This window comes from Chitinophaga sp. 9-1-y (assembly GCF_059511905.2).
In genome coordinates this window covers 6225429-6283099 of the sequence record NZ_CM197955.1, presented here as the reverse complement: position 1 = coordinate 6283099, position 57671 = coordinate 6225429, and the positions used below count along the sequence as shown (strand labels likewise).

Annotated in this window: 53 protein-coding genes (2 of these 53 cut by a window edge); 34 read left to right on the top strand and 19 right to left on the bottom strand. The window is 43.8% G+C overall.

Annotation, left to right across the window (positions count from 1 at the left end; genetic code table 11):
* The 16 genes from rpsN to rplQ form a co-directional block, all read left to right on the top strand.
* Positions 1 to 16 carry the final stretch of a 30S ribosomal protein S14 gene (rpsN, locus tag AC5ZC7_RS24855; RefSeq protein WP_142685981.1) on the top strand. 254 nt of this gene lie to the left of the window's left edge, so only the last 16 of its 270 coding nucleotides appear in the window; its start codon lies beyond the left edge, outside the window; it ends in the stop codon at positions 14 to 16.
* 137 nt (positions 17 to 153) lie between these two features.
* Positions 154 to 552 (top strand): 30S ribosomal protein S8, encoded by a 399-nt coding sequence (gene rpsH, locus AC5ZC7_RS24850; RefSeq protein WP_477075779.1) that lies wholly within the window; start codon positions 154 to 156, stop codon positions 550 to 552.
* Between the two features lie 127 nt (positions 553 to 679).
* Positions 680 to 1234 (top strand): 50S ribosomal protein L6, encoded by a 555-nt coding sequence (gene rplF / locus AC5ZC7_RS24845; protein ID WP_496158355.1) that lies wholly within the window; start codon positions 680 to 682, stop codon positions 1232 to 1234.
* 90 nt (positions 1235 to 1324) lie between these two features.
* Positions 1325 to 1678 carry a 50S ribosomal protein L18 gene (gene rplR / locus AC5ZC7_RS24840; protein WP_496158356.1) on the top strand — a complete coding sequence of 118 codons (354 nt, stop codon included), beginning with the start codon at positions 1325 to 1327 and terminating at the stop codon, positions 1676 to 1678.
* Between the two features lie 51 nt (positions 1679 to 1729).
* A complete protein-coding gene (gene rpsE / locus AC5ZC7_RS24835) occupies positions 1730 to 2248 on the top strand; it encodes a 30S ribosomal protein S5 (protein ID WP_291917675.1) in 519 nt (172 codons plus the stop codon).
* A 108-nt stretch (positions 2249 to 2356) separates the two neighbouring features.
* On the top strand, positions 2357 to 2542 hold the full coding sequence (gene rpmD, locus AC5ZC7_RS24830; protein WP_291917673.1) for a 50S ribosomal protein L30: 186 nt from the start codon (positions 2357 to 2359) through the stop codon (positions 2540 to 2542).
* Positions 2543 to 2660: 118 nt separating this feature from the next.
* Positions 2661 to 3107 carry a 50S ribosomal protein L15 gene (gene rplO / locus AC5ZC7_RS24825; RefSeq protein WP_496158357.1) on the top strand — a complete coding sequence of 149 codons (447 nt, stop codon included), beginning with the start codon at positions 2661 to 2663 and terminating at the stop codon, positions 3105 to 3107.
* Between the two features lie 78 nt (positions 3108 to 3185).
* Positions 3186 to 4529, top strand: a complete 1344-nt coding sequence (secY, locus tag AC5ZC7_RS24820) for a preprotein translocase subunit SecY (protein ID WP_291917667.1) — start codon at positions 3186 to 3188, stop codon at positions 4527 to 4529.
* Between the two features lie 141 nt (positions 4530 to 4670).
* Entirely contained in the window at positions 4671 to 5471 is an 801-nt protein-coding gene (gene map, locus AC5ZC7_RS24815) for a type I methionyl aminopeptidase (protein ID WP_496158358.1), read from the top strand.
* Between the two features lie 148 nt (positions 5472 to 5619).
* Positions 5620 to 5838 carry a translation initiation factor IF-1 gene (infA, locus tag AC5ZC7_RS24810; protein WP_012789309.1) on the top strand — a complete coding sequence of 73 codons (219 nt, stop codon included), beginning with the start codon at positions 5620 to 5622 and terminating at the stop codon, positions 5836 to 5838.
* A 69-nt stretch (positions 5839 to 5907) separates the two neighbouring features.
* Positions 5908 to 6024: a 50S ribosomal protein L36 gene (gene rpmJ, locus AC5ZC7_RS24805; protein WP_073083232.1), complete on the top strand. Its 117-nt coding sequence runs from the start codon at positions 5908 to 5910 to the stop codon at positions 6022 to 6024.
* Between the two features lie 59 nt (positions 6025 to 6083).
* The gene (rpsM, locus tag AC5ZC7_RS24800) at positions 6084 to 6464 is read left to right on the top strand and encodes a 30S ribosomal protein S13 (protein WP_291917660.1); all 381 of its coding nucleotides are present in this window, start codon (positions 6084 to 6086) and stop codon (positions 6462 to 6464) included.
* Between the two features lie 108 nt (positions 6465 to 6572).
* Positions 6573 to 6974: a 30S ribosomal protein S11 gene (gene rpsK, locus AC5ZC7_RS24795; RefSeq protein ID WP_168741537.1), complete on the top strand. Its 402-nt coding sequence runs from the start codon at positions 6573 to 6575 to the stop codon at positions 6972 to 6974.
* A gap of 155 nt (positions 6975 to 7129) precedes the next feature.
* Complete coding sequence (gene rpsD, locus AC5ZC7_RS24790) at positions 7130 to 7735, top strand: 30S ribosomal protein S4 (protein ID WP_496158359.1); 606 nt, start codon at positions 7130 to 7132, stop codon at positions 7733 to 7735.
* 69 nt (positions 7736 to 7804) lie between these two features.
* Entirely contained in the window at positions 7805 to 8800 is a 996-nt protein-coding gene (locus AC5ZC7_RS24785; RefSeq protein WP_079470750.1) for a DNA-directed RNA polymerase subunit alpha, read from the top strand.
* Positions 8801 to 8953: 153 nt separating this feature from the next.
* The gene (rplQ, locus tag AC5ZC7_RS24780; RefSeq protein WP_496158360.1) at positions 8954 to 9445 is read left to right on the top strand and encodes a 50S ribosomal protein L17; all 492 of its coding nucleotides are present in this window, start codon (positions 8954 to 8956) and stop codon (positions 9443 to 9445) included.
* Between the two features lie 74 nt (positions 9446 to 9519).
* On the opposite strand, the gene AC5ZC7_RS24775 is transcribed toward rplQ, so the two are convergent.
* The 5 genes from AC5ZC7_RS24775 to AC5ZC7_RS24755 form a co-directional block, all read right to left on the bottom strand.
* On the bottom strand, positions 9520 to 10869 hold the full coding sequence (locus AC5ZC7_RS24775) for a family 16 glycosylhydrolase (protein WP_496158361.1): 1350 nt from the start codon (positions 10867 to 10869) through the stop codon (positions 9520 to 9522).
* Between the two features lie 5 nt (positions 10870 to 10874).
* On the bottom strand, positions 10875 to 12374 hold the full coding sequence (locus tag AC5ZC7_RS24770; protein ID WP_496158362.1) for a RagB/SusD family nutrient uptake outer membrane protein: 1500 nt from the start codon (positions 12372 to 12374) through the stop codon (positions 10875 to 10877).
* Between the two features lie 17 nt (positions 12375 to 12391).
* On the bottom strand, positions 12392 to 15880 hold the full coding sequence (locus AC5ZC7_RS24765; RefSeq protein WP_496158363.1) for a SusC/RagA family TonB-linked outer membrane protein: 3489 nt from the start codon (positions 15878 to 15880) through the stop codon (positions 12392 to 12394).
* Positions 15881 to 16084: 204 nt separating this feature from the next.
* Complete coding sequence (locus tag AC5ZC7_RS24760) at positions 16085 to 17212, bottom strand: FecR domain-containing protein (protein WP_496158364.1); 1128 nt, start codon at positions 17210 to 17212, stop codon at positions 16085 to 16087.
* Between the two features lie 74 nt (positions 17213 to 17286).
* Positions 17287 to 17850 (bottom strand): RNA polymerase sigma-70 factor, encoded by a 564-nt coding sequence (locus AC5ZC7_RS24755; RefSeq protein ID WP_496158365.1) that lies wholly within the window; start codon positions 17848 to 17850, stop codon positions 17287 to 17289.
* A 235-nt stretch (positions 17851 to 18085) separates the two neighbouring features.
* Between AC5ZC7_RS24755 and AC5ZC7_RS24750 the strand changes: the two genes are divergently transcribed.
* Complete coding sequence (locus AC5ZC7_RS24750) at positions 18086 to 18913, top strand: hypothetical protein (protein ID WP_496158366.1); 828 nt, start codon at positions 18086 to 18088, stop codon at positions 18911 to 18913.
* A 138-nt stretch (positions 18914 to 19051) separates the two neighbouring features.
* Positions 19052 to 20164 (top strand): glutamine-hydrolyzing carbamoyl-phosphate synthase small subunit, encoded by a 1113-nt coding sequence (gene carA, locus AC5ZC7_RS24745; protein ID WP_496158367.1) that lies wholly within the window; start codon positions 19052 to 19054, stop codon positions 20162 to 20164.
* A 781-nt stretch (positions 20165 to 20945) separates the two neighbouring features.
* Here carA and AC5ZC7_RS24740 read toward each other — a convergent pair.
* Positions 20946 to 22145, bottom strand: a complete 1200-nt coding sequence (locus tag AC5ZC7_RS24740; protein WP_496158368.1) for a pyridoxal phosphate-dependent aminotransferase — start codon at positions 22143 to 22145, stop codon at positions 20946 to 20948.
* A 107-nt stretch (positions 22146 to 22252) separates the two neighbouring features.
* The gene (locus AC5ZC7_RS24735) at positions 22253 to 22657 is read right to left on the bottom strand and encodes a DUF1573 domain-containing protein (RefSeq protein WP_496158369.1); all 405 of its coding nucleotides are present in this window, start codon (positions 22655 to 22657) and stop codon (positions 22253 to 22255) included.
* Between the two features lie 224 nt (positions 22658 to 22881).
* Here AC5ZC7_RS24735 and AC5ZC7_RS24730 point away from each other — a divergent pair, with 224 nt between their 5' ends.
* Positions 22882 to 25260: a thiamine pyrophosphate-dependent enzyme gene (locus AC5ZC7_RS24730; RefSeq protein ID WP_496158370.1), complete on the top strand. Its 2379-nt coding sequence runs from the start codon at positions 22882 to 22884 to the stop codon at positions 25258 to 25260.
* A gap of 468 nt (positions 25261 to 25728) precedes the next feature.
* Here AC5ZC7_RS24730 and AC5ZC7_RS24725 read toward each other — a convergent pair whose 3' ends face one another.
* On the bottom strand, positions 25729 to 26028 hold the full coding sequence (locus tag AC5ZC7_RS24725; RefSeq protein WP_496158371.1) for a hypothetical protein: 300 nt from the start codon (positions 26026 to 26028) through the stop codon (positions 25729 to 25731).
* Positions 26029 to 26149: 121 nt separating this feature from the next.
* On the opposite strand from AC5ZC7_RS24725, the gene AC5ZC7_RS24720 reads away from it, so the two are divergent.
* Together AC5ZC7_RS24720 and AC5ZC7_RS24715 are read left to right on the top strand one after the other, a co-directional pair.
* Positions 26150 to 27106: an NAD(P)-dependent oxidoreductase gene (locus tag AC5ZC7_RS24720; RefSeq protein ID WP_496158372.1), complete on the top strand. Its 957-nt coding sequence runs from the start codon at positions 26150 to 26152 to the stop codon at positions 27104 to 27106.
* Positions 27107 to 27353: 247 nt separating this feature from the next.
* The gene (locus tag AC5ZC7_RS24715) at positions 27354 to 28076 is read left to right on the top strand and encodes a response regulator (protein ID WP_496158373.1); all 723 of its coding nucleotides are present in this window, start codon (positions 27354 to 27356) and stop codon (positions 28074 to 28076) included.
* 106 nt (positions 28077 to 28182) lie between these two features.
* On the opposite strand, the gene AC5ZC7_RS24710 is transcribed toward AC5ZC7_RS24715, so the two are convergent.
* On the bottom strand, positions 28183 to 28893 hold the full coding sequence (locus AC5ZC7_RS24710) for a YebC/PmpR family DNA-binding transcriptional regulator (RefSeq protein WP_496158374.1): 711 nt from the start codon (positions 28891 to 28893) through the stop codon (positions 28183 to 28185).
* A gap of 169 nt (positions 28894 to 29062) precedes the next feature.
* Positions 29063 to 30562: an amino acid permease gene (locus tag AC5ZC7_RS24705; protein WP_496158375.1), complete on the bottom strand. Its 1500-nt coding sequence runs from the start codon at positions 30560 to 30562 to the stop codon at positions 29063 to 29065.
* Between the two features lie 204 nt (positions 30563 to 30766).
* On the opposite strand from AC5ZC7_RS24705, the gene AC5ZC7_RS24700 reads away from it, so the two are divergent.
* The 3 genes from AC5ZC7_RS24700 (at position 30767) to AC5ZC7_RS24690 (ending at position 34122) form a co-directional block, all read left to right on the top strand.
* Positions 30767 to 32044 carry a cation:dicarboxylate symporter family transporter gene (locus AC5ZC7_RS24700; protein WP_496158376.1) on the top strand — a complete coding sequence of 426 codons (1278 nt, stop codon included), beginning with the start codon at positions 30767 to 30769 and terminating at the stop codon, positions 32042 to 32044.
* Positions 32045 to 32109: 65 nt separating this feature from the next.
* Positions 32110 to 32799, top strand: a complete 690-nt coding sequence (locus AC5ZC7_RS24695; protein ID WP_496158377.1) for a VTT domain-containing protein — start codon at positions 32110 to 32112, stop codon at positions 32797 to 32799.
* Between the two features lie 87 nt (positions 32800 to 32886).
* Positions 32887 to 34122, top strand: a complete 1236-nt coding sequence (locus AC5ZC7_RS24690) for an MFS transporter (protein ID WP_496158378.1) — start codon at positions 32887 to 32889, stop codon at positions 34120 to 34122.
* Here AC5ZC7_RS24690 and AC5ZC7_RS24685 read toward each other — a convergent pair.
* The 3 genes from AC5ZC7_RS24685 to AC5ZC7_RS24675 all read right to left on the bottom strand — a co-directional run bounded on the left by AC5ZC7_RS24685 (position 34119) and on the right by AC5ZC7_RS24675 (position 36331).
* Positions 34119 to 34580, bottom strand: a complete 462-nt coding sequence (locus AC5ZC7_RS24685; protein WP_496158379.1) for a MarR family transcriptional regulator — start codon at positions 34578 to 34580, stop codon at positions 34119 to 34121. The two genes, AC5ZC7_RS24690 and AC5ZC7_RS24685, sit on opposite strands and share 4 nt — an antisense overlap.
* A gap of 252 nt (positions 34581 to 34832) precedes the next feature.
* Positions 34833 to 35774, bottom strand: a complete 942-nt coding sequence (mdh, locus tag AC5ZC7_RS24680; protein WP_496158380.1) for a malate dehydrogenase — start codon at positions 35772 to 35774, stop codon at positions 34833 to 34835.
* Between the two features lie 98 nt (positions 35775 to 35872).
* Positions 35873 to 36331 carry a redoxin domain-containing protein gene (locus tag AC5ZC7_RS24675; protein ID WP_496158381.1) on the bottom strand — a complete coding sequence of 153 codons (459 nt, stop codon included), beginning with the start codon at positions 36329 to 36331 and terminating at the stop codon, positions 35873 to 35875.
* A 234-nt stretch (positions 36332 to 36565) separates the two neighbouring features.
* Here AC5ZC7_RS24675 and efp point away from each other — a divergent pair, with 234 nt between their 5' ends.
* From efp to accC, 3 genes are all read left to right on the top strand, one after another.
* Complete coding sequence (gene efp, locus AC5ZC7_RS24670) at positions 36566 to 37132, top strand: elongation factor P (protein WP_089903140.1); 567 nt, start codon at positions 36566 to 36568, stop codon at positions 37130 to 37132.
* Positions 37133 to 37258: 126 nt separating this feature from the next.
* Positions 37259 to 37738 (top strand): acetyl-CoA carboxylase biotin carboxyl carrier protein, encoded by a 480-nt coding sequence (accB, locus tag AC5ZC7_RS24665; protein ID WP_496158382.1) that lies wholly within the window; start codon positions 37259 to 37261, stop codon positions 37736 to 37738.
* A gap of 134 nt (positions 37739 to 37872) precedes the next feature.
* Positions 37873 to 39210 (top strand): acetyl-CoA carboxylase biotin carboxylase subunit, encoded by a 1338-nt coding sequence (accC, locus tag AC5ZC7_RS24660; protein WP_496158383.1) that lies wholly within the window; start codon positions 37873 to 37875, stop codon positions 39208 to 39210.
* A gap of 80 nt (positions 39211 to 39290) precedes the next feature.
* Here the strand turns inward: accC and AC5ZC7_RS24655 are convergent, their stop codons facing one another.
* Together AC5ZC7_RS24655 and AC5ZC7_RS24650 are read right to left on the bottom strand one after the other, a co-directional pair.
* Complete coding sequence (locus tag AC5ZC7_RS24655; protein ID WP_496158384.1) at positions 39291 to 40109, bottom strand: hypothetical protein; 819 nt, start codon at positions 40107 to 40109, stop codon at positions 39291 to 39293.
* Positions 40110 to 40347: 238 nt separating this feature from the next.
* Positions 40348 to 42537, bottom strand: a complete 2190-nt coding sequence (locus AC5ZC7_RS24650; protein ID WP_496158385.1) for a glutamine synthetase III domain-containing protein — start codon at positions 42535 to 42537, stop codon at positions 40348 to 40350.
* A 290-nt stretch (positions 42538 to 42827) separates the two neighbouring features.
* On the opposite strand from AC5ZC7_RS24650, the gene purL reads away from it, so the two are divergent.
* Positions 42828 to 45056, top strand: a complete 2229-nt coding sequence (gene purL / locus AC5ZC7_RS24645; protein ID WP_496158386.1) for a phosphoribosylformylglycinamidine synthase subunit PurL — start codon at positions 42828 to 42830, stop codon at positions 45054 to 45056.
* A gap of 124 nt (positions 45057 to 45180) precedes the next feature.
* On the opposite strand, the gene AC5ZC7_RS24640 is transcribed toward purL, so the two are convergent.
* The 3 genes from AC5ZC7_RS24640 to AC5ZC7_RS24630 all read right to left on the bottom strand — a co-directional run bounded on the left by AC5ZC7_RS24640 (position 45181) and on the right by AC5ZC7_RS24630 (position 50510).
* The gene (locus tag AC5ZC7_RS24640) at positions 45181 to 47508 is read right to left on the bottom strand and encodes a TonB-dependent receptor domain-containing protein (protein ID WP_496158387.1); all 2328 of its coding nucleotides are present in this window, start codon (positions 47506 to 47508) and stop codon (positions 45181 to 45183) included.
* An 8-nt stretch (positions 47509 to 47516) separates the two neighbouring features.
* Positions 47517 to 48590, bottom strand: a complete 1074-nt coding sequence (locus AC5ZC7_RS24635; RefSeq protein ID WP_496158388.1) for a PepSY domain-containing protein — start codon at positions 48588 to 48590, stop codon at positions 47517 to 47519.
* Between the two features lie 678 nt (positions 48591 to 49268).
* Positions 49269 to 50510, bottom strand: coding sequence for an aminotransferase class I/II-fold pyridoxal phosphate-dependent enzyme (locus tag AC5ZC7_RS24630; RefSeq protein WP_496158389.1), 1242 nt, complete (start codon positions 50508 to 50510; stop codon positions 49269 to 49271).
* 174 nt (positions 50511 to 50684) lie between these two features.
* Here AC5ZC7_RS24630 and pafA point away from each other — a divergent pair, with 174 nt between their 5' ends.
* From pafA to AC5ZC7_RS24615, 3 genes are all read left to right on the top strand, one after another.
* On the top strand, positions 50685 to 52349 hold the full coding sequence (pafA, locus tag AC5ZC7_RS24625) for an alkaline phosphatase PafA (RefSeq protein ID WP_496158390.1): 1665 nt from the start codon (positions 50685 to 50687) through the stop codon (positions 52347 to 52349).
* Between the two features lie 144 nt (positions 52350 to 52493).
* Complete coding sequence (locus tag AC5ZC7_RS24620; RefSeq protein WP_496158391.1) at positions 52494 to 53273, top strand: enoyl-CoA hydratase-related protein; 780 nt, start codon at positions 52494 to 52496, stop codon at positions 53271 to 53273.
* 49 nt (positions 53274 to 53322) lie between these two features.
* Positions 53323 to 53970 (top strand): hypothetical protein, encoded by a 648-nt coding sequence (locus tag AC5ZC7_RS24615; protein WP_496158392.1) that lies wholly within the window; start codon positions 53323 to 53325, stop codon positions 53968 to 53970.
* 464 nt (positions 53971 to 54434) lie between these two features.
* On the opposite strand, the gene AC5ZC7_RS24610 is transcribed toward AC5ZC7_RS24615, so the two are convergent.
* Positions 54435 to 54857 (bottom strand): hypothetical protein, encoded by a 423-nt coding sequence (locus tag AC5ZC7_RS24610; protein ID WP_496158393.1) that lies wholly within the window; start codon positions 54855 to 54857, stop codon positions 54435 to 54437.
* 149 nt (positions 54858 to 55006) lie between these two features.
* On the opposite strand from AC5ZC7_RS24610, the gene AC5ZC7_RS24605 reads away from it, so the two are divergent.
* The 3 genes from AC5ZC7_RS24605 to AC5ZC7_RS24595 form a co-directional block, all read left to right on the top strand.
* Positions 55007 to 56428 carry a tetratricopeptide repeat protein gene (locus tag AC5ZC7_RS24605; protein ID WP_496158394.1) on the top strand — a complete coding sequence of 474 codons (1422 nt, stop codon included), beginning with the start codon at positions 55007 to 55009 and terminating at the stop codon, positions 56426 to 56428.
* A 181-nt stretch (positions 56429 to 56609) separates the two neighbouring features.
* On the top strand, positions 56610 to 57374 hold the full coding sequence (locus AC5ZC7_RS24600) for a phosphosulfolactate synthase (RefSeq protein WP_496158395.1): 765 nt from the start codon (positions 56610 to 56612) through the stop codon (positions 57372 to 57374).
* A 130-nt stretch (positions 57375 to 57504) separates the two neighbouring features.
* On the top strand, positions 57505 to 57671 hold the 5' portion of the coding sequence (locus tag AC5ZC7_RS24595) for a shikimate dehydrogenase family protein (protein WP_496158396.1). 574 nt of this gene lie beyond the right edge of the window; 167 of the gene's 741 nt are visible here — the first part of the coding sequence; it begins with the start codon at positions 57505 to 57507; the stop codon falls past the right edge of the window.

Sequence of the window (57671 nt, the reverse complement as noted above, 5' to 3'; positions counted from 1 at the left end):
AAAAGCCAGCTGGTAATTTAAAAGATTGACGCATTTGGTTATTTATTCCATGAACAAATAATCAAATCCGTATATCTCTGAATGTAAGTTATTTGATTCCCATCTTATTACGATTGGATATCGCATTGTAAACATTATCAAACTATTTCAACAATGGTTACTGATCCAATAGCAGACTTCCTGACACGTATCCGGAACGCGCAAATGGCCACCCACAGGATTGTGGAAATTCCGGCTTCCAAGCTGAAAAAACGCATTACAGAAATTCTGTACGATAAAGGTTATATCCTGAAGTACAAATTCGAAGAGGACAACAAACAAGGCGTTATCAAAATCGCTTTGAAATACGATCCAATCTCCAAAGAGCCCGCTATCAAGGAAATACAACGCATTAGCCGTCCAGGTCTGCGTCAGTATGCTAAACCAGAAGAGTTTAGACGTGTGAAGAACGGTTTAGGCGTGGCGATCATCTCTACTTCTAAAGGTGTAATGACCGATAAAGAAGCAAAAGCTCAAAACGTAGGTGGCGAAGTAGTTTGCTACGTATATTAATATATTGATTGATTGGTTGTTGCTCAACCAGTCAATCACTTAAGTTATCTGACAATTAAGCTCTCTATACGGCGCTGAACACGGATAACCGGTACAATAAATATCCAACAACTTTTAAATTAAAGTTATGTCTCGTATAGGTAAAAGTCCTATCAAATTGGCTAGCGGCGTTACAGTTACTGTATCTGCTACCAACGAAGTAACCGTAAAAGGCCCTAAAGGTGAACTGAAAAGGAACATCGACAGGGATATGAAGGTAGAAGTGAAGGACGGCGTATTGACTATCATCCGCCCAACTGAACAAATTCGTCACAAAGCCCTGCACGGTCTGTACCGCGCACTGCTGGCGAACATGGTTACTGGTGTAACTGAAGGCTTCAAAAAACAACTGGAACTGGTGGGTGTGGGTTATAAAGCCGCAAACAATGGTCAGTTGCTCGATCTCGCATTAGGTTATTCTCACAATATCATCTTCGAAATTCCAAAAGAACTGAAGGTAGCTACCCTGACTGAAAAAGGTCAGAACCCTAAGATTATGCTGGAAGGTATCGATAATCAATTACTGGGTCAGGTGGCTGCTAAAATCCGTAGCCTGCGTAAACCAGAGCCTTACAAAGGTAAAGGTGTTCGCTACAGTGATGAAGTGGTACGTAAGAAAGCTGGTAAATCGGCTGGTAAATAAATTTTTTAATTGGCTAATCAGCTTTTTAAGCTGGTTAGCCGATTTTAACAGATATCCCGGCAGCATCGGGGTAATAAAATAAAACTCAAAATGAGCACAAAAGTTAACAGGAGACAGAAAATCCGCTACCGCATCCGTAAGAAAATCTCCGGTACTGCAAAAGCACCAAGATTATCTGTATTTCGTAGCAACAGCGATATCTATGTGCAATTGATAGATGATACCAATGGCACTACCCTGGCTTCAGCTTCTTCCCGTGATAAGGATATCAAAGCCCAGCAAGGAACTAAATCTGAGAAATCTGTACTGGTAGGAAAAGCGCTGGCTGCTAAAGCACTGGCACTGGGTCTGACCAACTGCATTTTCGACAGAAGTGGTTATTTATATCATGGCCGCGTTAAAAGCGTAGCTGACGGAGCAAGAGAAGGCGGTCTTCAGTTTTAATCACGAGGTCCGAATCTTATAATTCTGAACAAGTAATTCTTATAAAATAAAATGGCAAAGAATTCATTCAATAAAGTAAAGGCTGGTGATCTGGAGCTGAAAGAAAAAGTGGTGGCGATCAACCGTGTTACTAAAACCACAAAAGGCGGTCGTACATTTAGTTTCTCCGCACTGGTAGTAGTAGGTAACGAAAACGGTGTTGTTGGTCACGGTCTTGGTAAAGCGAAAGAAGTACAGCAAGCTATCACCAAAGGTATAGACGATGCAAAAAAGAACCTGATCAAGGTTCCTGTAATGCACGGTACCATTCCTCACGATCAGTTTGCTAAAGAAGGCGCTGCCAAAGTATTAATCAAACCAGCTGCTCATGGTACTGGTGTGATCGCGGGAGGTTCTATGCGTGCAGTGCTGGAAAGCGCTGGTGTAACTGACGTATTGGCTAAGTCTTTAGGTTCTGCTAACCCACACAACGTGGTAAAAGCTACCTTCAAAGCACTGGGTCTGCTGCGTGAGCCTATTAGCATCGCTAAAACCAGAGGCGTTGCCCTGAAGAAAGTTTTCAACGGATAATTAATTGCCCGGCTCTCTACGGAGAGCATTGGTACTTTCCTCCGTGGAAATTTTGAAAATAATTCATTAACAATTAAATTACTCCGCCTTAAAAGCGGATAGGGGTTTATGGCAAAGATTAAGATCACTCAAGTGAAAAGTGGTATTGACCGTCCTGAGAGGCAGAAACTGACCTTGAAGGCACTCGGCCTGACTAAGATGCACGCTACTGTTGAAGTAGAAGCAACTCCTCAGATCCTGGGTATGGTCCGTAAAGTGAATCACCTCGTATCGGTAGAAACAGTAAACGCTTAATTAAGTAACACTGCTGTGGGATTGTCTGTTGATAATCTTACCTTTACATTTGTAACTTTACCATTTTTATTTTAGAATAAGCGAGCGGTTAATTTCCGCGCAAGTAAAACAATTAAACATGAATCTGCATTCATTACAGCCTGCACAAGGCGCTGTACATAAAGAAAAACGTCTTGGACGTGGTGAGGCTTCCGGTAAAGGTGGTACCTCTACAAAAGGTAACAAAGGTATCCAGCAACGTGCTGGTTACGCGAGCAAAAGAGGCTTCGAAGGTGGCCAGATGCCGATCCAACGCCGTATGCCTAAACGCGGTTTCATCAATAATAACCGTGAAGAGTACAAAATCTTCAACCTGGGCCAAATCGATCAATTAGTTGAGAAATACGGTCTCCAGGAGTTTAATCTGGAAAACCTGTTCATGAACGGTCTGATTAACAGAACAGCCAAAGTTAAGATCCTCGCTAACGGCGAAATCAAAACCAAGGTTACTGTTAAAGTAAACGCTATCAGCGAAAAAGCTAAACAGGCCATCGAATCAGCAGGTGGATCAGTAGAACTGGTATAAGACTTTACGACTGAGGAGACGCCTACGGAGTAGTGCGTCTTTTCATATTTAATAGCGCTATTAAACCTTTATCTTCCTGTGAAGAAATTTATCGAAACGATTAAGAATATCTGGAGTATTGAGGATCTGCGTAACCGCATCCTGACCACCCTGCTCCTGGTCCTCATCTACCGTGTAGGATCCTATATCGCTTTGCCTGGCATTGATGCAAATGCGCTGACCAACTTTGAGAAAAATTCTAATCAGGGTATCTTAGGTTTGGTGAACATGTTTGCGGGCGGATCGTTTTCAAGGGCCTCCATATTTGCATTGGGTATTATGCCCTACATCTCTGCATCAATTGCTATTCAGTTATTAACGATAGCAGTTCCTTATTTCCAGAAACTGCAGAAAGAAGGTGAAAGCGGCCGCAAAAAGATTAACCAGTATACCCGTTATCTCACAGTAATAGTAACAGGTTTCCAGGCGAGCGCTTACGTAGCTTATCTGCGTAATCAATCCGGTGGCGCTATTATCCCTGAGTATGGCTCCTTTTTCTTCTGGCTCTCTACCACCGTTGTGCTTACAGCAGGTACCCTGTTTGTAATGTGGCTCGGTGAAAAGATCACAGATAAAGGTATTGGTAATGGTACTTCCATCATTATCATGATGGGTATCCTCGCCCGTTTGCCACAGGCACTGGTCGCTGAGTTCTCCAGTAAGGTGGCAGGTGAAGCGGGTGGCCCGATCCTGTTCCTCATTGAAATTGCTATCTTCATCCTGATCACCGTTGGTTTGATCCTCCTGGTACAGGGTACAAGAAAAATACCGGTAAACTACGCAAAACGTATTGTGGGTAACAAACAATACGGTGGCGTACGTCAGTTCATCCCACTGAAAGTGAATGCTGCTGGTGTAATGCCCATCATCTTTGCCCAGGCGATTATGTTTATCCCGGCTACTGCGATAGGCTTTGCTACTTCTTCAGAAAGTGCTTCCGGCTTTATCCGCATCTTTAGTGACCACACTAATGGCTGGTATAACCTGATCTACGCGGTACTGGTGATCGTATTTACCTACTTCTACACCGCGTTGATTTTCAACCCAACCCAAATGGCGGATGAAATGAAACGTAATAACGGTTTCATTCCAGGTATTAAACCTGGTAAAGCTACCGCTGATTACATCGGTGCAGTAATGGATCGTATCACTTTGCCTGGTGCATTCTTCCTGGCATTGGTGGGTATCCTTCCTGGTGTGGCTGCTGCCTTTAAGATCAACAGCAACTTTGCTACCTTCTTCGGTGGTACCTCTCTGCTGATCATGGTGGGCGTTATCCTGGATACACTGCAACAGATTGAAAGCCAGCTCCTCATGCGCCACTACGATGGTCTGATGAGCACCGGCCGAATCAAAGGCAGAACTGCGCCGGCTAATGCATAAGTATTTGAACACGAAAGTGTTATAATAACAATAAAATAGCCACAAAAGCTTCCACGCTTTAGTGGCTATATTATTTTGAATGAAGCAGCTCATCGTAGGTATCTGATACAAACGGTGCGGCTAACAGAAACAAGGATTGTTATGATTCACTATAAGACGAAGGAAGAGATAGAGTTGATGCGCAAAAGTGCTTTGCTCCTGAGTGCTGCACTGGCAGAAGTAGCCAGAAACCTGAAACCAGGGATGAGCACGCTGGAAGTAGATGCTATTGCTGATAAGTTTATCGTGGAAAATGGCGCAACTCCTTCTTTCAAAAATTACAAAGGATTTCCCAATGCCTGCTGCATTTCTGTGAATGAAGAAGTAGTGCATGGTATTCCCAATGCTTACGTACTGAAAGATGGAGATATTCTGACAGTAGATGTGGGGGTTTATATGAATGGTTACCATTCTGATAGCGCCTATACATTTGCTATTGGTAATGTTCCTGAGAATGTGCTTCGCCTGATGACGGCTACCAAAGCTGCCCTTTACAAAGGCATTGAAAAAGCAATTGTAGGGAACAGGGTAGGAGATATTTCTTACGCGATACAGGAGTATACTGAAAAAGAACGTGGTTATGGTGTAGTAAGGGAACTGGTAGGACACGGTCTTGGCCGTAACCTGCACGAAGACCCACAGGTACCTAACTATGGCAAAAGAGGAAGCGGGCCAGTCATGAAAGAAGGCCTGGTGATTGCCATTGAGCCCATGATCAATCTCCGCTCCAAAGACGTAGAATACCTGGAAGATGGCTGGACAGTAGCTACCCGTGATGGTAGTCCTTCCGTGCATTTTGAACATACCGTAGCTGTTGGCAAGGGCAAGGCAGATGTGTTGTCTACCTATGTGGATATAGAAAGAGAGGAGAAGAACAATCCCGCATTGAACTCAAATTATTGATTTCTGCATTCGGAATTGTCTAAAATAAGCGCGTTTTAACGATTAATCAGACAGGTTTTAATACAAAAACTGGCAATAATAATAATAATCACGGTAAATTTTTCTATTTCAAAAGATAAATGCTATCTTTGCAGTCCTAAAAATTTTTATGGCAAAACAGGCACTCATTAAACAGGATGGAATTATATTAGAAGCCTTGTCGAACGCTATGTTCCGTGTAAAGTTGGAAAATGGGCATGAGATCCTGGCCACCATTTCTGGAAAAATGAGAATGCACTACATCCGCATTCTGCCAGGAGATAAGGTTGGCGTAGAGATGAGCCCATACGATTTGTCAAGAGGCCGTATAATATTCAGGTACAAATAAGCCGGAACGGGTTGAGGTGATTGGGAGTATAATTTAATAAATATCATAACCTTTTATAAAGTATTAATCATGAAGGTAAGAGCTGCAATCAAAAAAAGAAGTGCGGATTGTAAAATAGTTCGTAGAAAAGGAGTTTTGTTGGTAATCAACAAAAAGAATCCTCGTTTTAAACAACGCCAGGGTTAATCGGTTCCCCTAACGGAATTTGATTTTTTAATCAGAATCATAAAATCTAAAATAGAAATATGGCACGTATAGCCGGTATAGATCTTCCTAAAAATAAAAGAGGAGAAATTGGCCTCACCTATATCTTTGGTATAGGCCGTTCTACCGCCCAATATATCCTGAACAAGGCGGAAATTGATTTCAATAAAAAAGTGCGGGAATGGAATGACGATGAACAAGCTGCCATCCGTAACATTATCAACGGTGAGTTTAAGGTAGAGGGTCAATTGCGTTCTGAAGTACAAATGAATATCAAGCGCTTGCTGGATATCGCTTGCTACCGCGGTCTGCGTCACAGGAAAGGCTTACCGGTAAGAGGTCAGCGTACACGTACTAACAGCCGTACCCGTAAAGGTAAGCGTAAGACAGTGGCTGGTAAGAAAAAAGCAACTAAGAAATAATAAATAAAATCCCAGGTTGAAATCCCAATTCCGAATCAGAGGGGTTTCAATGACCGTGAGTCGTGTAAATTTGGGATCTGGAATTTCATATTTGGAATTTAAATCATTATGGCAAAAGCAAATAATACAAAAACTGCTGCTAGTAAAAAGAGGGTAGTAAAAGTAGATAACTACGGAGATGTTCATATCTCTGCTAGCTTTAACAACATCATTGTTAGCATCACCAACAAACATGGTCAGGTTATTTCCTGGTCTTCTGCTGGTAAAATGGGCTTCAGAGGTTCTAAAAAGAACACTCCATATGCAGCTCAGCTGGCTGCACAGGATGCTGCTAAAGTTGCTATGGACTCAGGTCTGAAAAGAGCAGATGTTTTTGTGAAAGGCCCAGGAGCTGGTCGTGAAAGCGCTATCCGTGCAATCGCCAACTCTGGAATCGAAGTGAACATGATTAAAGACGTTACGCCTTTACCTCACAACGGTTGCCGTCCTCCTAAGAAGAGAAGAGTATAGTAATATATATTTACAATATCCAGATACCAAATTTCAATCGAAGTTTGGTTTCTGGACATTGTAATTTATTATTAATAAATGGGTGTATGATCAGGTTTTCAGATTTTTTGAAGAGCATACATCATTAACTAAAAAATCTAAAGTATATTTAAAACATGGCAAGGTACACAGGACCAAAGACCAAAATTTCCAGAATTTTTGGTGAACCCATTCTCGGTAATGGTAAGTATTTAAGTAAGAACAGCAACCCTCCGGGCCAGCATGGTGCTAATCGTAAACGCAAACAATTAGGCGAATACGCACTGCAGCTGAGAGAAAAACAAAAAGCAAAGTACACTTACGGTTTGCTGGAGCGTCAGTTCCGTAACCTGTTTGACGAAGCTACCCGTAGAAAAGGTGTTGCCGGTGAAGTATTGATCAAATTACTCGAAGCCCGTCTGGATAACACTGTTTTCCGTCTGGGTATCGCTCCTTCCCGTCCTGCTGCACGTCAGCTGGTTTCTCACAAACACGTTACTGTTAACGGTCACGTGGTAAACACTCCTTCTTTCCAACTGAAACCAGGAGATGTTATCAGCCTGAAAAATAAAACTGCAAACAATTCTGCACTGACCAGCGTTATCCGTGGAAAAAATCCTAAGTTCAGCTGGTTGGATTGGAATGAGAAAGAAATGAAAGGTGTATTCATTGCTTATCCTGAGAGAGAGAGCGTTCCTGAAAATATCAAGGAACAACTGATCGTAGAATTGTACTCTAAGTAATAAATAATTAGTCCATGGCCCACAGGTCATGGACTAACCTCATATTTAACAAATAAATCTATCACATCAATGGCAATTTTAAATTTCCAGAAACCTGATAAGATCGTATTGCAGAAGTCTACCGACTTTGAAGCTCAATTCGAATTCCGTCCATTAGAACCAGGTTATGCTGTGACAGTCGGTAATGCGTTACGTCGCGTACTGTTGTCTTCTTTGGAGGGCTATGCCATTGTGGGTATTAAAATTGAAGGAGCAGATCACGAGTTCGCTACACTGAAGGGTGTTACTGAAGACGTTACTGAGATCATTTTGAACCTGAAACAAGTACGTTTCAAAAGAATCTCTGAAAGTGATGTAACGAACGAAAAGATTACGCTGTCTATCAAGGGTAAAACAGAATTTCGCGCAGACATGATCGAAAAAGCCACCAGCGCTTTCCAAATCATGAACCCTGAGCTGTTAATCTGCACCCTGGACCCTTCTGCCAAGCTGGATATCGAACTGACTATCGGTAAAGGCCGTGGTTATGTTCCAGCTGAGGAAAATAAACCCAAAGATGCTGTATTTGGCTACATCGCAATCGACTCTATCTTTACGCCCATCAAAAACGTAAAGTATAGCATAGAAAATACCCGTGTGGAACAAAAAACGGACTATGAGAAACTCGTAATGGAGGTGATCACAGACGGTACTATCCATCCGGAAGAAGCAGTGAAGCAAGCTTCCCGCATCCTGATTCAGCACCTGATGATCATTACTGATGAAAACATCAGCTTTGATACTAAAGACACTGAAAAAGAAGATGTAGTGGATGAACAAACACTGCAACTGCGTAAGATACTGAAAACACCACTCGAAGATCTCGATCTGAGCGTACGTGCTTTCAACTGTCTGAAAGCAGCTAAAATCAATTCCCTCAGCGAACTGGTACAATACGAACAGGAAGAACTGATGAAGTTCAGAAACTTCGGCCAGAAATCACTCAGCGAAATTGAACAGGTATTAGGCGAAAGAGGTCTCCACTTCGGTATGGATCTGTCTAAACTGAAATTAGAAGAAGAATAGTTAAAGAAGCTTTTAGCCTTTAGTCTTTCGCCATCCGGCAGGGATTAAAGGCTAAAAATTTTATATCCACTGGCTAATAGCCAACCGCTATCAGCCTATATTTAAACAGACCTTACAATTCCTGACACGGTGTAAGGGTAAAAACAAAATGTCATGCGTCACGGAGTTAAATTAAACAAATTAAGCAGAACTGCTTCCCACCGTAAAGCCCTGATGTCGAATCTGGCTTGCGAACTGATCAGCCACAAACGTATCACCACTACCCTCGCTAAAGCGAAAGCCCTGCGCGTGTATGTTGAGCCGCTGCTGACAAGAGGTAAAAACGATTCTACCCACAACCGTAGAATTGTGTTCAGCTACCTGCAGGATAAAGAAGCTATCAAGGAACTGTTCGGTACGATCAGTGAGAAAATAGCTACCCGTCCTGGTGGTTACACCCGTATCATTAAACTGGGTAAACGTCATGGGGATAACGCAGAAGTTGCCCTGATTGAACTGGTAGACTTCAACGAAATCTACGGTAAATCAGAAGAAAAAGCTGCTGCTAAGAAAACCCGTCGTGCCGGTAGTGCTAAGAAGAAAGCAGATGAAGCAACTGAAACTAAAGCTGCTGATACTGCAACAGAAGAAAAATCTGCTGAGTAATCTTATATCTTACGATACGAAAAAAGAGGGTGTCATTCAACATGACACCCTCTTTCCGTTTTATAGCCATTCGCTTATTTACCCGCTTTCATCACTGTAACATCATCTATTACGATATTACTCTTTCCGGTATTCTTAAAGTAAATACGCACCGTTTTCATATTATTGCCATACTCTTTACCCGTACGGAAGCGCAGGGCATGACGGCCAAATGAGGCACCACCCGTAGTAGTTTGTGCTGCTGCTTTTTCCATATCTCCCGTAACCATTTTAACGTTATCAACAACCGCATACAGGCTACTCTGGCCGTTCGCCCAATAAGTAAGCTCATAAGGCATATCATTATCCAGGTAAACATATTGTGCTATTTCCTGGCCAGGCGCCAGTAACAGCGCTTGTTTGCCACTCCGTTTGAGATCAGTGGAGAGGGTAGCACTGCCTTCCCAGGGCAACAGCTGCTGATTGGCTTCAAATCCCGGATTAGGCAATTCATTACCACCTTCCAGAGGCCACTGATAGCCCCTGATGTAATCTACTTCCAGGTCTACAGATCCCCCGGCGCCGTAGCTTCCCAGGAACACATTCATGAAGTGATTGGGAGCATATACCTGGTGCTTATCTGTATAGGCCTTGATCAGCTTGCCATTGATGTAATGTTTGATGCTGGTAGGTGTCCAGAGTATACCATGTACTACCCAGCTATTTTCATGCGTAAAGCCTTCAGCGACATGGGTAGCCAGGTTATGCACAAAATTGCCTTTGTCATCTACATGACCATGCAGCACAAATTGCGCATCCAGGTTTTCAAATACGTCGATTTCAAATACCTGTCCTTTAGGACGGATGCCTTTGGTTCCTTCAAGCGTAGTACCCTCCTGCAGGTAGTACTTCAGATCCGGTCCCGGAGAATCGAACCAGAAGGCCGTATTAAGCCCTTTAGGACGCCCGGTATAGCTTCTCCTTACCCTTGCCTCAAAATATCCTCCGCGACTGTTATCGAGCTTGTTTTCGTTGGTTCTCCAATCGTAGGTTTGGATAGACGAAATTTTCCGGTTACTGCCTGGATAAAAAGCCTTCACAGGAAGGGAATCGTTGGTAAACAGGTGAATGGAATTGCCGGTAAACCTGTAAGCCGCTTGCGGAAGACTGTCGTCCCGCATGGCCTGCAAGTTATCCTTCTTCAGAAAATCAATGTTGGAATAGTAGGTAGTAAACCATTTACTCTTATCTAACAAGGTATCATTGAATTCATCGTGCCAGAACAGCTTCATGCCTTCCGGTACAGCAGCGGAGCTGGGAATGTCTGGCGCCGCTGTGTCCAATGTTGATTTCACCGTGCCTTTTACAGACTTCGTGGGCGCAGCTGGTTGCTGCGCCCACAAGTTTGAAGATATTAATAAAAAAAGACCAAACAGTTGTTTCATAATCACTAGTAATATCCTTCGTTTTGTTTGATAACGCCATTGCTTTGGTTCACCACAGTTCTTGGTAAAGGCAACAGCACTTTATAGGCCTGGGCGGTGGTAGATCCATCGTTTGCTGCACGTTGGATAAACAGGTTCCAGCGAATCAGGTCATCTTTTCTCCAACCTTCTCCCCATAATTCAAACAATCTTTCATCTTGAATTTTAGCGAGGAACTGACTTTTGGATAAGCCGGTTGGTAAGCCCGGTAAACCCGCTCTTTTCCTAACCGCATCAATAGCGTCATAGGCTTCCTGGTTAGGTGCGCCATTAGCTTCATTGATACTCTCTGCCAGCATTAACAACACATCTGAATAACGATAGATAGGAAAATCTACCGCGCTGTTTTGTGAGTTGGCTTTGGACGGATCTGGTCCGAACTTCATGGGCACGGCGCCAAGATCGCCATTGGTTCTGGCATTTTTATAAATCACTTTACCATCAGCAGTTTTACCTGTAGGATAGCTTTCCAGCAGTACTTTTAAGCGTTTATCCTTCTTGTCGAATTTATCGTAGGTAGTCCATGGCATTTTATAACCACCCCAGGCAGTCAACGGAATACCAGTGGAATCAACATAGTCGCCCGGAAGGCAGTGTGCCAGCCACATATTGGAGTACTGATCGCCACCGGTAGCAGAGCATACTACTGCTAAAATTACTTCAGTAGAATTACCGCCTTTGTTGTTGATGTTGAAGTTATCCTCGTAGTTATTCACCAGGGAATATCCCAATCCGGTAATGGCTTTACCGGTAGTTACGGCGTCATTCCATCTTTTTTCATGCATGTATAGTTTCATCAATCCGGTAAGGGCTGCGGCTTTGGAGAAACGTCCATAGTCTTGTCCGGTGAATTTATCCGGTAATGCGTCAGCGGCTTCTTTGAAGTCTTTCTCTATCTGTGCAACTGTTACAGCACTGGTAGGTCTTGGAACATAGGGTGCTTTTGGATCTGCTGCTACTTTTGGATCTGTTACAATTGTAAACGGACCATAATTGAAGTATAGCATTTCCGCATAGTGTGCTCTCAGTCCTTTCAGTTCCCCCAGGTATCTCTTTTTCGTTGTTTCATCGATGGTGAGATTCGATATATCATTTAAAGAGATGGTGATCCGGGAGATATAAGGTGTATACCGGGTATAGTTGTGCGTTACCCAGTCGAAGTCAGGATTGTAGTTCAGTGCACGAAGTGGCAACCAGTTACCGCCCCAGGCGCAAACGCCTTCGTCTGTAGTCATCATGGCTTGTGTACGCCAGCCGTAAGTACCGGCATCCCAGCCTCCCTGCCAATCCGCGCCACCTGCTAATCCGGTATAGGCGGCATTTACATTTGCTAAGGCACCTTGTGGCGTAGTAACCACAGAAGATAAGTCGCCATAGCTTTTATAGTCAAGTCCTTTTTCACATGCAGTCAAAGCAACGGCACCTGCCAGCAGCGCTAATTTGAGTTGATTATATATACATTTCATGATTTCTCTGTTAATTGTTAGAAGGATACGTTAACGCCAAAAACATAGCTTTTCACTAACGGATAGAGGTTCGCTGGGTCCAGTTCCGGATCCAGACCAGGATACTTCGTAATAGTAAACGGATTCTGTACATCAAAGGAGAACCGTACCGCAGAAAAAGTATGTTGCTTAGATAACATTTTTGCAGGAAGTGCATAGCCCAGCGTGATATTTCTGCAACGCAAGAAGGAAGCATCGATGAACCAGTAGCTGGATGCATTCTGATACTGGGAATAAGAAGCGTCTGTTAATGAAGTGGGGAAATTACCAGTTGGGTTTTGGAAACTCCAGCGGGTGGAAGATACCGGCATCGCGTTGAAACCAAAGCTGTTCATGGTATTTTCCTGTGCTCTTCCCGACAGATATGGAGACCATTTCTTTTGTACAAGCCCAGACATGAAAATACTCAGATCAAAACCTTTGTAAGAGAATGTATTTCCAATACCAAAGTTGAACCTGGGATCTTTATTACCCAGTAAGGTTTGGTCAGCAGCACTGATAGCACCATCAGGTCCTGTTATCTTTCCATTTGCATCAAACCCATGTGTATCCTTTAAGATAAGACCACCAGGGAGCATGCCAGGCATATAGGAGGGTATGCTCGCTTTATCTCCTTTGTAAATGCCAACAGACTCATAACCATATGCACCATTGAATAAGGCATTTTTGCCAGTTGGATCCACCCATTTATCTAATGCAGCCAGCATCTCAGGACTTCTCTTTACCCAATAATTGAGATAGTGGGAGAAATTGACACTGGTAGACCAGTTGAAACCATTTGGAGAAACGATATTTCTGCTTTGCAACGCGATTTCGTATCCTGTAGAACGGGTTTGACCAGAGTTACTGAAAACACCGTCAATAATAAATCCTGATGGGAATGGAACATATTGAATAAGGTTCCGGATATTTTTGCTGAAGTAATCTACCGATCCGTTAAGTCTGTTATTGAAGAAGGCAAAATCCAGTCCGGTGTTAAACTCGCCAACAGTTTCCCAGGTAAGATTTGGATTGGCCGCACGTTTGAGCACCAATGCGGAATTGACAGTACCTGTTCCAAAGTAAGGGCTTAAACTGGTGTTATAAAGCGCAAATGCAGCAGCCATTTCACTCGCTGTTCCGGTTTTACCGAAATAGCTATTGCCGGTTTCACCATAGCCTACTCTCAGCTTGAGGTACGACAAAGCTTTCAGATTTTGCATAAAGGATTCATCTGAAATAACCCATCCCGCTGAAACCCCGGGGAAGTTGCCCCATTTGATGTTTTGGGCAAAAACGGATGAGCCATCACGACGAATAGATGCTTGTAGTGTAACATTGCCTTTGAATACATAAATGGCTCTCGCAAAGTAAGAGGCCCAGGTAGTTTGTGATTTATTGGAACCTACTGATGGAGTGGTTGACTGGCCTGACTGTAAGCTGTAATACTGAGATATATCTGAGAGGAAATTCTGATTGGCTGCGTTGAAGCCCTCCCAATCAGTTTTCTGATAGCTATAGCCGGCTACCGCACTGATGGAATGTTGGGGAGACAAGGTTTTACTGTAAGACAATGTATACTCCAGTAATTTAACTTTTGCATCAGATTCGGCGATACCTGCAGACCCATTTACCTTTGCACCATAGCTAAAAGTAGTAGGAAAGTAAGATGAGCGTTTAGAATTAGAATTATCCAGGCTGAAGCGGGCATTGGCTTTCAGATCCGGGATGATAGTCCATTCTGCGTATGCACTGCTCAACGCACGGTTGGAAACAGTCAGGTCGGTAACCGTACCGTATGATAACGGGTTAGGTATATTAGAATAATAGGGATTGAGCGGATAGCTGCCATCTGCTTTTTGCAGAGGCTGTACCGGCGCCCAGTAAATAGCGGAGGTGATAATACCACCATTTTCATTTTCGCCACCAGTAATGGTATTATTGGCAGAAGAATTAGACAGGATAATGCTGGCGCCTATCTTAATTTTATCGGAAACTACCTGGTCGAGGCTCAAACGACCATTATAACGTTTGTAGTCAGTACCAATGATTACTCCTTTCTGGTCGAAATAGTTACCAGAGGCAAAGTAAGTAGTTTTGCCGTTACCGCCAGAGAGGGAGAGATTGTGTTGTGTGATGTACCCCGCTCTGGTAATCGCATCAGTAGCTTTTTCATTATTGCTGTGGGCAGAGTCAATTTGACCTTTGGAATAAATTGGGCTAAAAGGGGAAACGGTAGATGGATCAACAGTACCATAATAGGGAGCCAGCTTATTGTCGCGGTACCACATTTCCTGTTTCAGTAAATTCCGTTGGGTCATGTAGTCTGCTGCACCGTATACAGGATACATTTTATCCACCTGCTGTACGCCATAGTTACCACTATAATCCAGTCTTGGTTTACCAGCATTTCCCTTCTTGGTAGTAATCAATACTACACCGGATCCTGCTCTTGCACCATAGATGGAAGCCGCACTTGCATCTTTTAATATTTCAATAGAGGCAATGTCATTCGGGTTGATAAAATTTAAAGGAGATTTATCTACGCCACCAATGCCGTATTTTGATCCACCTACACTGCCACTGAGTTGAGGTTGGTCCGCTGCATCATTCACGGGAACGCCATCTACCACATAGAGTACACCACCATCCGCATTGGAAGGGTTACTTCTGATCTGCACTTTCACACCAGCGCCGGGTTGTCCGGAGGCCTGTGTTACCTGTACGCCTGCTGCTTTACCCTGTAAGGCAGCCTGGAAGGTAGTAGTGGTACTTACATCCAGGTCCTTTCCTTTCACCGTGGCAACCGCACCGGTCAGGTTCTTTTTAGTTACACTACCATAACCGATTACCACTACGTCTGTTAAGCTGCTGGTAGATTTCTTTAATGTTACATCGATCGTAGTTTGACCGGTGTAAGGAATTTCTTTAGGCTCAAATCCTACACTGGTTACCAATAAAATATCTCCTTTGGTTACCTGCAATTTGAAACTACCGTCAGTAGCGGAAATAGCACCTTTAGTACTCCCTTTAATAACCACGCTAACGAAGGGAATAGGATGGCCTTCCTCGTCAAGTACCTTACCCTGTACCTCGGCAAAGCTCGTCATGGTGGTGGCAGCAGGTTCTTTCTTTTTAATGGTGATTTCTTTGTCTTCTATTGCATAGGTCAGTGGCTGATCGGCAAAAATTGCTTTCAAAGCCTCCGCCAGCGTTGCATTGGACAGGTTTACGTTAACCGGCTTCGCTGTGTTCAGGTAATCCTTTACATAGAAGAAGTTGTAGCCGGTTTGCGTCCGTATTTTACGGAGCACGGAATACAGTGAACTGTTCTTTTCGGAAAGTGTGACGTTCTGCGCACTGGCTGCAGCGCTGAGGCTGACGAAAAGAGCAAGTAATACCGGAGTGGCGAGTCGCATAAAAAACATGATTTTTGGAGACAGGCAATAGTTAGCCCTGCCCTCCTTGTCAAGAAGGCTTAATTTCATACCTTTACGTTGTTTGGTTTTGAATTAGATGTTGATCTTTCTACTGACGAAAATTCAATGCTGATTTGGCCTTACAGGTAACGTGGAAGTGCTTCCTCACTTTCACGTTTTTTTATTCAGCAAAGGATAATTTTGGCTGTTTGTTCACTTCATAATTGTCTGGAATTTAGATGTTGTGTTTTCAAAATTGTTCACTTCGTGGTATCAATATTTGCTCACATAGATTTTCTTTTGTTCTATTCTGAATCTGAGCAGTCCTGTTTTTTGTATAGTATTTAAAACTTTGGAAACATTCTCGAACCGGGAGATGGTGCCCTCCATGGCGTTCATCGGAATATCGCCTTCATAAATTATTTCCACATTATACCAGCGCGATACTTTGCGCATGATTTCATAAATGTTTTCGTCGTTGAATTCGAAATAGCCGTTCTTCCAGGCAATGGTAGCTTCTGTGGCTACGGTAGTAATTTTTACAACGCCCTCTTTGGTACTGATGGCTTGTTGACCTGGTGTCAACGTTTTTTCATTGTTTATTTTAATGGCGCCCTGTATCAGGGTTGTTTTGGCAAGCGGTTCGTCGGGATAATTATTGACATTGAAACTGGTTCCCAACACTTTCACTTCCTGTTTGGCAGTATGTACAATAAATGGATGTGCCGCGTCGGGTGCCACCTCGAAATATGCTTCACCGGTAACATCTACTTTCCGGAAAGGCAGGTTGGCGAATGAGGTAGGGAAAGTAAGGATGGTAGCAGCATTCAGCCATACTTTGGTGCCGTCCGGGAGTGTAATCTGGTATTGTTCTCCCCGTGCGGTGCTTAGTTTATTATATTGAATATCGATGGCGGTGCCGGTAGCTACGGGATGATATTCCAGTGTACCATCTGCTGTTTTGGTCACTTCTGATCCAGCCTGGGTGCTGAGTTTTCCGTCCTGGCTATCCGCCAGTACAATTTGTTTTCCGTTTGCCAGTGTTAAAGTGGCGGTATTTTTTCCGGCTGAAATATGATGATCTGTAGTAACCGCCGCTATGGGTGCATGGGAGGTAGTGGGGCGATTGGTATATTTATATATATACAAGCTGCCGGCTACGATGCCTGTAATGGCTGCCGCCGCTGCAATGCGCCGTATCACCGTTAATTTCAGGGAATGCTGCCCGGTGCTTCTTTGAATGTTGCGGAAGGTTTGTGTTTCTATATCCGATAAGTCATGCAATTCCAGCTCCTGGTCCTGCAAGGCATTGCACCAGGCATTGTAAACGGAGATGTCTTCGCTTGTAGCGGTGTTATTCGCAATACGTTCAACAAGTGCGGTGAGTTGTTCCTGGTTCATTCAATGCCTTTTATATCCCTATAAATAGTAAGAGACATAAAGGAAGGTCAGCCCCCAAGGAGAATAAAAAAAAGTTAAAGAAATAATAAAGAAAGCATCCGTTTAGTTAAATCGGCGCGTAACTTTTTCAGGGCAATGGTGATTTGGTTCTCTACTGTTTTTTCTGAGATGCCCAGCTGAAGGGCTATTTCTTTGTTGCTGAGGTGTTGTTCCCTGCTGAGTTGGAATATTTGTTTCGCGCGCAGGGGAAGGGTTTCTGTCCAGTCATTGATCACTTTTTTCAGTTCCCTGGCTTCCATATCATCTTCTATGAAGGTGAAGGTTTCTATAGGAACATTGGCGGCGATGATTTCCGCATGTCTGCGGGAGGTTTGTATTACCCGGGCCAACCGGTATTTAACAGAAGCAATGAGATAACTTTTGAGAGAAGTAATATCCAGTTTTTCTCTATTCTCCCAAATCCATACAAATATCTCCTGTATAGCATCACTGCATTCTTCTTCATTTTTGAGGATATTATAGGCATAGCGGTAAAGTGTAGAAAAATGCCGGAAGTATATTTCGTTGAACGCATGTACTTCTCCTTTCTTTATTAAAAGAAGTAATTCGTCATCGCTTAATAGTTTATAATCCCTCATATACGCTTTGTCCTTCAGCAAGCCAATCCGTCACTTATAGCCGTGCAGTGACGCTCCCGATTCAAATTTGCTACTTTTTTATGAATAGCGCAATAATTCAATGCGGTTATTTCCGCGTGAAACTTATTCTTTGGTTGTTGAAAACAGGTTGTTTCCTGGTTAAAAGAAAAATCTCCCGGGTATTAAATAAATATATTTCGTAATATTACATTTGTTCGCATTTAATGATACGCCTATGAAATACCTGCACTGTGATAGTTGTGGACATGCCAACCCACTGAAATCGGAATACCTGACGTTTTGTGACGCTTGTGGTAAGAAGTTTCCGAAAACTTTTGCCGATTGGCAGAAACATCGTCCCATGGGCTCATTTGCGGAATATGCCCAGGAAGTAGGCATCTCCCTGAAAACCAATAAACCAAATTTTATGGGTGCCTGGATAAAAGCGCAGTTCCAGCCGGGCAACAGGGGGAAGGTGATCCTGTTTTTTTCGGTGTTCCTGGTATTAATTGCGGTGACCGGCACCTTATTCGGAAAGCGGGCGGTATTTACATTTATATATCCGAAGGTACCCGCGAGTTCTTTATACAATAGCTGGCAAACCGCTACCATAGGCCGGCAGGCGCTTGAAATAAGTACGCCGGTAAAATTATGGGTACACGATCAGCCATTGGAAGGAGAGGAGGCTAAAATGATTGAATATGCGAAGAGCTATAGCAATGAAGATGGGGGTGGTATCCGGATTGCGGTGAATATGTTTAACTACCAGCCTAATGCAGCCAACGACCTGGAAACGGCCATGGCAGCGTCGCACAACGACATGCAACTAAGTGAAACCACCAGTGATATGAATTGTAAATCAGTACCAGTGCTTATTTCAGGTATGAAGGGGATTTTGGAAGAAGGGAATTATTTATATAAAGGAGGTATCCGTTTGGCTTTTTGTAACCTGGTAATGATCAAGGGGAGTGCCCGTTGGCAGATACTGATTAGCTACCGGGATGATGACCAGGTGGGATACCAGGTAGCACAAAGAATATTGAAATCTGTAAAAATTAAGTAACATATTCATTTCCGGTAAAAAAAATCCATAATTAACTGTTGCATTTCATACCTTTGCACGGTTTTTTATCCGAACCTTCAGGGCTGATTGTACCCTTGAAGGTTTTTTTTAAAATATAAAACAAGACAGATACCAGAAATGCCTCAGACAAGAACCATCCAACCTGCCATACTGCTGTTAGACGACGGTACGGTTTTTCAGGGAAAAGCTTTTGGAAAAATTGGCACTGCTGCCGGTGAATTAGCTTTCAATACCGGTATGACGGGTTACCAGGAAGTGTTTACAGACCCTTCTTACAAAGGACAGGTGTTGATAATGAACAACTGCTATATTGGAAACTATGGCACCAAAAAGGATGACGTAGAGAGCAGCAGTGTGAAGATCAACGGTTTGATCGCTAAGAATATCGCGTACAACTATTCCAGGAAGATGGCTGATGCATCACTGGAAACGTTCCTGACCGATAACGAGCTGGTAGCCATTTACGACGTAGACACCCGCGCGCTTGTTTCCCACATTCGCAGTAAAGGTGCTATGAACTGTATCATTTCCTCTTCCATCCTGGACGTTGAGCAACTGAAAGCAGAGCTGGCTAAAGTACCTTCTATGGAAGGTTTGGCACTGTGCAAAGAAGTAACTACGCCGGAGGCGTACTATGTAGGTGATCCGGCAGCGGACATCCGCATTGCGGTACTGGATAATGGTGTAAAGAGAAACATGTTGAAATGCTTGTCTGATAAAGGTGCTTACCTGCAGGTGTTCCCTACAGATACTCCTTTTGAAGTATGTGAAGCATTTAAGCCACATGCCTACTTTATCTCCAATGGTCCTGGTGATCCGGCTCCGCTGACTTATGCAGTAGAAACGGTGAAACAGATTCTGGCAGCAGAAAGACCGATGTTTGGTATTTGCCTGGGACATCAGTTACTGGCATTGGCCAATGGCATTCCTACTTATAAAATGCATCATGGTCACCGTGGATTAAACCACCCGGTAAAGAATCTGCAAACAGGTTTGTGCGAAATCACTACCCAGAACCATGGTTTTGCAGTAGATCCTAAAGCAGTAGCGGCCAGCGAAAATGTGGAAGTAACCCACATCAACCTGAACGACAATTCTGTGGAAGGTATCCGCATTAAAAACAAGCCGGCATTCAGCGTACAGTATCACCCGGAATCCACACCAGGTCCCTTCGATAGCCGTTACCTGTTTGATGACTTCTTCAAAATGATCAAAGAGCACAAAAAGTAAGCGCATAACGCAAAAGCCGAAAGCCGAAAGCCGAAGGCAGAAAGCAAAAAGCTATAAAAGCGGATGACCGAAGCGGGATTATTTAATTAATCGCTTCGGTCATCCGCTTTTATAGCTTTTTGCTTTTCAAAAAACGGAGACGGTCCCGAAGAATCGGGACCGTTGCATTTTAAAATTCCACGTTATGAAAACAAACGAAATACAGTTAACACGAGGTGTTAATAATTTCGCCCGTTTTATTACATAACAATATTATAGAAAAAAGGTAAGGTAGAAGGGGAATATTTTTGCAATACTTATCCAAAAAGCGTCTTTTTTGCCTGTTTTTGGAAGAAATTGGCAAAAAAGGACAAAAAAATACGGCTCTGTGATCAGAGCCGTTTGCCTTTATAAATTCCACGTTATGAAAAACTGATACAAAAATACGATATTTTGCTAAAACGTTTTAGTAAATCTTTGAGTTTTACAGAAGACTGATAAATCTTCTTCGTATAACAATTCAAAGGTCGGACCAAATAAACGTTCTAAGAAATAATGCAGGTTAAATTTTTCTTAAACAAGTTTAGATTTTGCCGCTCATCGTATTTGTAAATATTTTTATAATTTGATATTTTTTGTCGTTGTTGTTATTTATACATCAAATATACAAAATAAAACACGAGAATTCCAAGCATCGAGTGTTAAAAAATCATGTTTTTGCTTGAAAATATAAATATAAAATTATTTATAATATGTTTGTTTGGTATCTTAGTGTACTTTGTACACATTTTTTCAATAGAAATTATTTGGAAGTTTTTCCCGGATATATTTCCAGTGCTTTTTCCAGGCAGACCATTGCATGACTAATGTCGGTGGTATTTAATACATAAGCCAGGCGCACTTCATTTTTACCCAGTCCCGGCGTAGCATAAAACCCGGTAGCCGGCGCCATCATCACGGTTTGGCCTTCATGAGAGAAAGATTCCAGCATCCATTGGCAGAATTTATCCGAATCATCGATTGGCAATTTAGCCATGGCATAGAACGCTCCACCCGGATTAGGGCAGTATACGCCCGGAATTTCGTTCAGCATTTTCACCAGGATATCCCTGCGGCTCTGGTATTCTGCTTTGATGCCGTCAAAATAGTTAGCTGGCAGATCTACCGCCGCTTCACCAGCAATTTGTGCAAATGAAGGAGGACTCAGGCGGGCCTGCGCAAACTTCATGGCAGCATCCAGTACAGACTGGTTTTTAGTCACAAAAGCGCCGATACGGCCGCCACAAGCGCTATATCTTTTGGAAATGGTATCCATCAGGATCACATTATCTTCCATGCCTTCCAGGTTCATCGCAGAGAAATGCTCACCCGTGTAACAAAACTCCCGGTAAGCTTCATCAGAAAACAGGAACAGGTTATATTTCAGGCACAATTGCTTCAATACTTCCATTTCTTCCTTACTGTACAGGTAACCGGTAGGGTTATTCGGGTTACAGATCAGGATTGCTTTCGTACGCGGGGTGATGGCTTTTTCAAAATCGGCCATTGCCGGTAACGCAAAGCCGGTATCAATGCTGGCAGTAATGGTTTTAATCTTTACTTCCGCTTCTACAGCAAAGCCGTTATAGTTTGCATAGAATGGTTCTGGTACAATTACCTCATCTCCCGGATCCAGGCAGGCCATGAATGCAAATACAATGGCTTCAGAACCTCCGGTAGTGACAATAATCTGGTTGTGATTAAGAGAGATGTTGAATCTTTCATAATAGGTAACCAGCTTCCGGCGGTAACTTTCATTTCCGGCACTGTGGCTGTATTCAAGGATTTTGAAATCGGAATGACGCACCGCATCCAGTACTGGCTTTGGTGTTTCGATGTCTGGCTGGCCGATGTTCAGGTGATATACTTTCACCCCTCTTTTCTTGGCTGCTTCTGCGAATGGTACGAGCTTTCTGATGGGAGACGGCGGCATTTGCTCACCTCTCTGGCTAATGGTAGGCATAAAATTGTTTTGATTCTTTTGCTGTGCAAAGATAGGGGATCGTATGGGCAACAAAAAACCTTACAGCACATTGTACTGTAAGGTCTTAGTATGTTTAAAGTGTGGAGTTATTTGTTGTTGGAACCAACTGTACCGGTCAGGTGCAGTTCTTTATCCTGATCCACGCCTCTGAACTTCACCCAGATGGTTTTGTTCTGCTGACCTACACCGTTAGCGCTGTAAGTGGCGGTAACTTTTCCTTTTTTACCAGGAAGAATAGGCTCCTGTGTCCATTTTGGTGTAGTGCAACCGCAGCTTGCGCGGGCAGCTTCAATCAAAATTGGTTCTTTGGAAATGTTGGTAAATTCAAAATCAGCAGTTACTGGTTTGTTCAATTCAGTTTTACCAAAATCAACAGTTTCTTTCACGAATTTTACTTTGGTATCAGCAGGATTCTGGGCAGGTGCAGTTTGAGCCCACAGCGCTGTAGTCAGCAGCATGCTCGCAAACAGGGATAAGATAAACTTTTTCATTTTCATATGATGGTTTTAAAACGACCGGTTAAAAAATATTGATATCTTTTCTGGTAAGAACAAATTTACGGCCAAAAAGCATTACAAACCTTACAATTTATTAAATTCTTATTAAAAAAAATCAGATTATTTTAAATGTAGGTTTCCGTTCGTTTTTCTACTGTATAATTAACCTTACTTTTGTACTTTAACCATGAGGCATGATAGAAAATAACGAACTAGCTATGAATTTAGAAAGCCGGTTGTCATTCGAAGAATTTCGTAAGGAAGTGCTAAATGATTACAGGTTGGCCTGTGATAGCAGGGAAATTAGTCTGCTGGCCCGTAAGGAAGTACTTACCGGGAAGGCAAAGTTTGGCATTTTTGGAGATGGAAAGGAGGTGGCGCAGATAGCAATGTCAAAATACTTTCAGCCAGGGGACTTCCGTTCCGGTTATTATCGTGACCAAACTGTTGCATTTGCCACAGGCATCGCCACTCCCGAGCAATTTTTTTCGCAGTTATATGCTGATCCCAACCTGGAAAACGACCCTTTTTCTGGTGGTCGCCAGATGAACTCCCATTTTGCTACCCCCAATCTTGATAAGGATGGCAATTGGCTTAACCTGGTGGAAACGAAAAACTCCGCTGCGGATATGGCGCCTACTGCCGGTCAGATGCCCCGTGCACTCGGCCTGGCCTATGCCTCCAAAATGTTCAGGGAAGTAGAAGCCTTACATCAATTTAAAGGACTCTCTAACAACGGTAGCGAAATTTGCTTTGCTACTATCGGTGACGCCTCAACGTCTGAAGGACATTTCTGGGAAACCATTAATGCCGCCGGCGTATTACAGGTACCACTGGCCGTATTTGTTTGGGATGATGGTTATGGCATTTCTGTACCCCGTAAATATCAAACCACTAAAAACTCTATCAGCGCCGCCCTGGAAGGATTCCGTAAAACAGAAGATTCCAATGGCTTTGATATATATAACGTAAAAGGCTGGGATTACGCCGGCATGTGTGAAGTATTTGAAGCGGCTATCCGCAAAATCCGTGAAACGCATGTTCCTGCGCTCTTCCACGTGGAGGAAATTACGCAGCCCCAGGGACACTCTACCAGCGGCTCCCATGAACGTTATAAAAGCAAGGAACGTCTTTCCTGGGAAAGGGAATTTGACTGTAACGTTAAAATGCGTTCCTGGATCATTGAAAATGCGCTGTGTACCGAAGAAGAACTGGTTGCCGTAGAAGCCGAAGCAAAAGTAAAAGCACAGGAAGCCCGCAAAGGCGCCTGGGAAAAATATGTAGCACCGATTAAAGATCATGTACAGTCGTTTGTAGCATTGGCTGCTCCGGTTGCCGCAGTTGCCGGCGCCGATGTGAACATGATCAACCTGGCTATCCGTGACCTGCAAAATAACCGCGAACCACTTCGCCGGGATATTTTGAAAGCAGCTGCTACCATCCTGCTGAAACACAGGAACCTGAAATCAGCTGCTCCTGTTCAGGCCCTGCAACAGTATTATGATACTTACCTGCAGGAAGAAAAAGAAAACTACAATTCTTATTTACATGCCACCGGTGTAAACTCTGCACTGAATGTACCGGTTGTATCACCTGCTTATGAAGCAGAAGGGATTACCGTTAATGGTTACGAAATACTGAATAAATATTTTGATCAGCTGTTTACCAACAACCCTAAAGTATTTGCTTTCGGGGAAGATGTGGGTAAAATAGGTGACGTAAACCAGGGCTTCGCCGGTTTACAACAAAAGCATGGGAAAAATCGTATAGCCGACACCGGTATACGCGAGCTCACCATCATGGGACAAGGCATTGGTATGGCATTACGCGGTCTCCGCCCAATTGCTGAAATACAATACCTCGATTATGTGCTGTATGGTTTACAACCACTCAGCGATGATGTAGCTTCCCTGCAATACCGCACCAAAGGTGGCATGGCTTGCCCTATTATTGTACGTACCCGTGGCCATCGCCTGGAAGGCATCTGGCATAGCGGTTCTCCAATGGGCATGATCATTAACGCCCTTCGTGGTATGTATGTATGCGTACCCCGCAACATGGTACAGGCAGCCGGGATGTATAACACCCTCCTGCAGGCCAACGAACCTGCCCTGGTGATAGAATCACTGAATGGCTACCGCCTGAAAGAGAAGCTGCCAGCTAACCTGGAATCATTCACCGTACCAATGGGTATTCCTGAAATACTGCAGGAAGGAACAGATGTAACCATTGTTACTTATGGCTCTATGACCCGCATCGTGGAAGAAGCTATTGCTACCTTAAATGAAGTAGGCGTTTCCTGTGAATTGATCGATGTGCAAACCTTACTGCCTTTCGATATCCATCACAGCATTGTAGCTTCACTGAAGAAAACCAACCGTATCCTCTTTGTAGATGAAGATGTACCTGGTGGCGGCACCGCATACATGTTCCAGGAAGTGATAGAAAATCAGGGTGGTTACCGTTTCCTTGATGTGGCACCACGTACGCTGAGTGCACAGGCACACCGTCCGGCTTACGGTTCCGACGGAGATTATTTCTCTAAGCCCAATACAGAAGATGTAGTAAAAGTAGTGATGGAGATGATGCAGGAATAGTATCTGATTCAGATTAAAATAACGCGAAGCCGGTTTCTCCACAGGAACCGGCTTTCCTTTTTTACGGATTACCGGAATTGGCGAAGCCATCATAACAGCATGTATCTGCTGAAATGACGGCCTCTTTTAAAATTAAGCAGTTGGTAGGCTTAGTAGTATGTTGCTATTATGGCGCTGCAAAGGTGTGTGGATTTTTTGAATGTAAGAAGGGGACTGGCGGGAGTTAATGATTATTTCATGTTGAAATAAATTTCAGATTTTAAGTGCATAACTTATTCCTCCTTCATATTGGACCTCATCAAGACTGTTACCCGGTAAGTATCCTGATGGGAAAATGGAATTTTAATACATGATTTATAAATACTTATTGTATTTAATTAATGATAGGATTCCTATCTATTATTGGCATAAAAAAATACCAACATCACAGCGTGATGTTGGTATTAAAAAGTTACTGGTTGACATCTTTTACTCCCTTACCTTTATCTCTCCCAATCTTTCCTGTAGTTCTGCTTCAAACGTACCACAACAGCAATCCACTGTTTTAAAGGTGAGTTGTTTTTCTCCCAGTCCGAGGTAGTCAACAACCACGGTAACGGTTGCGTCTCTGTGATCGCTGCATTTCACTTTGCTATAGTGTTTGTTCAGTGTATCTACGAGGTTGTTTAGTACAGGGCTACTGATGCGGGCATCGAGGTTATCAATGAAGTCGCCCAGGGAGTTGGCATCCAGTATGGATGCGTGATTTTTAGAAATGAATTTCAGCATAACAATAACAGTATGAAAAAATAAATATAATTGATAATTTGGAAGAAGAACACTGTCAATATAGATATATTCGTTGTTCACTGTTTTGCGCGAAGCAACAGGTAAAGTTTAAACTATAACCATGATGAATATAATTGTACTGGACGGTCACACTTTAAATCCTGGTGATCTTGATTGGAGCGGATTACAGGCGTTGGGGAATGTAACGGTATATGAGCGTACGCCAGAAGCGATGGTAGCAGAGCGGATTGAAACAGCAGATGTGGTATTGACTAATAAAGCTATCGTGAATGCGGCAGCCATTGAGCAGGCGAAGCAGTTAAAATATATTGGTGTAACTGCTACCGGGTTTAATGTAGTGGATATTGCCGCAGCCCGTGCCAGGCATATTCCGGTTACGAATGTACCGGCTTATAGTACTACTTCTGTAGCTCAGCTGACATTTGCACTGATACTGGAGCTATGTCATCATACCGGTTTGCATGCAGAGAGTGTGCGGGCAGGGGAGTGGAGTAGCAGTATTGATTTTAGTTATTGGAAAACGCCTTTAGTAGAATTGTCTGGCAGTACGTTGGGGATAGTGGGATTAGGGCAGATAGGACAGGCGGTGGCGCGTATTGCGCTGGCATTTGGCATGAAGGTGATTGCAAACCATAAACATCCCGATCGGGATGCGATGCCGGGCGTTACTTTTGTGGACCTGGCCACCTGTTTTCGTGAGGCGGATATTATTTCGCTGCATTGTCCATTGAATGCGGGGAACAAAGAGTTTGTGCAAATGGACTTATTACGTACAATGAAATCTACTGCTTTCCTGGTTAATACCAGCCGCGGGCCGTTGATCCGGGAGGCTGACCTGGCGGTTGCGTTGCAGGAAGGCGTGATTGCGGGTGCAGCGCTGGATGTGTTATCAACCGAACCGCCACCAGCCGGTAATCCATTAATTGCGGCGCCTAATACTATTATTACGCCTCATATTGCCTGGGCTACACAGGCGGCCAGAAAACGGCTGATGCATACAACGGTTGAAAATTTAAAAGCCTTCCAGGGTGGGGTGCCTCAAAATATTGTCAACTAGTGAATACCCCGTGAAGCGGGAAAATATGTTTTTATAGATGTTAGGAATGCTAAACCGAAAATGATAGTAACTGGGGTATCAAGCCTGCCATAATGGTTAAAATGAACGTCCAACTCAGAATTGAATAAGGATGAACGAACATGGTTATGGTTATGTTATTTATTTTTGAATAAACGTACAGTATACGCTCATTAATTTAGGTTCTACAACTAAAATCTCATATTTACTCGCTTTAAAACCAACGTACATGCAACCAAGCATTCTTTTGGCGGAGGACGATATCTTTTTTGCCAAGGTGGTAAAAAGACAACTGGAACGCGCCGGTTATAACGTTACACTTTGTGAAAATGGCCTTGAAGGCTGGGAAAAATTTCAAAAACACGTTTTCGACCTTTGTTTACTGGATGTAGTAATGCCTAAGAAAGATGGCTTCGCACTGGCAGAAGATATCCGCTCAATGGATGTAAACGTACCTATCATCTTCACTACCTCCCGTTATATGGAGCAAGACCGGCTACAAGGATTTGAATCCGGAGCAGATGATTATATTGTAAAACCCTTTAATATGCAGGAGTTGCTATGCCGCGTTAAAGTATATATGCAACGCAGCCGCCTCCTGAAAAGTGAACGCCGTATCGTATATACTATCAGCAATCTTGTATTTGACTATTCCCAATATCATATTAGGCATAAATCGGCCGATTCCCATGTTCGTATGGCCCCAAAAGAAGCGGAACTGCTTCGCTTTCTGTGTGAGAATTCTAACAAAAAACTGAAAAAAGATGATATCCTGGCCTGCATCTGGGGACAGGATGATTTCTTCGCGTCACGTGTAATGGACGTCTACCTGACACGTCTCCGTAAACATATTGCACAGGATCCTGCCGTAAAACTCGAAACCTACCATGGCAAAGGACTCATGTTTATAGCGGATGACCTGGATCGTTCACATTCCATCGCTAAAGTTTAGCTGTTTTTGGTTTAGAAAGTTAACCGTATCCAATGAAAAAACGTCCCGCCTATTGGCGGGACGTTCTTTTTATAAGCTATAGTGGCCACATCAGGCGGCCCTTTCATTATTTCAGGTTGTAAAATACTGCCTGCACGTCGTCATCCTGCTCCAGGCGATCTACCAGCTCCAGTACTTCTTTGGCTTGCTCGTCATTCAGTTCCACTGTAGTAGCCGGAATACGTTTCAGCTCAGAGCTGATTACTTCAATGCCTTTATCATCCAGGGCCTTTGCCATGTTGCCGAATTCAGTGAATGCAGCACGGATAATTACATTGCCTTCGCTATCTTCTCCAATTTCTTCCAAACCAAAATCTATCAGCTCCAGTTCCAGCTCTTCCAGATTCTGTCCGCTGTTCTTGATTTTAAACTCACCCACACGATTGAATAAAAAGCCTACGGAACCACTGTTACCCAGGCTGCCTCCACCTTTGGTGAAGTGCATACGCAGGTTAGCTACGGTACGGGTAGTATTATCGGTAGCTGTATCAATGATCACTGCTACGCCGTGGGGCGCATAGCCTTCGTATACAACTTCTTCATAATCAGTTTTGTCTTTACCCATAGCGCGCTTGATAGCTGCATCTACGCGGTCTTTAGGCATGTTTACACTCTTTGCGTTGAGTATGCAGCGACGGAGTGCAGGGTTGTTGTCAGGATCAGGGCCGGAAGCCTTTACAGCTATCGCTATTTCCTTTCCGATTCTTGAAAATGCTTTCGCCATCTTATCCCAGCGGGCAAACATGGTCGATTTTCTTACTTCAAATATTCTTCCCATTAGAGTGGTATGTAATTATAGTGACTTGTAAAAATAGAACGCAAAAATAAGGATTTTCAGATTTAGGCGTAACGGGATTTCGCTTTTTAACGAAAGCGGAGAACAAAAACGAGCCATTTTACTGCTTCGCTTTGTTCTCCGCTTTGTTTAATCTTTATATAGAGAAGGATTAATTATCCAGTGCTTTACGGGCTTTACTGTGTTTTACACTGTAGCCGAAGTAAATAAGGAATCCAATACCCAGCCATACAAATAAACGTGCCCAGTTTTCTATACCAAGACTGATAATCATGGTTAAGCAGAAAGCTGCTCCCAGTAAAGGAACAAATGGCACCAACGGTGTTTTAAAGGCTCTTGGTAATTCAGGGTTGCTTTTACGCATCACAATTACACCAATACATACCAGTACAAAGGCAAACAGGGTACCGATGCTGGTCATATCGCCTACCACGTTGTCCGGGATAAAGGCGGCAAACAGAGAGGTAAATCCGAAGAACATCCACTGTGAACGGTAAGGGGTGCGGTATTTAGGATGCAGTTTAGCAAATACACCTGGTACCAGGCCGTCGTTACTCATAGAGTAGAATACCCTTGTCTGACCCAGTAACATTACCAGGATTACAGAAGAGAATCCAGCCAGGATAGCTACCGTAATGAAGGTAGATAACCAGCCATAACCAGGCATATAGGTATCAATAGCATAAGCTACAGATGCTTCACCACCTGCTTTCAGGAAGTCCTGGAAAGGTGCAATACCTGTCAGTACAAAAGAAAACAGGATATACAACAGGGTACAAATAGCCAGTGACACCAGGATCCCGATAGGCATATTCTTTTTAGGATTCTTGGTTTCCTGGGCGGCAGTAGATACGGCGTCAAACCCAATGAAAGCGAAGAATACAACCCCGGCTCCCCTTAGCACCCCGGCCCATCCGTGATTCCAGAAATTGGAATAGTCAACGATCTGGCCGTTATGCATTTTCACCGTACCGGCAGTAGCAGGAATGGTAAATGGCGTATGGTTAGCAGGATTGATAAATTTCCATCCCAGGAAAATGAACAGCATTACAATGGCTACTTTGGTGATAACAATGATGTTATTAACAATAGCAGAACCTTGTGTACCCCTGATCAGCAATAAAGTAAGCGCCAGGAGAATAAACAGGGAAGGAACGTTCATAATACCCTGTACCCCTGCATCTGATGTTTCAAATGGGCTGTGACACCATTCATAGGGGATGGTAATGTGAAATACGTTGGTGAGCAATTTATTGAGATACTGTGACCAGCCAATGGCTACAGTGGCGGCTCCCAGTGCATATTCCAGTACCAGGTCCCAACCGATAATCCAGGCAATAAATTCTCCTAAAGTTGCATAAGAGTAGGTGTAAGCGCTTCCGGCAATAGGAATCATGGAAGCAAATTCGGCATAGCATAAACCCGCCAGCGCACAGCCAATAGCGGCAATAATAAAGGAAATTGTTACAGCAGGGCCGGCATGTTGACCTGCTGCTGCAGCCGTTCTAACAAAAAGGCCCGCGCCAATAATGGCTCCAATTCCAAGGGCGATAAGAGAACCAGCGCCAAGTGTCCTTTTCAGACCCTTTTCGGATTCTCCAGCTTCAGCCAATAAAACAGACAGTTGTTTTTTAGCAAAGAGTTTGCTCATACGCAGTCGTATTGTGGTTGATGTTTTAAGGTAGTTTAGTTATGTTGTTGTTTTGTAGTCGCCAAATATAATATCTAAAATCAATAACGGATACTTTTATTTTGCCTGTTAACGCGCATCTTTAGCAGCTTAACCTTATTTTTGGGAAATTTTCCTGGTTACAACTTTTAATTTTAATTATTACAAGATAAATATTCGCGCTGCATGAAGAAATCATCGAACCTGCTCACATTATACATATTCCTCGCCATGGTAATCGGGATAGGTACTGGTTACATCGTATTCGTTACCTATGGCAGTGCAACCCCCGCTCCGGCAGGTGTGAAGGATACGCCGCAGGTCTTCGCTGATAATATTTCTATCCTGACAGACATTTTTTTACGGCTGGTTAAAATGATTATCGCCCCACTGGTATTCTCTACCCTGGTGGTAGGTGTAGCTAAATTGGGCGATATAAAGGCGGTAGGACGCATTGGTGGTAAAACCATGCTGTGGTTTATCAGTGCAACCTTTGTATCATTGTTCCTTGGTCTGGTGCTGGTAAACCTGATGAAACCAGGATTATCCCTGCAGTTGCCTTTGCCGGACGAACATGCTGCTACAGGTATTGCCAAAGCAGATATGACCCTGAAAGGTTTCTTTCAGCACGTGGTACCTGATAGTGTGGTGAATGCCATGGCACACAACGAAATATTACAAATTGTGGTATTTGCCATTTTCTTTGGGGTAGCGGCCGCTGCTATCGGTGAAAAAGCACAACCAGTGGTAAAACTCCTGGATAGTGTGGCGTATATTATGCTGAAAGTAACTGGCTTTGTAATGAATTTTGCTCCTTTCGCCGTATTTGGTGCTATGGCCGGTATCATTGCTTTAAAAGGTCCTATTGTATTGGTTACTTATGGTAAATTCATATTACAGTTCTATGTCGGACTGCTCTGTTTATGGATAGTGATTGCCTTTGTAGGTTGGATGATCCTGGGCAAGCCGGTATTCCGCCTGTTGGGCCTGATAAAAGATCCGTTGTTACTGGCTTTTGGTACAGCCAGCAGTGAAGCGGCTTACCCCCGTACCATGGAAGAATTGGAAAAGTTTGGCTGCGACAGCCGCATTGTAAGCTTTGTATTACCCCTGGGCTATTCCTTTAACCTGGATGGCTCTATGATGTATATGACCTTTGCCAGTTTATTTATTGCCCAGGCGTATGGGATGCACCTGAGTATTGATCAACAGATTACCATGTTATTAGTATTAATGATTACCAGTAAAGGTATTGCGGGTGTACCGCGTGCTTCCCTGGTGGTAATTGCAGGTACCCTGTCCATGTTCCACATCCCGGAAGCGGGTTTGATCCTGTTGCTGGGAGTAGACCACCTGCTGGATATGGGCCGTTCTGCTACCAACGTAATCGGCAATGCAATGGCTACCGCCGTTGTATCCAAATGGGAGAATAAACTTACGCCCGGAGATGCTACTAATGCCTAACTTAACAAATGCGTAACAGTTAAATGGTTATTTTACCACTTCAGAAATAGAAATAGCGTACTAGCATGGACCAGATTTTAGAGTTTTTTAAACACCTCATTAACCCCTCGTGGATTATTGAACATGGTGGCCTTTACCTGTTGCTGGCAATTATTTTTGCAGAAACAGGTTTATTTATTGGTTTCTTTCTCCCCGGAGATTCCCTGCTCTTTGTAGCTGGTATCTACAGCGAAGATCTTTGCCACAGCTTCTTTAATATGCCTTTTGTAGTGATTATGTTCCTCATAGCTACTGCAGGTGTGTTGGGTAATATGGTGGGCTTTTGGTTTGGTAAGAAGTCAGGCCCTTTATTATTTAAGAAGAAAGACACTTTCTTTTTCAGGAAGAAGCACTTACACCAGGCCCATGAATTTTTTGTGAAATATGGCGGCGGCGCTATCTTCTTTGCCCGCTTCCTGCCTATCATCCGTACTTTTGCCCCTATAGTAGCGGGTATAGTAGGCATGGAAGGTAAAAAGTTCATGTTCTTTAATATCATCGGATCTTTTGCCTGGGTATTTTCCATGATGCTGGCCGGTCACTACCTGGATAAGTTATTTCCTAACCTGAAAGAACACCTGGAACTGATTATCCTGGTAATCATCCTGGTGACTACTTTACCAGTGTTGATTAAAGTAATTTTCGGAAAAGTGAAACACCAACAACACGCTTCTGAGCATACAGAGAAGATAGAAAAAACAGATTCTACATTATAATTATAATTTTTTATATCTTTAAAAGGGCCTTGTAAAAGGCCCTTTTTTTTATTTATTCCCGTTATAATGATCGTCAACCAAACTAAAATGAAAACCGAGAATCGTTCTGTTTCTATTTTCAATATCGCTGTAATAGTGGCCTCTCTGGGCTATTTCGTGGATATTTATGATTTGCTGTTGTTCACTATTGTAAGAGTACCTAGTTTGAAATCCCTGGGGCTGCCGCAAAGTGAAATTGATGCCGGCGCGGGGATGTTACTGATTAATGTACAGATGATTGGCCTCCTGGTTGGCGGGATCTTCTGGGGTATTATCGGTGATAAGAAAGGACGTTTAAGTGTACTCTTCGGCTCTATCCTGATTTATTCTGTGGCTAATATTGCTAATGGGTTTGTACAGGGTATCAATGGATATGTGTTGTGGCGTTTTGTGGCCGGCTTTGGCCTGGCTGGTGAATTGGGCGCAGGTATTACCTTGGTATCTGAAATATTACCCAAAGAAAAACGAGGATATGGAACGATGATAGTGGCTACAGTGGGGGTTTCTGGCGCGGTGGCAGCCAATCTGATTGCTAAGCTGGTGGGCGACTGGCGCATTTGTTATTTTATAGGAGGTGGACTGGGACTGGCTTTGCTGATTCTCCGGGTGAGTGTAATGGAGTCGCATTTATTTAATGCAGTCCGGGAGTCGTCCGCATCCAGAGGGAGTTTTATTGCATTGTTTACTAACAAGGAGCGGTTTCTTAAATATCTTAAATGTATGTTACTGGGTACGCCTACCTGGTTTGTAGTGGGGATACTCATTGCGTTTTCCAATAAGTTTGCCACCGTGATGAATGTAAAAGGCGCTATCAGTCCGGGCGATGCAGTGGCATTCTGTTACGCAGGGCTGGTGTTGGGCGACTTTACCACAGGCCTTATCAGCCAGTTATGGCAAAGCCGCCGCAAGGTAATGTTGTTGTTCCTGGTACTCACCGGCGTGATGGTAACGGCATATTTAAACCTGCACGGAGTGGAAACCTGGGTATTTTATACGGTATGTTTTATACTTGGGTTTAGTGTGGGTTTCTGGGCCATTTTTGTAACGATAGCGGCGGAAAGTTTTGGTACCAACTTACGGGCAACGGTAGCCACTACGGTTCCTAACTTCGCCAGGGGCATGCTTCCATTAATTTCTTTACTGTTTATAAAGGTGCAAAACTATTACACTTTCCTGCAAAGCGGGGCTATTGTGGCAGTAGTCTGCATTGGTATCGCATTGATTACTGCATGGAAAGTAGAGGAAACTTTTGGTAAGGACCTTAACTACCTGGAAGAGATCTAGTGATAACTGTCCAGCATTTTATCCAGTAATTTATTCAGTTGTATTACTTCTTTTTCATTTAATGATTTAAGGGTATTGTTGAGTTGTCCGATTTCACCGTCAATCACGGCGAGCAATTCCAGGCCTTTGTCATTGATGCGCACATCTACCGCGCGCCGGTCCATTTCGCTGCTTTTGCGTTCTACCAGTTCGGCTTTGCGGAGTCTTTCCACCAGGCGCGATACATCGCTCATTTTGTCCAGCATTCTTTCTTTAAGGATGTTGATATTGGCTGCTTTTGGGTGTTGCCCGCGCAGGATACGCAGTATGTTATACTGCTGCATGGTAATACCATATTGCTTAAAGAATTGCTGGTGACGCGACGTTACCCAGTTGCCGATAAAGATAAGGCTGACCAGGCCCCGTTGATTTTCATTTTCAAATGCTTTTTGTGTAATCAGCTTTTCCAGGTTAGACATACATTGAGAGTTAAACCAAATTTGATGAAACAACTTAGAAGTGTTTCATTTATATTGTTTTAGCCACTATAAAGGGCTTAGTAAAATTACGAATAAAAACAGAATTGCGGATTTTGTCTTTCCCGGTATTCTGTTGATTTTGGTGATTTTTCTTAGGGAGAAGAAAAAAGATTAGCGGGGATAGATGGGGAGTTTTCCCATCGGTCCACCGCTAATCTTCAAATATTGTGTTGGTTAAAATGAGCAATTGGCCTAAGCTGTGGCAGACTGCATATTATCCAGTACGTCCATTACTTCTTTAACGTGTTTGGCAGAGGTATTCAATAATTCCTTTTCTGCGGCATTCAGCTGCAGTTCGATAATTTTTTCTATACCGTTTTTACCCAATACAACAGGTACACCCAGGTAGATATCTTTCAGGCCATACTGACCAGATAACCAGGCGCATACCGGAAAAATACGTTTTTCATCTTTCACGATCGCTTCTACCATTTGAGCGGCAGCAGCACCGGGAGCATACCATGCGGAAGTTCCCAGCAGGTTTACGATCTCACCACCACCCACTTTAGTACGTTGAATAATGGCGTCCAGCTTGTCGTTGGCTACCAGTTCTGTTACGGGAATACCACCTACAGTGGTATAACGCGGCAATGGCACCATGGTATCACCATGACCACCCATGAGGATAGCCTGTATATCTTTTGGAGAACAGCCTATTTCATCGGCCAGGAAGGCGCGATAACGGGCAGTATCCAGGATACCGGCCATTCCAAATACTTTGCTGCTGTCTTTTTTAGCGGTCAGATAGCTGCAATACGTCATCACATCCAACGGGTTGCTCACAATAATGATGATGGCATCCGGGGAATGTTTGGTAATATTTTCAGTAACCGATTTCACAATATTGGCATTGGTAGAAATCAGGTCATCTCTGCTCATTCCAGGTTTACGGGGCAGGCCTGAAGTAATCACTACCACATCGCTGTTAGCGGTTTTGGTGTAATCATTTGTTACGCCCGTAATTTTAGTACTGTAATAATCAATCGGAGCCTGTTGCCATGTGTCCAGGGCTTTTCCCTCAGCCGTTCCTTCTTTGATATCCAATAAAACCACCTCCTGCAGAAAATCTTTGTGGGCCAGTACATTGGCACACGTTGCGCCTACATTCCCGGCTCCTACTACTGTAACTTTCATTTTGTCTATAGCTTTAAAAGTGAAGAATGATTGTGATTAAACAAATGTAAGGATTCGACCTTAGAATAAATGGCCGGGCAGACACATTTTAACAAGGATTATTTATTCAGGTAAAACAGCAAAGAATCCAGCTTGGCTGTTCCTTCAAAACCCTTTACAAACTGTTGTTTCTTATCATATATGTATAAACCAGGGAAGTAATGCAGGTCATAAAAATACATGATTTGGCGGGTTGGTTCGCTGGCCATCACGATGTTCGGGTAGTCTTTGATCTTATAATGATCATAATATTCCTTCATTTGTTCCACTTTGAAAGGTGTAACCATCAGGATTTGTGTTTTTTTGAACTTGTCCATGTTTTTTAACACCTCTTCAGTCAGGTGCTTGCAATGATCACAATCTACACTGAACACAAACACCATTGTTTTCTCATTATGCTTGAGATCGTTTTTGGTGATAGAATGACCATCAACAAGGGTAAGCGGGAAAGCCGGAATAATCGGGTATTGTAAATAAGCCGGTTTGGTGGGTGGAGTGGAGGTGTTTTGAGCCTTCAAAAACACGGGTAAACAGCCTAAAATTAACAAAAACACGTAGCGCATACTTATAAAAGTTTCTTGATTTGAGTTTAAATTTACCGGATAAATGTCATTTATTGAATAAAAATGACGAAAATTGGGCCGAAAAGGGACTAATCTCGCTAATTTTGGGAATTAGATGCTCGTTCATATGCGAAAATTTTTACTTTTGCAATCCGTATAAATTTTTAACTTAAAATCAGTAACCTATTTATGGCTACCACCGCAGATATCAGAACAGGATTAATCATCAAGCTGGATAACAGTTTGTATTCTGTTGTAGAGTTTGGTCAGAACAAAACCGCCCGTGCAGCCGCAAAGGTTTGGGCAAAATTGAAAGGCGTTGACAATAGCCGTTCTATAGAGCACACCTGGAACTCAGGTGACACTATCTTTCCTATCCGCATTGAAAAGAAAGCTTTCCAGTATTTATATAAAGATGACACCGGCTACAACTTCATGGATAATGAAACGTTTGAGCAGATTGCTATGCCGGAAACTGCCATTGATGCACCTCAATTCCTGAAAGAAGGTCAGGAAGTGAGTGTTCAGATCAATACTGAAACTGAACAATACATGGCAGTAGAATTACCAGACAAAATAGTTGTACTGGTTACTTATTCTGAGCCTGGTGTGAAAGGTGATACCGCTACCCGTACCCTGAAGCCAGCTACTGTTGAAACAGGAGCAACTGTAATGGTGCCGCTGTTTGTGGATGAAGGAGAATTGATCCGCGTGAACACCAAGAATGGTGAGTATATCGAGAGAGTAAAAGCATAAATCATTTGGCCTGCTGATTTTCGTGATAGGAGTTTTGTTTCTGAGAGCCGCTTTCTGAAACAAAATTCCTGACTCCGTAAATCAGCGTCCATCATATTCTATATTTCTAAACCAAAAACTGTCTACATGGACTTTAAACAGATTCAGGAACTGGTAAAAATGATCAACAAGTCAAATATCAGTGAACTGAGCATTGAACAGGACAAGTTTAAGATTACAATAAAGCAGAAGGATAACGAAGTACAACAAGTAATCACCGTTCCTGCAACCATGGCATCCGTACCGGCAGCAGCCCCTGTAGCTCCTGCAGCAGCTCCGGTTACCGCAGCTCCAGCCGCAGCTGCGCCTGCTGTTACTAAAGCAGACAACCTGGTTACCATCAAATCTCCCATGATTGGTACCTTCTACCGCAGCGCCGGACCAGATAAAGCTCCTTTCGTTAACGTAGGTGACGAAGTGACTTCCGGTAAAGTGGTGTGCATCATCGAAGCAATGAAGTTATTCAACGAAATCGAGAGTGAAGTAAGTGGTAAAATCGTGAAAGTACTGGTAGATGACGCATCTCCGGTAGAATATGATCAACCTTTATTCTTAGTTGAACCGTAATAATAGCCTTTAGTTTTTAGCTGTTAGCCTTTAGCCTTCCGGAGTGCGTATTGTCAAACCGGAATACTAAAGGCTAATAGCTGAAAGCTAATTGCTAACCGCTAAAAGCTATTATTAACTTATTAAGGAAAACAATGTTCAAAAAAATATTGATTGCCAATCGTGGTGAAATTGCCCTTCGGATTATCCGTACCTGTAAGGAAATGGGTATCAAAACGGTGGCGGTTTATTCTACAGCAGATAAAGACAGTCTGCATGTGAAATTTGCCGATGAAGCAGTATGCATAGGCAAACCACAAAGCACGGAGTCTTATCTGAACATCCCTCACCTGATGGCGGCTGCTGAGATCACCAATGCAGACGCTATCCACCCCGGATACGGCTTCCTGGCTGAAAATGCCCGTTTCGCTGAAATCTGTGGTGAGCATGGTATTAAATTTATCGGCCCTACTCCGGAGATGATCCGTAAAATGGGTGATAAAATGACTGCCAAAGAAACTATGATTGCCGCTGGTGTACCAGTGATTCCAGGATCTGAAGGTTTGCTGCAGAGCGTGGAAGAAGCTAAATCCCTCGCAAAAGGTATGGGGCTTCCGGTAATTATCAAGGCTACTGCTGGTGGTGGTGGTAAAGGTATGCGTGTGGTATGGGAAGAAAGTGAGTTGGAGAATGCCTATAACATGGCTAAAAATGAAGCCCGTGCCTCTTTCAGTAATGATGGTATCTACATGGAGAAATTCGTGGAAGAGCCCCGTCACATTGAAATCCAGGTAGCGGGTGATCAATACGGTAAAGTATGTCACCTCAGCGAAAGAGATTGCTCTATCCAGCGTCGTCACCAGAAACTGGTAGAAGAATCTCCCTCTCCGTTTATGACGCCAGAACTGCGTGAGAAAATGGGGGAAGCTGCTATTAAGGCTGCCAGTGCTATTAACTACGAAAGCGTTGGTACCATTGAGTTCCTGGTAGATAAACACCGTAACTTCTACTTCATGGAAATGAATACACGTATCCAGGTAGAACACGGGGTAACAGAAGAAGTAATCAACTTTGACCTGGTAAAAGAACAGATCAAGATTGCTGCAGGTATTCCTATCTCCGGAAAAAATTATACGCCACAGATGCATGCCATCGAGTGCCGTATCAATGCGGAAGATCCTTACAACGATTTCCGTCCTTCTCCGGGTAAAATCACTACCCTGCACATTCCTGGCGGTCACGGTGTAAGAGTTGACTCTCACATCTATGCTGGTTATGTGATTCCTCCTTATTATGATTCCATGGTGGCAAAAATTATTACCATGGCACAAACCCGCGAAGAAGCCATCAATACCATGGAACGCGCACTGAGCGAATTCGTAATTGAAGGTGTTAAAACAACTATTCCATTCCATCAACAGCTGATGCGTGATGAAAACTTCCGTAAAGGTAACTTTACCACCAAGTTTACTGAAACATTCAAGCTGGTATAACGGTAACGGATATACTATTTAAAAAAGTCCTCCTGCTCAGGAGGACTTTTTTATTTTTTATATCCATAGGGGAGACGGCGCTATTTATGTCCATACCTGATTTCAAAACTTCCCAGGTAGTTTTGGAGAAAGGTAATACCACTGTATTTATCACCCGGGGCAGTAACATGTACGGGGAGTCCGTACTTGTTATAGGAATCTGCCACAAATGCATTGTTTTTATTGTAGTCGAGGTCTATCAGTTGCCATACCGGGTGTAGCTGGTGTGGATTTACCTTATCATCATATGAAGGGAATTCGTCTGATGAGAATACTGTATTGTTCGGGTTCTGGACGATTGAACTAATCTTATAAGCATTACCGGAGGAGTTAAAGAAGTAGTGGGTAGATCTTATCTCCATCATGTCAGTACCAATAAACCGCCGTTCTGCAATATCAATAATTCTGTCGTGGTTATCGTAAGTATATTTTCTGACAGAAGCATAATGGGAACTGAGTATTGTCAGGCTTGGGCGATCATAACTACCAAAATAAAAAACGCTGTCTGTTGCTACCCTGTTCTTTTGATCATGCAAATACTTGTGTGCTACTTCAAAGAAAGGATTACCATCGTAGTAGGCGCCAATCAATACCCGTATTCTGCGTTGGCTGTCATATCCGATGAGCGACTGAGGGTTGCCGGTGCTGATATGCTGGCCGGCTACCTGGATCGGGTTATGCTGGGAATTATAAGTAATGCGGATGGTATCTGTTTCGCTACCAGCATTTATGCCTGTTATTTGCGTGATTTCATAATATTGAGGACTAGGTAAAATAATGGGAGGTTTGGTACAATGGCTGAACAGTACTACAAACAGTGTGGCAATGGCACTATAGGCCAGGGCATAGTTTTTTTTCATGTGGAAAAATGTGTGTTGGTTAAAAAAATGGTTAATGCGAGGTGTGTCCGGTGGCTAGGAAGGGATATAAAAAACAGGTATTTACGGGTGAAACAATGCTTGGGTTAATGTTTATTCGCCACAGTAATTAAGGAGCAATACGGTAATAGGTTAAACTAAAGCTAAGTAGAAATTTTAATAAAACAAAGCCCCGGATGAAAATCCGGGGCTAATCATACACCAAAACAATCTTACGGTTTTATCGCAAGAAAAGCAGTTCTCTGTATTTAGGCAGTGCCCATTTCTTGTCGTCCACCAGGAATTCCAGTTTATCGGAGTGGTAGCGGATAACATCAAAGTAAGGCTTGATCTTTTCACAGTAGTCGATCGCTTTCTGGCGGCTATCAGTAAGCTTATTAGCTACTTTACGCGCCTCGATCATTGCCTGTACATTCTCACTAATCACGTTAATATGTTCAGCTATTTTAGCAGCAATTTGTTTTTGTGCTTTCACGCTTTCGTCGCCTAATCCAATTGCTTTCAGGCCATTGATGTTAGTTATCAGTTCATTTAAGTAGCTGACAGCAGATGGCAGGATAGTGTTGGTTGCGAGGTCGCCGATAACGCGGGCTTCGATCTGCACTTTCTTCACATAATCTTCCAGCAGTATTTCGTGGCGTGCGTGCAGTTCTTTTTCGTTGTAAACGCCGGTTTCTGTATAAAGTTTGGCAGCTTTAGGAGTAACCATTGCATCCAGCGCTTTAGGCGTGGTTTTTACGTTAGCCAAACCTCTTTTTTCCGCTTCTTTTTCCCATTCTTCACTGTATCCGTCGCCTTCGAACAGTATTTTTTCCGAATCTACAATATATTTCCGAAGAGTTTGCATAATTGCAATCTCTTTTTTCTCGCCTTTCTCGATCAGACCGTCTACTTCAGTTTTAAAGTCAACCAGGGTTTTAGCCATGATGGTGTTCAATACTGTCATAGCAGAAGCACAGTTGGCAGAAGAACCTACCGCGCGGAACTCAAACTTGTTGCCAGTGAAAGCAAAAGGAGAGGTACGGTTACGGTCGGTGTTATCCAGCATCAGTTCAGGAATATGACGGTGCAGGTCCATTTTCAGGATCGCTTCGTCTTGTTCGTCGAACTTGTTGTTTACGCGGTTTTTAACTTCCTGCAGTACGTCGAACAGGTATTTACCGGTAAATACAGAGATGATAGCCGGAGGCGCTTCGTTTGCACCCAGACGGAAGTCGTTGCTTGGAGAAGCTATAGCGGCTCTCATCAGGTCAGCGTAATCATGTACTGCTTTGATGGTGTTCACAAAGAAAGTGAGGAACATCAGGTTGGTCTTTGGAGTTTTACCGGGAGCCAGCAGGTTAACGCCGGTGTCGGTAGACATGCTCCAGTTGTTGTGTTTACCAGAACCGTTGATGCCTGCAAAAGGTTTCTCGTGCAGTAACACTTTCAGTTTGTGACGTTTAGCCACTTTATTCATTACATCCATCAGCAGGGAGTTGTGGTCTACTGCGATGTTTACTTCTTCAAAGATAGGCGCACACTCAAACTGAGAAGGTGCTACTTCATTGTGACGGGTTCTTAAAGGAATACCCAGTTTGTAAGATTCTACTTCGAAATCGCGCATGTAAGCGTATGCACGCTCAGGGATAGCACCGAAGTAGTGGTCTTCCAGCTGCTGGCCTTTGGAAGGTGCGTGACCTACCACAGTACGACCAGTCATGATCAGATCAGGACGGGCGTTAGCCATTGCTTCGTCTACCAGGAAGTATTCCTGTTCCCAACCGAGGGTACCAGTTACTTTGGTAACGTTTTTATCGAAATAGTTACATACGTCTACTGCAGCTTTGTCCATTGCAGCCAGTGCTTTCAGCAGTGGCGCTTTGTAATCCAGGGATTCGCCGGTGTAGGCAACAAAGATAGTAGGGATGCAGAGTGTTTTACCATAACCCTGTTCCAGGATAAATGCCGGAGAAGAAGGATCCCACGCGGTGTAGCCACGTGCTTCGAAAGTAGCTCTCAAACCGCCGTTAGGGAAGCTGGAAGCATCTGGTTCCTGTTGTACCAGTGCATCGCCATCAAAAGTTTCCAGTGCAGTACCGTCACCTTTCAGGGTGAAGAAAGAGTCATGTTTTTCAGCGGTAGTACCAGTTAATGGTTGGAACCAGTGTGTGTAGTGAGTTACACCCTTTTTCATGGCCCATGCTTTCATGCCGGAAGCAATCTGCTCGGACATCTTACGTTCCAGCTTGGTGCCATTTTTAACAGAGTTCATCAGGCTTTTATAAGCCTCATCGCTCAAATATTCCCGAACAACTTTGCCGGAGAAAACGTTGCTGCCAAATACATCGGTGATTTTACCGTCATGTTCGGTGAGAGTGGAGTCTACGCCAGCTAATCCTTCCAGCGCTTTGAAACGTAACGATTGCATGCTGTAAATTATTTTACACAAAAGAACGCAACACTCGCTGAAAATGCAAATAAATTGTTCATTTTAACTGAAAAATTACATTTGGGTCTTTTAAAGAGCTGCTTTTTTGTCATTTGGTTAAAATAATTGCCATTGAATGTCTGTAAACTGATAAATTAAAAAATTAATAATATGATTAACTGCCCGAAAATTTACTCCATATAAGCTACAGGGGAACCTCTTGGGATTTGCAGGAAAATCATGTACTTTTGCGACTTCTTTTAAATTACTCGTTTTTTATACTTAAATACATGCAAACCACCGTAGAAATTGCTGAACAGCTAGGACTTACCGCTGACGAGTTTGAACGAATTATTTCTATTTTAGGCCGTACCCCCAACTTTACAGAATTAAGTATGTATTCTGTAATGTGGAGTGAGCACTGCTCCTACAAAAACTCTATCGTTTGGCTAAAATCCCTGCCACGTGACGGAGAAAGACTGCTCGTAAAAGCAGGAGAAGAAAATGCCGGTCTGGTAGATATTGGCGATGGCTATGCAGTGGTATTTAAAATAGAATCGCATAACCACCCTTCAGCTATCGAACCTTTCCAGGGCGCCGCTACCGGCGTTGGTGGTATTCACCGCGATATCTTTACCATGGGCGCAAGACCTATTGCTGCCATGAACTCCCTGCGCTTCGGTAATATTAATGATAAGAAAACACAACACCTGGTAAAAGGTGTGGTGCATGGTATAGGCCACTATGGTAACTGCTTCGGCGTTCCTACCGTAGGTGGCGAAGTATATTTCGAAGACTGCTACGGTACCAACCCACTGGTAAACGCTTTCAGCGCCGGTATCGTAAAAGTAGGACAAACTGTTTCCGCTACTTCCCACGGTGAAGGCAATCCTGTTTTCATTGTAGGTTCTGCTACCGGAAAAGACGGTATTGGTGGTGCCTCCTTTGCTTCTGCCAATATCACAGAAGACAGCGTGGAAGATTTACCAGCCGTTCAGGTAGGTGATCCTTTCCAGGAAAAGAAATTACTGGAAGCTTGCCTGGAAATCATCAAAACCAACGCTATCGTTGGGATGCAGGATATGGGCGCTGCCGGTATTACCTGCTCTACTGCAGAAATGAGCGCTAAAGGCGAACATGGTATGCATATCTGGTTAGATAAAGTACCTACCCGCCAGAAAGATATGAAAGGCTGGGAAATGCTGCTGAGCGAAAGCCAGGAGCGTATGCTGATTGTAGTGAAGAAAGGTGAAGAGAAAGCTGTACTGGATATCTTCGAAAAATGGGATCTGCACTGCGTACAAATCGGTGAAGTAACCAAAGATAAAAACCTGAAGTTCTATATGAACGGCGAACTGGAAGCAGACGTTCCAGCTGAAAGCCTGGTACTGGGTGGCGGCGCTCCCCAATACCACCGCGCTTACACTGAACCAGCTTACTTCGCTAAAGTAAAAGCATTCGACATCCAAAATATTCCTGATACAGACAACCCTCAGTTTGTAGCAGAAAGAATGGTAGCACTGCCTAACATCGCTTCCAAACGCTGGATCTACAATCAGTACGACAGCATGGTAGGTACGGCTAACGCCAGCACCAACGCACCAAGCGATGCTTCTATCGTTCTGGTAAAACCAACCAAGAAAGCATTGGCAATGACTACCGACTGTAACGGTCGCTATGTATTTGCTGATCCGCATAAAGGTGGACAAATTGCTGTAGCAGAAGCTGCCCGTAACATCGTTTGCTCCGGTGGTGAACCAGTTGCTATTACCAACTGTCTGAACTTCGGTAACCCTTACGATCCGGAAGTATACTATCAGTTTGTACACGCAGTACAAGGTATGGGTGAAGCCTGCCGCAAGTTCAATACTCCTGTTACCGGCGGTAACGTGAGCTTCTACAACCAGTCGCCAGACGGCCCCGTATATCCAACACCAACCATTGGTATGGTGGGTATCCTGGATACTATGGACCAACGCATTACCCTCGATTTCAAAGAAGAAGGTCACCTGGTATACCTCATCGGCCGCAGCCGCAACGATATCAGCAGCTCTGAATACCTGCACAAAATCATCGGTATAGAATATAGCCCTGCACCGCATTTCAACCTCGACGAAGAACTGCATTTACACAAGGCAATTACCAAACTGAATAAAGCAGGTCTGATCCGCTCTGCACACGATGTGAGCGATGGCGGTTTATTCATTACCCTGCTGGAAAGCGCTATGCCGCAAGGCCTGGGCTTTGAACTGACTACCAACACTAAATTCCGTAGAGATGCTTACCTGTTCGGTGAAAGCCAGAGCCGTGTAGTGGTAACCGTTAAACCGGAAGATAAAGAGAAGTTCGAAGCACTGATGCACAGCCTGGTAGACGCTTCTGAGATCTCTGTACGTCACGAGAAACTGGGTGTTGTTACCGGCAGCCACATCAATGTAAATGGTGAAGACTGGGGTACGGTAGCTACCTGGAAAAATACCTACGATACCGCTATCGAAGATATCTTGAAGAAAGCATAAGGCATAAAGCCGAAAGCATAAAGCTATAAAAGCGAATGACCTGAGCAAAGGAGTAATATCCGCTCAGGTCATTCGCTTTTATAGCTTTATGCTTTCGGCTTTATGCTTTATGCTTTCCGCTCTTCTAAAATGAATACTTAAATCCTACGTTAAACCTGGCGCCACTGCCTTTAATATAGGAATCTGTACGCACCCTGCCCTGTGACATCACCGGGTAGTAGTCGGCATTCAGGAGGTTATCCACCCCTAAACGAATGGCCATGGCTTTGTTGAAACGCCACGCGGTATAAACATTAACGAGTGAGAAATCGCTGACTGGTCCGTTGCCCAGGTCGTATTGTTTGGTAGCAGGATTGATATCAAAGCGTTTACGTACACCGGAGTAGATGTAGTATATCCCCAGGTCCCATTGTTTCAGTGGAGCATAATTAACATTCACAGTCATTTTATCCGGTGAAATACGGGTGGTTGGTAACCAGGTATGTACACCATTTACGTCTTTTTTACCTTCCACGTGTGCATAAGAGGCATTGGCCGACAGGTTAGGGAGGAACTGGTAACCGGCTGTTAACTCAAAGCCTTCTACTCTTTCAGGTGCCCGCTCCGGCACTGCTACCCCGTTTACATCTTTCAGGCTGGTACCCAGGTTGGAAGTGCTGATGAAATAAGCACCAGACGCATTGAATTTACCAATGTTACTGTTGAAGCCTGCTTCGTAGTTGTTGGTAATGATGGCTTCTGTTTCAATGGTTTTAATGCTGGTAGCCCCATTGGATACGGCTTTGGCCAGGCGGAGGGTACGACCCAGGTCATACAGCGAAAAGCTTTGTGAATAACTGACAAACGGGTTGAATACCGGGAATTTGGTATAACGCAGGCCCGCATTGAATACCAGCGCTTCGTAAGGCAGGTTGCCTCCTTTCACAAATACACCACCGGCATAGTTACCGAATTTAATGGTGGTATAATCAGGAATGTTCAGGGAAATATTTTCGTACCGTACCCCTGCTTTTACCAGGAAATCTTTGAAGAGATAGGTTTTCAATTGTGCATAAGGTGCATAGTTCTTCATATTCATCTCTGGTACAAAACCCCGGCCATCGGTGAGTGGCTGGGAGGTTTTATCGTTCAGGATGTCTACTCCCCAGGTAACATCTCCAAATACATTCGGATGGAAGTTGAAAACGGTATTGAAGTTTATCCTGGCGCCCATTTTTTTGGAAACAATCGCTGAGTTGCCGGGAGGAGCGTAAAAATCCGAGTATTCAAAAACGGTATAAAAGCTTTGATAATAAAGGTTTACGTTCAGTGAGGTGCTTTTGAAAATATCTTTGTTCGTATAATTAATATAGGCGTTGTGGTTATAGGGAGTACCTTGTTTATCGCCAGGGTTGCTACCTTTTACGCCAATAATGGGCGCTTCGCCGAATTTTCCGGTGGCGGAATCTACATAGGAGCTGTACTGCATGGTACGGTAATAGTTGTACATTACTTCTATACGGCTGTTGTTGTTGATATCATAACCCAGTTTGGCAAAGAGGTTAATGTTTTTATTTTGTGCGAGCGACTGGAAAGGTGCAATGATCACGCCATCAGCATCTTTTACCACGCCGGTTTGTTCATAGGTACCACTGGCTACGTAATCAAATTTGTTGCGTTTGCCGCTGAAGTTTTGTGAGATGCGGCCACCAATGGTGTTAGATGGATGCAGGAGGGAACCGGCGCTGCTCACATCGGTGGTGCCGCTGAAGCGTTTGTCCGGGTTGGCTTTGATGGTAATGAAGTTAACGATACCGCCATCAGCACCGTTACCATAGATAGCTGTAGATCCTTTAATTACTTCCACTCTTTCAATAACGGAAACGTCTATACTACGCATGTCTTTATCGCCGTTACGCAGCGGGGTAGACTGTGGAATACCATCAATCATGATGAGCATGCCGCGTCCACGGAGGGTTTGACCCTTGTTGGTGGAAGTATTGGTACCCAGTGTAAGACCCGGTACATTCATGCTGAGTAACTGGTTGATGTCTGTAGTGATGGCGCTCTGTTCGCGTAGTTGTTTCCCGGAAATGATGGTAATAGAGGAAGGCACGGTACCCAGTGTTTCCTTATTGCGGCTGGCGGTCACCACTACTTCATTAAGCCCTACATCTGAAGGTAGTATGGTGAGCTGGAGGGAAGTGGTACCCTCTTTTACTGTAATCGTTTGTTCGAGTGTTTGATAGCCTATACCGGCAACCAGTAACGTGTAGGTACCTGGTTTTACATCATTGATAGTAAACTGGCCATTGGCGCCGGTTACCGCGTGTTTCTGTGTGCCGGAAAGATAAATCCTTAGCAGGGGAACTGCTGTTTGTGTGGTGTCTTTGACAATGCCCTGTATAGTTTGTGCTACTACGGATAAGGTGCCCATCATGATCACTATCCCCAAAACAAAAATCTTCTTCATATCTATCGCTATATCCTGTTGTGTATTTTAATAATATATTTTCTACGGTACCATATCAGGAAGCCTGAAATGGAAAGTATGCCAGGGGTTAAGGCAAGGAGTGAATAAATAATTTTTAGTAAGATGCCGCCATAATTGCCAAAATGCAGTGGCGCTATACAGGCGTTGAATTTATCGCCAAAAGAAGCCTTGCTGAAGTTCACTGTTTTTTTAACGGTGCCATTGGCATCTATGAAAACGGAAGACGAATACTCGCCGAAGAAGGCTGATTCCTGCGCATGTCCCAGTATCCGGATAGGGTCGCCGGCTTTTTTGGGTGGACGAACCCCCGTGATGGTGAAGCCCGGGATGCTGGCCTGTGCTTTTATGAGCAGGGGTTCATAGTCGCCGGAGAATGGAACGGGAGCCTGGAGGGCTTTGGGATTTTTCCGGCTGTCCAGTACTTTCAGTTCCATCATAAAGCCGGTGAAGGCGATGAGGAGGTTAAAGAGCAGGGCCCATACCCCAATGATGCGGTGCAGGTTGCGCCAGCGGCGTGTGCGGTTATGCCATTCCGGTTTTACCCGGAAAGTCAGCACTTTTATAACGGCGTTCCGGTAAATAAACAGGCCGGTCAGCACCGAGAGGAATAGCCCTATTCCTGTTATTAGGATGATAGTAGCCCCCGTTTTACCATTCAGCAGGGTGAAGTGCAGGTATAGCACATAGCCTGTGAAATGGTCGGTATTTGCGTATTGTTGTAATATTTTACCAGTATAGGGGTTTAGGAAGACATATACTTTGTGGTCGGCCGTATACTCCGCTCTCATTATCATGCTTTCATCAGGTGCCTGTGGCAGCCGGATAACGAGCAGGTAAGGGTTGCCGGGAAGCGATTGCCGGGCATCCTGCATCAGTGCCTGCAGGGGCTTAGGGGCAGTACCGGGTGTGATGTGATATGCATTTGTGTAGAGGCCATGGTCTATTTCATCACTGAAAACGAGCAAACTGCCGGTTATGCTTAATAGTAACAGCAGGATACCGGCTATTAATCCGGTAATCCGGTGTACCCGGAAAAACTGCTTACTCCATTGAATTTTCAATTCGAATTGTTTAATAACCCCCTTATTAGTGAATGATACCCAGTTGGCGGAACAACGAAAGTGCTATAGACACCGTATTACGCTTTTACTTTTACCAGCCATGATGGTTAAAAGCCTGAATATGTTTTGCTTCCGCCGCAAAGTTATCACGGTGTGTGCGGGAAGTTGTTACGCAAAAGGGAAAATTTTTATTCGGATTGGGAAAAAAGGGGCCTTTTTACATCCAGGTGATATATTACCGCAGTGTTAATCTTTAACAAGCTGTTAACAAAATCCAACGGATGTGTTATAAAAAATGCTAAAATCTCCCCTATTTTTGATAAGCATCAATGAAAAGAAAAACTGAATTGAAATAAAATATATTTTATAAAATATTTGGAATCACTTGGTTATTCCAATTTCTATGAAAACCATTTGTTCTCTACCATGTCCTGATGAAATCTAATGAAAAATTACACCTAGTGAAAGAACGATTTGAAGTAAGGGCTGATTAACGTCAGCCCTTTTGTTTTCCCTCAAAGGAACAAAGTAGTAAAGCAGCAAAGACTTTTATATGCTCCTTTTTCCGTTCCTTTGGTTGTTGAGCTGTTTTACTACCTTTTCCCTGCCTTTTCCCATTTTAAATAGAAAAGCCTTCCTGAATAGCAGGAAGGCTTTTAATATTGTGGGAGGTGACGGTTATACCATTGGAATTTCCGCTACCTGGTAAACTTTTTCATCCAGTTTCGCCTTGGTTTCGCTGAACGCTTTGAGGGTCAGTTCAATATCCTCATCGCTGTGTGCAGCGGTTGGGATCAGGCGGTAAATGATTTGTCCTTTAGGAATTACCGGGTATACCACGATAGAGCAGAAAATGTTATAGTTTTCGCGCAGATCGAGGCACATGGCAGTTGCTTCCGGAATATCGCCCTGCAGGTAAATCGGTGTTACCGGGGAATTGGTTCTGCCGATGTTGAAACCGCGTGTTTTCAGACCGTTCTGCAGTTTATTCACATTATCCCACAGTTTCGCTTTCATTTCAGGATGCTGGCGCATCAGCTGTACACGTTTCAGGTGCCCGATTACGATAGGTAACGGAATAGATTTTGCGAAAATCTGCGAACGCATGTTGTAGCGCAGGTAGTTGATAATGGCTTTTTCACCGCTGATGAAAGCACCAATAGAAGCACCGGATTTCGCGAAGGTATTGAACAACAGATCGATTTTGTCCTGTACACCTTGCTCTTCGCCGGTACCAGCACCGGTTTTACCCATGGTACCGAAGCCGTGGGCATCATCTACCAGCAGGCGGAATTCATATTTATCTTTAAAAGCAGCAATTTCTTTCAGCTTACCCTGGTCACCGGCCATACCAAATACGCCTTCTGTTACCACGAGGATACCACCACCCTGGGTTTTAGCCAGTTCGGTAGCACGTTTCATTTGCTTGTCGAAATCTTCCATGTCGTTATGCTTGAATACATAACGTTTGCCCGGGTGCAGGCGTAAACCATCCAGGATACTGGCGTGGCACTCTGCATCGTATACAATTACATCTCTACGACCCACAATGGCATCAATTGCACTCATGATACCCTGGTAGCCATAGTTTAATAAAGTAGTCGCTTCTTTGCCCATGTAGTCGGACAATTCATTTTCCAGCTGCTCATGGTAGTTGGTATTACCACTCATCATACGCGCTCCCATTGGAGACGCCATGCCGTAATCAGCGGCGGCTTTTGCATCAGTAGCCCGCACTTCCGGGTGGTTGGCTAACCCCAGGTAGTTGTTAAGGCTCCACACAATCTTTTCATTGCCCCGGAATTTCATGCGGGGACCTATCTCACCTTCCAGCTTAGGAAATGCAAAATAGCCATGGGCTCTGTCTGAATGTTCCCCGATAGGGCCCAGATGTTTCAGCAGTTTCTCGAAAATATCCATACGGTATATTATGTAATGGTTAATTCATTCCATTTAAAATGGACACAAAGGTATTAAAATATTAGTTTTTGTAATCTTGGTTTACATTTGACATCCCGATGTAAACAAATTATTTGTTAATTGACAGCGCCTTATGTCGTTGTATTCCAGTGACTTTTAAATATTTACGCTCTAATGAAATTTACACATTTTCTAACAGGTGTTTTGCTATTCTCTTCTGCCGTACAGGCGCAAAAAGCAACTTCTCCCAAACCATTTAATCACCTTGCGGCCGCTAAACCTTCCAAAATCTCTGCCAAACCGAAGTTGGTAGTGGGCGTAGTGGTAGACCAGATGCGCTGGGACTATCTTTACCGCTATGGGAACCGTTACACCGCTGGTGGATTTAAGCGCCTGTTACAGGAAGGTTTTTCCTGTGAAAATACCCTCATTAACTATACCCCCACTATTACTGCCTGCGGCCATACCTGCGTGTATACCGGTTCTGTGCCGGCTATTCACGGCATTATCGGGAATTCCTGGTATAGTCCGGAACTGGGTCGCACGGTTTATTGCGCCGAAGATACCACAGTTACTACTGTTGGCAGCACTTCCGGCGCCGGTAAAATGAGTCCGCGCAATATGCTGGTAACTACCATCGGTGATGAACTCCGTTTATCCAACAACTTCCAGAGCAAAGTGGTGGGCGTAGCCATCAAAGACCGTGGCGCTATTTTACCCGCCGGACACAGTGCCAACGCGGCTTTCTGGTACGACGGCAGCACCGGTAACTGGGTAACCAGCACCTGGTACATGAAGGAATTACCAGCGTGGGCGCAGGAATTCAACCAACAGCAATATCCTAAGCAATACCTGAGCAAACCGTGGACTACCCTGTATCCGGTATCTACCTATACCCTCAGTACAGCAGATGAAAAACCTTACGAAGGCAAGTATAAAAACGCTACTAATACCTCTTTCCCACATACGCTCGGCGATATTTCCAACACCGCTATTTCTGCTTCTCCTTTCGGCAATACCATGACCCTGGAATTTGCTAAAAAGGCCATGGAAGCTTATGATATGGGTAAAGGAAATGTGACTGATTTTATGGCGATCAGCCTTTCTTCTACGGATTACGTAGGACATCAGTTTGGACCTAACTCTATTGAAATAGAAGATACCTACCTGCGCCTGGACCAGGACCTGGCTACCCTGTTCAAATACCTGGACGCCCGTGTAGGTAAAGGACAGTATCTCTTTTTTATCACCGCAGATCATGGTGTAGCCCATGTACCTGGTTTCCTCGAAGAAAATAAACTGCCTGGCGGTACCTGGGATGAGCAGGCTGCTGTAAAAGACCTGAATGAGCAGGTGGCTGCTAAGTTTGGTGTGAAAGGCGTGATAAAAGGATCCGATAATTACCAGCTGTGGCTGGATCACGACGGGATTGGGGCAGCTGGCAAAAATGAAAACGAAGTTCGTCAGTTTATCATTGCCCGCCTGTTGAAATCACCAGCCATCGCCAAAGCATTTCCGATAGAAAACCTGATGGTAACCAATTTACCGGAACCTATGCGTACCATGATGAATAACGGGTTTAATACCAAAAGAAGCGGCGATATCCAGGTGGTATTGGCGCCGGGATATATTGATGGCGGCAAAACCGGTACCACACACGGTTTATGGTATCCTTATGACGCACATATTCCGCTGGTATGGATGGGATGGGGTATTCACCCCGGTAAAACCAATCGTACTGTTGGTATGACGGATATCACACCTACATTGGCTGCATTATTACATATCCAGATGCCTAGCGGTAACGTAGGTCAGGTAATACAAGAGATTACCCATTAAATTTTTTTTGCTTAGATTGCCATAAGGAAAATTACGAATTACGAATTACGAATTACGGAGTTGTGGGGAGATCGAATAATTATCTTCCTGTCAATCTCCCCACAACTCCGTAATTCGTAATTCGTAATTCGTAATTCTTTGTTTATGGCATTTTCTTTTTTAGAATATTCGGTTACTGAGCGTGTGGCTACCATTGCATTAAACCGGCCTGAGAAGCGCAATGCGCTGAACGGCCAACTGGTAGCGGAGTTGAGAGAAGCTTTCCGGACTGCGGAAGCAGATGAAGCAGTAAAAGTGGTGGTATTGAAAGGAAATGGCGAAGCATTTTGTGCCGGCGCCGACCTGGAATACCTGCAACAACTGCAGAAGAATACGTACGATGAAAATCTCGCTGATTCCCGGGAACTGATGCAGCTATTCCGGGAGATTTACGATCTTGACAAGATTGTAATTGCCCAGGTGGAAGGACATGCTGTAGCAGGAGGCTGCGGACTGGTAACCCTTTGCGACCTGAGTTATGCGGTGCCGGAAGCCTTACTGGGCTACTCAGAAGTAAAAATTGGATTTATCCCTGCCCTGGTAGCGGTTTTCCTGGTTCGAAAAATCGGGGAGGGGCGGTCCAGGGAATTGTTATTAACCGGGAAGCTGATCACTGCCGAAAAAGCTGCTGCAGATGGATTGATCACTGCCGTAGTACCAGCAGCAGAAATAGATACCTATGTAGCTAAAGTGGCTGGCAGCCTGTGTAAGGACGCCTCAGCCAACTCTCTGAAAGTAACCAAAAAATTGATTGGCACAGTGTTGGACTTACCATTACAGGAGGGGTTGCTGCACGCATCTGAATTAAATGCTGCCACCCGTGGGCATGATGACTGTAAACGCGGTATCGCCGCTTTTTTAAACAAAGAAAAGTTTACCTGGTAGTTAGTTTATCCGCCTTAACTATACCGCCATTCAACTAATACACCACACTATGTCATACCGGTTGTTATTCACTTTTATCCTGACTTGCTGCGCAGGTTCATTACTGGCGCAACGCATTGTTTCAGACGCAAAAATTGTATACAAGATGGAACTGCCGCCGGAGCAGCTGCAAATGGATGCGATGCTGGAAGGCAGCACGTTTACCCAATACCTGCGCGGGCCACTGAGCAGAATAGACATGAATTTTAACATCGTTCATTATACTTATCTCATTAACAGTAAAACAGAAACGATGACCACGCTGATTGATCAGCATGGAAATAAATACCTGATCCGGGCTGGGAAAGACCAGTACAACAAGGACTTGAAGCAGTATGAAAATATACAGTTCAAAGACCAGGCTGAAACAAAGGATATAGCAGGGTATGCCTGTAGAAGGGCCATTGGCACCATGCCCGATGGACAAACTTTTGAAGTATATTATGCCGTAGACCTGGTGCCGGAAAACCGGCAGTATAACCGTCGTTTTGTGAACCTGAAGGGGATTCCCCTGGAGTTTGAGATTATCACAAAAACGGGCGCTAAAACACGTGTTATTGCTACCAAGGTAGATTTGTATCCTATTCCTGCTTCTTATTTCGATGTACCTAAAACCGGGTATAAAGAAGTGAGCCAGGAGGAGTTAAAGAATATGTAGTTTTTGTGTTTTTTCGGAAGATCTGATAATTTTTGAGTGATAAGGGCATCAATTGATGCCCCGATTCCCTGATTAGGTGGATATCTCCCGGAAAATTGATAAAGTACATCAGCGGTAGCGTTTTCAGGTCTTTTTCGGAAGATTTGATACTTTTTGGCCTCATCAGGCATATCTGTCACTTCCCATTTGCATTTACAGGAAAGCAGCTAAACGGGTCTTTTAACGGCCGGTTTATGCATCTGCGTGCAATTCCTCAGCCTTTCGGGAATCTTCGTAAAATCAGGTGCTAAAATGCGTGTAACGGGTATTGGGGTATGACTGTACTTAATAGTTGCAGGGCGTAAAATATCTCCCGAAAAATATCAAATACCGGAAGAAATGCACAAAAACTGGTTGATACTGGCAAAAAAAAGAGCCGGTTATTTAACCGGCCCCATATTGTAATTGAAGAAACGTAGAATTTATTATCCCTTTTTGAGTGGCAGAATAATCTGCAACTTCTGGAAGTTCATGTTACCTGGCGGCTGTGACTGCACCTGGACATTGGTAGGCACCACGTAGGTGACATTGCCCTTGGTGTAGGTAGATACCGCTTTCAGGTTAATTACGTTATTGTAGTTATTAACAACATTGCTATTATTAAACTTAAAGGCAGAGCTGAACGTTCCGGAGTAACGGTAACCCGCATCCAGGCTCAGACTAGTTTTAGGGATGGCAGTATTCAACACAAAGTGTGGACTGTCAGCCGTTTTTTTCGTTTTGTCTTTATTATTATCGGAGGGCAAAAAGCTATTATTTGCCAGCGCATTGAGAGCAAAAAACGCCAAAGCGCCCGCTAACAAGCAAGACAATGAAAAAGTGCGTGATATGTATGTTTTCGCTTTCATTGTAACACAAATGTACAAACTTTTTGATATATTATATAACAAATTCTTAACGCAAGATACGATTAAATCACAAAGAATTGTTAAAAAATATTTAAAAGGTTGTAAAGCCCCCGGATTTGGGCATAAATAAAAGTACTATATTTACATTAATGAGTAAAGACTTTTCCTTTTTAAACGAAGATTTTGATGATCTGAGAGACTTGTTGCAGCAGTTTGAAAACCTCAGGGCTGGTAAGTCTCATTCTTTTTTGGACGAAGATTCATTCGAACAGATCATAGACTATTATGACGAGCATGACGAAATGCCGATCGCATTGCAGGCCGCCGAAATAGCCATCGAACAATTTCCCTACTCTTCTACCTTATTGCTAAAAAAAGCCAACTTACTGATAGAAACCAAAAAGTATAAGGAAGCCCTTGATTTACTGGAGAAAGCAGAAGTACTCGACCGCACTGATATTAATCTTTACATATTACAAACGGATGTTTACCTGGCGCTGAATCAGCACCAGAAAGCCGCCAGCGTGCTGGAAGAGCAAATTGAGCAATTTTCAGGGGAAGACCGGACCGAATTATTACTGGAGCTGGCAGATGTGTACGACGATTGGGAAGAGTTTGAGAAAGTATTCGATTGCCTCAAAATGGCCCTGGAATATGATCCCAACAGTGAGGAAGCCCTGCATAAAATCTGCTTCTGGACTGAGTTTACTGGTCGCAATGAAGAAAGTATCCGCCTCCATAACGCTATTATAGACGAGCATCCTTTCAATCAGCTGGCCTGGTTCAACCTGGGTACGGCTTTTCAGGGATTGAAGTTATATGAAAAGGCCATAGACGCTTATCAATATGCCGTAGCCATCGATGAAAAGTTCGATTATGCCTACCGGAATATGGGTGATGCGTATATCCGCCTGCGTAAGTATGCAGAAGCCATAGAAGTGCTGCAGAAACACCTGGAAATCGCCAAACCGGAGGATGTGATCTATGAGGCTATTGGTCATTGCTACGAAAGACAGCGCAAATTCACCCAGGCCCGTTACTATTACCGTAAAGCATCGCATCTGAGCCCCAACGACGATAAATTGTATTATAAGATCGCCGTGGCGTATATGATGGAAGCCAATTGGGAAAATGCGGTGAAATCGTTACTGAGTGCGCTTAAAATCAATAAAACCAACGCAGAGTATAATATGAGCCTGGGTGAGTGCTACCTGGAGCTGGGTAAGAATAAAGATGCCCTGGTGCATTTTATGAACGCCGTGCGTACCCGCCCCAAGAGTGCTGTTACCTGGCAAGAGCTGTTAAAAGGCCTGTATGTGTCCGGATTCCTGGAAGAAGCCCTCGTACAGTTATCTATAGCGGAGGAAAAGGCCGGCCGCAAGCCCATATTTGTCTATTACCGGGCCGCCATCCTGATTGCCATGGGGAAAACCAAGGAAGGATTGTTGCATTTGGAAACTGCCCTGCAACAAGCACCGAAAATTGTTAAAAAGCTCGTAGAGCTTGACCCTGCTGTGTTACAGCATGTGAGTGTGGTCGATTTGATTGCGCAATATCGCCGCAAACGTTAACCAGTGTTATTTACTTTAATAAAATAAAGTATACTTCTTATTTTTGCGCCGGCTTTTAATTGTCATGGACAAAAGTCGATAGTATTTCCGGTTACTAAAATTGCATCTACGCTATCCCGAAGTGCCTGGCGAAAATTAGTATGTGTTTTACTGACCAAATAAGAAGATAAAAATATTTCAAATGAATTTTAATCTGACACAAATCCCGGAAAGGACAAAGAAGCCCCGGACGCATGGATTGACCATGGTAATGGACAAGGGGCTGAGTTTGGAAGAAGCACGAAATTTTTTATCCGCAGCAGGTCCGCACATTGACATCCTGAAACTGGGTTTTGGCACTGCATTCGTTACACCCAACCTGCGCGCAAAAATTGAACTTTACCAGGCAGCAAACATCCCTGTATACTTTGGTGGTACCTTGTTTGAGGCCTTCGTTATCCGCAACCAGTTTGAGGAATACATCAACGTAGTAAAGGATTTCGGCATCAGCTACATGGAAGTATCTGATGGTTCCATCACTATTCCGCATGCAGAAAAATGCGGTTATATTGAGAAACTGTCTAAAATCGGCCTGGTACTGAGTGAAGTAGGTTCCAAAGACGCTGAACACATCATCCCTCCCTATAAATGGATTGAGCTGATGCGCGCTGAACTGGCTGCCGGCGCTACTTATGTAATCGCTGAAGCCCGTGAAAGCGGTAACGTCGGTATTTATCGCGGTAGCGGTGAAGTGCGTGAAGGCCTGGTACAGGAAATCCTGACCCAGATCCCAGCGGAGAAAATTATTTGGGAAGCACCACAGAAAGCCCAACAGCTTTACTTCCTGGAACTGGTAGGTTGCAATGCCAACCTCGGTAACCTCGCACCAAATGAAGTGATTTCCCTGGAAGCCATGCGTATTGGCTTAAGAGGAGATACCTTTAACCTGTTTTTAGATAGAGAATAGTTTTATAAATAATTACGAATTACGAATTACGGATTTGTGGGTAGATGGTAAACGCGGGTATTATCCGTTGTTGTCTACCCACAAATCCGTAATTCGTAATTTGTAATTTGTAATTCTTAATTATGGCTGCATGAAGATTTACGGACTCATTGGCTATCCGCTTAGCCACTCTTTCTCCAGGGGATTCTTTAAAGAGAAGTTTGAAAAAAATCAGATCACTGATTGTGTGTACGAAAATTTCCCAATACCCGGTATTACGGAATTTCCCGCCCTATGGGAGCAACATCCGCAATTACA

What these genes read in the sequence shown, in the direction of transcription:
- AC5ZC7_RS24750 (WP_496158366.1), top strand. Translation starts at nt 18,086, where the DNA reads ATGAAATACCTGCACTGTGATAGTTGTGGACATGCCAACCCACTGAAA.
- purL (WP_496158386.1), top strand. Translation starts at nt 42,828, where the DNA reads ATGCAAACCACCGTAGAAATTGCTGAACAGCTAGGACTTACCGCTGAC.
- AC5ZC7_RS24650 (WP_496158385.1), bottom strand. Translation starts at nt 42,537, where the DNA reads ATGCAATCGTTACGTTTCAAAGCGCTGGAAGGATTAGCTGGCGTAGAC.
- rplO (WP_496158357.1), top strand. Translation starts at nt 2,661, where the DNA reads ATGAATCTGCATTCATTACAGCCTGCACAAGGCGCTGTACATAAAGAA.
- AC5ZC7_RS24695 (WP_496158377.1), top strand. Translation starts at nt 32,110, where the DNA reads ATGGACCAGATTTTAGAGTTTTTTAAACACCTCATTAACCCCTCGTGG.
- AC5ZC7_RS24710 (WP_496158374.1), bottom strand. Translation starts at nt 28,893, where the DNA reads ATGGGAAGAATATTTGAAGTAAGAAAATCGACCATGTTTGCCCGCTGG.
- AC5ZC7_RS24700 (WP_496158376.1), top strand. Translation starts at nt 30,767, where the DNA reads ATGAAGAAATCATCGAACCTGCTCACATTATACATATTCCTCGCCATG.
- accC (WP_496158383.1), top strand. Translation starts at nt 37,873, where the DNA reads ATGTTCAAAAAAATATTGATTGCCAATCGTGGTGAAATTGCCCTTCGG.
- AC5ZC7_RS24685 (WP_496158379.1), bottom strand. Translation starts at nt 34,580, where the DNA reads ATGTCTAACCTGGAAAAGCTGATTACACAAAAAGCATTTGAAAATGAA.
- AC5ZC7_RS24600 (WP_496158395.1), top strand. Translation starts at nt 56,610, where the DNA reads ATGAATTTTAATCTGACACAAATCCCGGAAAGGACAAAGAAGCCCCGG.
- AC5ZC7_RS24740 (WP_496158368.1), bottom strand. Translation starts at nt 22,145, where the DNA reads ATGCCTACCATTAGCCAGAGAGGTGAGCAAATGCCGCCGTCTCCCATC.
- rplF (WP_496158355.1), top strand. Translation starts at nt 680, where the DNA reads ATGTCTCGTATAGGTAAAAGTCCTATCAAATTGGCTAGCGGCGTTACA.
- AC5ZC7_RS24775 (WP_496158361.1), bottom strand. Translation starts at nt 10,869, where the DNA reads ATGAAACAACTGTTTGGTCTTTTTTTATTAATATCTTCAAACTTGTGG.
- AC5ZC7_RS24785 (WP_079470750.1), top strand. Translation starts at nt 7,805, where the DNA reads ATGGCAATTTTAAATTTCCAGAAACCTGATAAGATCGTATTGCAGAAG.
- rpsD (WP_496158359.1), top strand. Translation starts at nt 7,130, where the DNA reads ATGGCAAGGTACACAGGACCAAAGACCAAAATTTCCAGAATTTTTGGT.
- carA (WP_496158367.1), top strand. Translation starts at nt 19,052, where the DNA reads ATGCCTCAGACAAGAACCATCCAACCTGCCATACTGCTGTTAGACGAC.
- pafA (WP_496158390.1), top strand. Translation starts at nt 50,685, where the DNA reads ATGAAATTTACACATTTTCTAACAGGTGTTTTGCTATTCTCTTCTGCC.
- AC5ZC7_RS24735 (WP_496158369.1), bottom strand. Translation starts at nt 22,657, where the DNA reads ATGAAAAAGTTTATCTTATCCCTGTTTGCGAGCATGCTGCTGACTACA.
- rplQ (WP_496158360.1), top strand. Translation starts at nt 8,954, where the DNA reads ATGCGTCACGGAGTTAAATTAAACAAATTAAGCAGAACTGCTTCCCAC.
- AC5ZC7_RS24770 (WP_496158362.1), bottom strand. Translation starts at nt 12,374, where the DNA reads ATGAAATGTATATATAATCAACTCAAATTAGCGCTGCTGGCAGGTGCC.
- AC5ZC7_RS24615 (WP_496158392.1), top strand. Translation starts at nt 53,323, where the DNA reads ATGTCATACCGGTTGTTATTCACTTTTATCCTGACTTGCTGCGCAGGT.
- infA (WP_012789309.1), top strand. Translation starts at nt 5,620, where the DNA reads ATGGCAAAACAGGCACTCATTAAACAGGATGGAATTATATTAGAAGCC.
- rplR (WP_496158356.1), top strand. Translation starts at nt 1,325, where the DNA reads ATGAGCACAAAAGTTAACAGGAGACAGAAAATCCGCTACCGCATCCGT.
- map (WP_496158358.1), top strand. Translation starts at nt 4,671, where the DNA reads ATGATTCACTATAAGACGAAGGAAGAGATAGAGTTGATGCGCAAAAGT.
- AC5ZC7_RS24630 (WP_496158389.1), bottom strand. Translation starts at nt 50,510, where the DNA reads ATGGATATTTTCGAGAAACTGCTGAAACATCTGGGCCCTATCGGGGAA.
- AC5ZC7_RS24725 (WP_496158371.1), bottom strand. Translation starts at nt 26,028, where the DNA reads ATGCTGAAATTCATTTCTAAAAATCACGCATCCATACTGGATGCCAAC.
- AC5ZC7_RS24655 (WP_496158384.1), bottom strand. Translation starts at nt 40,109, where the DNA reads ATGAAAAAAAACTATGCCCTGGCCTATAGTGCCATTGCCACACTGTTT.
- AC5ZC7_RS24620 (WP_496158391.1), top strand. Translation starts at nt 52,494, where the DNA reads ATGGCATTTTCTTTTTTAGAATATTCGGTTACTGAGCGTGTGGCTACC.
- AC5ZC7_RS24690 (WP_496158378.1), top strand. Translation starts at nt 32,887, where the DNA reads ATGAAAACCGAGAATCGTTCTGTTTCTATTTTCAATATCGCTGTAATA.
- rpsH (WP_477075779.1), top strand. Translation starts at nt 154, where the DNA reads ATGGTTACTGATCCAATAGCAGACTTCCTGACACGTATCCGGAACGCG.
- AC5ZC7_RS24760 (WP_496158364.1), bottom strand. Translation starts at nt 17,212, where the DNA reads ATGAACCAGGAACAACTCACCGCACTTGTTGAACGTATTGCGAATAAC.
- efp (WP_089903140.1), top strand. Translation starts at nt 36,566, where the DNA reads ATGGCTACCACCGCAGATATCAGAACAGGATTAATCATCAAGCTGGAT.
- AC5ZC7_RS24605 (WP_496158394.1), top strand. Translation starts at nt 55,007, where the DNA reads ATGAGTAAAGACTTTTCCTTTTTAAACGAAGATTTTGATGATCTGAGA.
- rpsK (WP_168741537.1), top strand. Translation starts at nt 6,573, where the DNA reads ATGGCAAAAGCAAATAATACAAAAACTGCTGCTAGTAAAAAGAGGGTA.
- AC5ZC7_RS24765 (WP_496158363.1), bottom strand. Translation starts at nt 15,880, where the DNA reads ATGAAATTAAGCCTTCTTGACAAGGAGGGCAGGGCTAACTATTGCCTG.
- mdh (WP_496158380.1), bottom strand. Translation starts at nt 35,774, where the DNA reads ATGAAAGTTACAGTAGTAGGAGCCGGGAATGTAGGCGCAACGTGTGCC.
- rpsM (WP_291917660.1), top strand. Translation starts at nt 6,084, where the DNA reads ATGGCACGTATAGCCGGTATAGATCTTCCTAAAAATAAAAGAGGAGAA.
- AC5ZC7_RS24705 (WP_496158375.1), bottom strand. Translation starts at nt 30,562, where the DNA reads ATGAGCAAACTCTTTGCTAAAAAACAACTGTCTGTTTTATTGGCTGAA.
- rpsE (WP_291917675.1), top strand. Translation starts at nt 1,730, where the DNA reads ATGGCAAAGAATTCATTCAATAAAGTAAAGGCTGGTGATCTGGAGCTG.
- AC5ZC7_RS24755 (WP_496158365.1), bottom strand. Translation starts at nt 17,850, where the DNA reads ATGAGGGATTATAAACTATTAAGCGATGACGAATTACTTCTTTTAATA.
- AC5ZC7_RS24715 (WP_496158373.1), top strand. Translation starts at nt 27,354, where the DNA reads ATGCAACCAAGCATTCTTTTGGCGGAGGACGATATCTTTTTTGCCAAG.
- accB (WP_496158382.1), top strand. Translation starts at nt 37,259, where the DNA reads ATGGACTTTAAACAGATTCAGGAACTGGTAAAAATGATCAACAAGTCA.
- AC5ZC7_RS24720 (WP_496158372.1), top strand. Translation starts at nt 26,150, where the DNA reads ATGATGAATATAATTGTACTGGACGGTCACACTTTAAATCCTGGTGAT.
- rpmD (WP_291917673.1), top strand. Translation starts at nt 2,357, where the DNA reads ATGGCAAAGATTAAGATCACTCAAGTGAAAAGTGGTATTGACCGTCCT.
- AC5ZC7_RS24640 (WP_496158387.1), bottom strand. Translation starts at nt 47,508, where the DNA reads ATGAAGAAGATTTTTGTTTTGGGGATAGTGATCATGATGGGCACCTTA.
- rpmJ (WP_073083232.1), top strand. Translation starts at nt 5,908, where the DNA reads ATGAAGGTAAGAGCTGCAATCAAAAAAAGAAGTGCGGATTGTAAAATA.
- AC5ZC7_RS24610 (WP_496158393.1), bottom strand. Translation starts at nt 54,857, where the DNA reads ATGAAAGCGAAAACATACATATCACGCACTTTTTCATTGTCTTGCTTG.
- AC5ZC7_RS24730 (WP_496158370.1), top strand. Translation starts at nt 22,882, where the DNA reads ATGAATTTAGAAAGCCGGTTGTCATTCGAAGAATTTCGTAAGGAAGTG.